This is a genomic window from Cobetia sp. Ld8, assembly GCF_045066615.1.
In the GTDB taxonomy this organism is placed as follows: domain Bacteria; phylum Pseudomonadota; class Gammaproteobacteria; order Pseudomonadales; family Halomonadaceae; genus Cobetia; species Cobetia amphilecti.
Map to the genome: position 1 here is coordinate 1323578 of NZ_JBISHF010000007.1, position 57671 is coordinate 1381248.

The 57671-nt window shown below is 56.2% G+C and carries 47 protein-coding genes (2 of these 47 running past the window's edge); 17 read left to right on the plus strand and 30 right to left on the minus strand.

The window, feature by feature from the left end; genetic code table 11:
• From ACJJV2_RS10355 to ACJJV2_RS10365, 3 genes are all read left to right on the plus strand, one after another.
• A protein-coding gene (locus ACJJV2_RS10355; protein WP_192837999.1) for a CoA-acylating methylmalonate-semialdehyde dehydrogenase crosses the window boundary here: on the plus strand, positions 1-447 show its 3' end. Its footprint begins 1059 nt before the window's first position; the window shows 447 of its 1506 coding nt (coding positions 1060-1506); its start codon lies beyond the left edge, outside the window; its stop codon occupies positions 445-447.
• A gap of 80 nt (positions 448-527) precedes the next feature.
• Positions 528-1358 (plus strand): sugar phosphate isomerase/epimerase, encoded by an 831-nt coding sequence (locus ACJJV2_RS10360; RefSeq protein WP_215824250.1) that lies wholly within the window; start codon positions 528-530, stop codon positions 1356-1358.
• Between the two features lie 191 nt (positions 1359-1549).
• Positions 1550-3019: a sugar porter family MFS transporter gene (locus tag ACJJV2_RS10365; RefSeq protein ID WP_192837997.1), complete on the plus strand. Its 1470-nt coding sequence runs from the start codon at positions 1550-1552 to the stop codon at positions 3017-3019.
• A 152-nt stretch (positions 3020-3171) separates the two neighbouring features.
• Here ACJJV2_RS10365 and ACJJV2_RS10370 read toward each other — a convergent pair whose 3' ends face one another.
• The 13 genes from ACJJV2_RS10370 to ACJJV2_RS10430 form a co-directional block, all read right to left on the minus strand.
• On the minus strand, positions 3172-3567 hold the full coding sequence (locus tag ACJJV2_RS10370; protein WP_347421057.1) for a VOC family protein: 396 nt from the start codon (positions 3565-3567) through the stop codon (positions 3172-3174).
• A 160-nt stretch (positions 3568-3727) separates the two neighbouring features.
• Positions 3728-5233 (minus strand): sugar porter family MFS transporter, encoded by a 1506-nt coding sequence (locus ACJJV2_RS10375; protein ID WP_082388443.1) that lies wholly within the window; start codon positions 5231-5233, stop codon positions 3728-3730.
• Between the two features lie 164 nt (positions 5234-5397).
• Positions 5398-6306, minus strand: coding sequence for a TIM barrel protein (locus ACJJV2_RS10380; protein WP_347421056.1), 909 nt, complete (start codon positions 6304-6306; stop codon positions 5398-5400).
• Between the two features lie 143 nt (positions 6307-6449).
• The gene (locus tag ACJJV2_RS10385) at positions 6450-7652 is read right to left on the minus strand and encodes a Gfo/Idh/MocA family protein (RefSeq protein WP_054555846.1); all 1203 of its coding nucleotides are present in this window, start codon (positions 7650-7652) and stop codon (positions 6450-6452) included.
• Positions 7653-7751: 99 nt separating this feature from the next.
• Positions 7752-9602 (minus strand): 3D-(3,5/4)-trihydroxycyclohexane-1,2-dione acylhydrolase (decyclizing), encoded by a 1851-nt coding sequence (iolD, locus tag ACJJV2_RS10390; RefSeq protein ID WP_131431787.1) that lies wholly within the window; start codon positions 9600-9602, stop codon positions 7752-7754.
• 419 nt (positions 9603-10021) lie between these two features.
• On the minus strand, positions 10022-10786 hold the full coding sequence (locus ACJJV2_RS10395; protein ID WP_192837993.1) for an SDR family NAD(P)-dependent oxidoreductase: 765 nt from the start codon (positions 10784-10786) through the stop codon (positions 10022-10024).
• 62 nt (positions 10787-10848) lie between these two features.
• Positions 10849-11631 (minus strand): HpcH/HpaI aldolase/citrate lyase family protein, encoded by a 783-nt coding sequence (locus ACJJV2_RS10400; protein WP_225347889.1) that lies wholly within the window; start codon positions 11629-11631, stop codon positions 10849-10851.
• Positions 11632-11703: 72 nt separating this feature from the next.
• Positions 11704-12660: an SMP-30/gluconolactonase/LRE family protein gene (locus ACJJV2_RS10405; protein ID WP_347421055.1), complete on the minus strand. Its 957-nt coding sequence runs from the start codon at positions 12658-12660 to the stop codon at positions 11704-11706.
• 120 nt (positions 12661-12780) lie between these two features.
• The gene (gene araD, locus ACJJV2_RS10410; RefSeq protein WP_215824244.1) at positions 12781-14508 is read right to left on the minus strand and encodes an L-arabinonate dehydratase; all 1728 of its coding nucleotides are present in this window, start codon (positions 14506-14508) and stop codon (positions 12781-12783) included.
• 138 nt (positions 14509-14646) lie between these two features.
• Positions 14647-15786: a Gfo/Idh/MocA family oxidoreductase gene (locus tag ACJJV2_RS10415; protein ID WP_347421054.1), complete on the minus strand. Its 1140-nt coding sequence runs from the start codon at positions 15784-15786 to the stop codon at positions 14647-14649.
• A 375-nt stretch (positions 15787-16161) separates the two neighbouring features.
• A complete protein-coding gene (locus tag ACJJV2_RS10420) occupies positions 16162-17193 on the minus strand; it encodes a LacI family DNA-binding transcriptional regulator (protein WP_054555839.1) in 1032 nt (343 codons plus the stop codon).
• A gap of 674 nt (positions 17194-17867) precedes the next feature.
• Complete coding sequence (locus ACJJV2_RS10425) at positions 17868-18062, minus strand: CsbD family protein (RefSeq protein WP_043334054.1); 195 nt, start codon at positions 18060-18062, stop codon at positions 17868-17870.
• 636 nt (positions 18063-18698) lie between these two features.
• Entirely contained in the window at positions 18699-20198 is a 1500-nt protein-coding gene (locus ACJJV2_RS10430; RefSeq protein ID WP_192838263.1) for a carbohydrate porin, read from the minus strand.
• 441 nt (positions 20199-20639) lie between these two features.
• Between ACJJV2_RS10430 and ACJJV2_RS10435 the strand changes: the two genes are divergently transcribed.
• The 10 genes from ACJJV2_RS10435 to ACJJV2_RS10480 all read left to right on the plus strand — a co-directional run bounded on the left by ACJJV2_RS10435 (position 20640) and on the right by ACJJV2_RS10480 (position 34531).
• Positions 20640-21908, plus strand: coding sequence for an ABC transporter substrate-binding protein (locus ACJJV2_RS10435; RefSeq protein ID WP_405280565.1), 1269 nt, complete (start codon positions 20640-20642; stop codon positions 21906-21908).
• Positions 21909-21923: 15 nt separating this feature from the next.
• The gene (locus ACJJV2_RS10440; protein WP_043334056.1) at positions 21924-22898 is read left to right on the plus strand and encodes a carbohydrate ABC transporter permease; all 975 of its coding nucleotides are present in this window, start codon (positions 21924-21926) and stop codon (positions 22896-22898) included.
• A complete protein-coding gene (locus tag ACJJV2_RS10445; protein ID WP_170877360.1) occupies positions 22895-23752 on the plus strand; it encodes a carbohydrate ABC transporter permease in 858 nt (285 codons plus the stop codon). The genes ACJJV2_RS10440 and ACJJV2_RS10445 overlap by 4 nt, the downstream gene beginning before the upstream one ends.
• A gap of 26 nt (positions 23753-23778) precedes the next feature.
• On the plus strand, positions 23779-25419 hold the full coding sequence (locus ACJJV2_RS10450; RefSeq protein ID WP_405280757.1) for an alpha-glucosidase: 1641 nt from the start codon (positions 23779-23781) through the stop codon (positions 25417-25419).
• 45 nt (positions 25420-25464) lie between these two features.
• Positions 25465-26571, plus strand: a complete 1107-nt coding sequence (locus tag ACJJV2_RS10455) for an ABC transporter ATP-binding protein (RefSeq protein ID WP_279830895.1) — start codon at positions 25465-25467, stop codon at positions 26569-26571.
• Between the two features lie 151 nt (positions 26572-26722).
• Positions 26723-28372: an alpha-amylase family glycosyl hydrolase gene (locus ACJJV2_RS10460; protein ID WP_405280569.1), complete on the plus strand. Its 1650-nt coding sequence runs from the start codon at positions 26723-26725 to the stop codon at positions 28370-28372.
• A 38-nt stretch (positions 28373-28410) separates the two neighbouring features.
• Positions 28411-30078 carry an alpha-amylase family glycosyl hydrolase gene (locus ACJJV2_RS10465; protein WP_405280572.1) on the plus strand — a complete coding sequence of 556 codons (1668 nt, stop codon included), beginning with the start codon at positions 28411-28413 and terminating at the stop codon, positions 30076-30078.
• A gap of 125 nt (positions 30079-30203) precedes the next feature.
• Positions 30204-31475 (plus strand): ABC transporter substrate-binding protein, encoded by a 1272-nt coding sequence (locus ACJJV2_RS10470; protein ID WP_405280759.1) that lies wholly within the window; start codon positions 30204-30206, stop codon positions 31473-31475.
• Between the two features lie 136 nt (positions 31476-31611).
• Positions 31612-33330, plus strand: coding sequence for an alpha-amylase family glycosyl hydrolase (locus tag ACJJV2_RS10475; protein ID WP_405280575.1), 1719 nt, complete (start codon positions 31612-31614; stop codon positions 33328-33330).
• A 145-nt stretch (positions 33331-33475) separates the two neighbouring features.
• Positions 33476-34531 (plus strand): LacI family DNA-binding transcriptional regulator, encoded by a 1056-nt coding sequence (locus ACJJV2_RS10480; RefSeq protein ID WP_405280578.1) that lies wholly within the window; start codon positions 33476-33478, stop codon positions 34529-34531.
• A gap of 200 nt (positions 34532-34731) precedes the next feature.
• On the opposite strand, the gene ACJJV2_RS10485 is transcribed toward ACJJV2_RS10480, so the two are convergent.
• The 17 genes from ACJJV2_RS10485 to rhmD form a co-directional block, all read right to left on the minus strand.
• The gene (locus tag ACJJV2_RS10485) at positions 34732-35457 is read right to left on the minus strand and encodes a FadR/GntR family transcriptional regulator (protein WP_084589475.1); all 726 of its coding nucleotides are present in this window, start codon (positions 35455-35457) and stop codon (positions 34732-34734) included.
• Between the two features lie 409 nt (positions 35458-35866).
• On the minus strand, positions 35867-36889 hold the full coding sequence (locus tag ACJJV2_RS10490; RefSeq protein ID WP_405280581.1) for an Ldh family oxidoreductase: 1023 nt from the start codon (positions 36887-36889) through the stop codon (positions 35867-35869).
• Positions 36890-36932: 43 nt separating this feature from the next.
• On the minus strand, positions 36933-37730 hold the full coding sequence (locus ACJJV2_RS10495) for an NAD(P)-dependent oxidoreductase (RefSeq protein ID WP_084589477.1): 798 nt from the start codon (positions 37728-37730) through the stop codon (positions 36933-36935).
• Between the two features lie 92 nt (positions 37731-37822).
• The gene (locus ACJJV2_RS10500; protein ID WP_240548740.1) at positions 37823-38692 is read right to left on the minus strand and encodes an amidohydrolase family protein; all 870 of its coding nucleotides are present in this window, start codon (positions 38690-38692) and stop codon (positions 37823-37825) included.
• A complete protein-coding gene (locus ACJJV2_RS10505) occupies positions 38693-39829 on the minus strand; it encodes a mandelate racemase/muconate lactonizing enzyme family protein (protein ID WP_043334061.1) in 1137 nt (378 codons plus the stop codon).
• Positions 39830-39872: 43 nt separating this feature from the next.
• Positions 39873-41153, minus strand: a complete 1281-nt coding sequence (locus tag ACJJV2_RS10510; protein ID WP_043334062.1) for a TRAP transporter large permease — start codon at positions 41151-41153, stop codon at positions 39873-39875.
• A 2-nt stretch (positions 41154-41155) separates the two neighbouring features.
• Entirely contained in the window at positions 41156-41716 is a 561-nt protein-coding gene (locus ACJJV2_RS10515; protein WP_043334063.1) for a TRAP transporter small permease, read from the minus strand.
• A 59-nt stretch (positions 41717-41775) separates the two neighbouring features.
• The gene (locus ACJJV2_RS10520) at positions 41776-42783 is read right to left on the minus strand and encodes a TRAP transporter substrate-binding protein (protein WP_043334065.1); all 1008 of its coding nucleotides are present in this window, start codon (positions 42781-42783) and stop codon (positions 41776-41778) included.
• A 556-nt stretch (positions 42784-43339) separates the two neighbouring features.
• A complete protein-coding gene (locus tag ACJJV2_RS10525; protein ID WP_043334067.1) occupies positions 43340-44917 on the minus strand; it encodes an aldehyde dehydrogenase (NADP(+)) in 1578 nt (525 codons plus the stop codon).
• 47 nt (positions 44918-44964) lie between these two features.
• Positions 44965-45879 carry a 5-dehydro-4-deoxyglucarate dehydratase gene (gene kdgD, locus ACJJV2_RS10530; protein ID WP_043334069.1) on the minus strand — a complete coding sequence of 305 codons (915 nt, stop codon included), beginning with the start codon at positions 45877-45879 and terminating at the stop codon, positions 44965-44967.
• 692 nt (positions 45880-46571) lie between these two features.
• The gene (locus ACJJV2_RS10535) at positions 46572-48101 is read right to left on the minus strand and encodes a purine-cytosine permease family protein (RefSeq protein ID WP_405280589.1); all 1530 of its coding nucleotides are present in this window, start codon (positions 48099-48101) and stop codon (positions 46572-46574) included.
• A 57-nt stretch (positions 48102-48158) separates the two neighbouring features.
• Entirely contained in the window at positions 48159-49598 is a 1440-nt protein-coding gene (aldA, locus tag ACJJV2_RS10540; protein WP_043334070.1) for an aldehyde dehydrogenase, read from the minus strand.
• A gap of 41 nt (positions 49599-49639) precedes the next feature.
• Positions 49640-50440 (minus strand): HpcH/HpaI aldolase/citrate lyase family protein, encoded by an 801-nt coding sequence (locus ACJJV2_RS10545; RefSeq protein ID WP_043334071.1) that lies wholly within the window; start codon positions 50438-50440, stop codon positions 49640-49642.
• 35 nt (positions 50441-50475) lie between these two features.
• The gene (locus tag ACJJV2_RS10550; protein ID WP_043334072.1) at positions 50476-51246 is read right to left on the minus strand and encodes an SDR family NAD(P)-dependent oxidoreductase; all 771 of its coding nucleotides are present in this window, start codon (positions 51244-51246) and stop codon (positions 50476-50478) included.
• A gap of 69 nt (positions 51247-51315) precedes the next feature.
• The gene (locus tag ACJJV2_RS10555; protein ID WP_043334073.1) at positions 51316-52206 is read right to left on the minus strand and encodes an amidohydrolase; all 891 of its coding nucleotides are present in this window, start codon (positions 52204-52206) and stop codon (positions 51316-51318) included.
• Positions 52206-52532, minus strand: coding sequence for an L-rhamnose mutarotase (locus tag ACJJV2_RS10560; RefSeq protein WP_043334074.1), 327 nt, complete (start codon positions 52530-52532; stop codon positions 52206-52208). Before ACJJV2_RS10560 ends, ACJJV2_RS10555 begins: the two co-directional genes overlap by 1 nt.
• A 34-nt stretch (positions 52533-52566) precedes the next feature.
• Positions 52567-53751: an L-rhamnonate dehydratase gene (gene rhmD / locus ACJJV2_RS10565; RefSeq protein WP_043334075.1), complete on the minus strand. Its 1185-nt coding sequence runs from the start codon at positions 53749-53751 to the stop codon at positions 52567-52569.
• A gap of 245 nt (positions 53752-53996) precedes the next feature.
• Here rhmD and ACJJV2_RS10570 point away from each other — a divergent pair, with 245 nt between their 5' ends.
• From ACJJV2_RS10570 to kdpB, 4 genes are all read left to right on the plus strand, one after another.
• Entirely contained in the window at positions 53997-54938 is a 942-nt protein-coding gene (locus ACJJV2_RS10570) for a LysR family transcriptional regulator (RefSeq protein WP_043334076.1), read from the plus strand.
• 456 nt (positions 54939-55394) lie between these two features.
• On the plus strand, positions 55395-55475 hold the full coding sequence (kdpF, locus tag ACJJV2_RS10575; protein WP_064503340.1) for a K(+)-transporting ATPase subunit F: 81 nt from the start codon (positions 55395-55397) through the stop codon (positions 55473-55475).
• A gap of 10 nt (positions 55476-55485) precedes the next feature.
• Entirely contained in the window at positions 55486-57204 is a 1719-nt protein-coding gene (gene kdpA, locus ACJJV2_RS10580; protein ID WP_405280597.1) for a potassium-transporting ATPase subunit KdpA, read from the plus strand.
• 13 nt (positions 57205-57217) lie between these two features.
• Positions 57218-57671, plus strand: partial view of a potassium-transporting ATPase subunit KdpB gene (gene kdpB, locus ACJJV2_RS10585; RefSeq protein ID WP_405280600.1) — the beginning only. Its footprint extends 1586 nt past the window's final position; 454 of the gene's 2040 nt are visible here — the first part of the coding sequence; its start codon is at positions 57218-57220; its stop codon lies beyond the right edge, outside the window.

Below are 57671 nucleotides of genomic sequence, written 5' to 3' on the forward strand. Positions count from 1 at the left end.
CGTGACATCAAGGTTCCCGGGCACGAGAACGGCTATTTCGTGGGCGCTACCCTCTTTGATCATGTGCGCCCAGATATGCGCATCTATGCCGAAGAAATTTTCGGGCCGGTTTTGTGTCTGGTTCGCCAGGAATCACTCGACGAGGCGATTTCCCTCATCAATGCCCACGAGTATGGCAATGGCACGGCCATCTTCACTCGCGACGGTGATGCTGCCCGCCAATACACCACCCGTATTCAGGTCGGCATGGTCGGCGTAAACGTCCCCATCCCTGTGCCGATGGCATTCCATAGCTTTGGCGGCTGGAAGCGCTCACTCTTTGGTCCGCTTCACATGCACGGCCCGGATGGTGTGCGTTTCTATACCCGCATGAAGGCCGTAACGACTCGCTGGCCGGATGGACTCAGAAGCGAGCAGACAAGCCACTTCACGATGCCAACACTTTGATGTCTCCCCCTGCCATACATCTAATCCTGGCAGGGGGCACTCACTTCCTTCAACAACAATAGCGATCAATGGAGTCATTCATGAAACTAGGTGTCTGCACTTGGACTTTCGGCCCGATCTCTCTGGAAAATACCTTTGAGCGCGTCTCGCGCTTGGGGTTTGACGGTGTCGAGCTGCACGGAGACTTGGAAAGCTTTACTCCCGAGTATGTACTGGGCTTGTGCCAGAAGCACAACCTGCAAGTCTTTTCCCTGACGCCGGGTGACTGTGATCCGGCATCTCCGGATGCATCAGATCGGGAAGCCGCTGATAAGTATTACCGAGATCTTATTGATTTTGCGCATGCAATTGGCGGTGCTCGAGTATCACTCCATGGGTTGGTGGGACGCATCCGCCCCTCCGCAGGTAGCGATCATGCCACTGAATACGGCTATCTCGTTGAATTCCTCAGGCCAATCTGTGCCTATGCTGCAGAGCGGCAGGTACCTTTGGTTTTCGAAGTGCTCAACCGCTACGAATCTCACCTGATCAATACTGGGGAGCAATGCCGCCAACTGATCAAGGATGTCGGCAGCGATCAGCTGAAAGTGTTGCTGGACGCTTATCACATGAACATCGAGGAAGCCGACCCTGTGAAGGCACTGGCGCAGACCGGCCAGCAGCTCGGCCTTTACCACGTCGCAGATTCCAATCGAGGCGGAATTGGCCAAGGCCACAGCGCCCTGCAGCCACAATTCGAACAACTGGCTAAAATGGGTTATCCAGGGCCGATTATCATCGAGGCGCCAGCTATGGGCCCTGACCCCTTCACTCCTGTCAAAGAGGGCGACTACCTCACCAAGCTTGAACATCAGTTGTCACTGAGCGTTACAGCGCTCCGCGAGCAATTCGCCCCCGCTACCGCAATCTAACTTCATAGTGCCCACTATATCGGAGTCAGCCTTATGGCTGGCTCCGGTCTTGTCAGGATGGATAGGCCCGCATGGGCCAAGAACGTCAAGACGTCCATCCTCAGAACAGAACAATATCAGGACCGGCCACGCCAACCCGCCGGAACCCTGGCCAACCGCGTCTTGCACAAGCATGACGCTGGAGGACATGCATGCCAGTCACGTCAGGATCGACACATCACAAGACCGGCTCCGAACATCAGGGGCTGACCAAAGGACAACTGGGCTATCTGATTCGTATCACGCTGATTGCAACCCTAGGGGGACTGCTATTCGGGTATGACACCGGCGTCATCTCAGGTGCTATCGGTCCCATCACGGATTACTTCCAATTAGCACCAGCAGAGAAAGGTTGGGCCGTATCGTCTGTGGTTATCGGCTGTATCGGCGGCGCCATCTGTGCAGGCTGGGTCTCTATTCGATTCGGAAGGCGTATGGCCTTCCTGATTGCTGCCATCCTCTTTTTCCTGTCTGCCATTGGCTCAGCGACAGCTACGGACTTCACCGTTTACAGTATCTGGCGAGTCATCGGTGGTATGGCCGTCGGCCTGGCAAGTGTCGTCGCCCCGATGTACATATCAGAAATGTCACCAGGCCACCTGCGAGGCCGCACTGTCAGCCTTTTCCAGCAATCGATCGTCTTTGGTCAGATGGTCGTTTTCTTCGTGAATTACTTCATTGCCAAGGGCATGGCAGAGGCCTGGATCATTGAGCATGGCTGGCGCTGGATGCTGGGATCAGAAGCCTTGCCCGCCCTGTTGTTTGCCATTCTGTTGATGTTCATTCCCGAATCACCTCGCTGGTTGGTCCTCCGTGGACGACACGAACAAGCACGCGGAGTGTTGGCCAAATTTACCCCTGCCTCTCGTGTCGAGAGCACGCTGAAAGAAATCGTCTCTTCCTATCGTGACGCCACCCTGGAGAATCGCATCAGCCTCAAAGAGCGTGGCCTGCTTGGTTTAGTGGTGCTGGGCTCATTCTTGGCCTGCGCCCAGCAGCTGACAGGAATCAACGTCGTGATGTATTACGCGCCGGAAGTCCTCTCCACCGTAACTTCAAGCAGTGAAGATGCGCTGTTACAAACCTCCATCATGGGTGTGACCTTCGTGGGCGGGAATTTGCTGGGCATGCTACTCATCGATAAGGTCGGCCGCCGTCCGCTGCTGATAGCGGGAAGCATTGGCAGCATGATCGGTATGTGCGCACTCGGGCTGATCATTTCGCGCGATGCCATTGGCTACGGCGCACTACTGGCGCTTATTGTCTATGTCGTTTCCTTTGCTGTCTCTTGGGGCTGCGTATGCTGGACGCTACTGTCAGAAATCTTCCCCAATGCCATCCGCGGCCGTGCAATGGCCATCGCTCTGGCGGCTCAATGGTTCATGGGGTTTGTGGTCACCCAATCCTTCCCCATGCTACGTCAGAGTGAGTTCCTCAACTCGGCCTTCGGCACTGGCTTCAGTTTCTGGCTATATGCCGTCTTGATTTTGCTCAGCATGCTGATCGTGATGCGCTATGTGCCCGAGACCAAAGGCAAGACGCTGGAAGAATTGGAAGATATTACTGGTACACGTCTAAGTAAGCGCCGCCGGGAGCTTGCAAGCGCCAATGCCAGCAGTTGATACTCTACCCTCGCCATCGTAAGACTGACTTGTCGTAACACCTGCCCCTTGCCTGCCATCATTTTGCGATGGCTCGCAAGGGGCAGGTGTTTAGCATCAGGAAAACGAGCCCCCTCGCTCTACCAGATAACACCCCGAAGTTGGGGAGATACTCAACTCGACACCTGCCACTCGAATCCGGCCTCATCTCGAATCCCTACTCGATTAGCATCCGGGTCATGCAGATGGATCGTCCTCCCCCAGGGCGTCTCTTCGATCTCGGCATCGATCCCCCATTCCCTGACCTCCGCCAAGGCCTTTTCGATGTCGCTGACATTGAAGCGCAGCTTGGCGCTACCTTGCTCGGGACTCTTGCCTCCCTCAATCGCTCTTCCGCCCTGCTCGATCATCAAATATCCGTCTCCATAGGCCAGGCAGATCAGCCTGAAACCGCCATCCTCCTTATTGAACAGAAGCGGCAGTTCAAAAAGGCCCTGGTAGAACGCGACACACTCATCGAACCGCTCTGTATTCAATATCAGGCCATACCGTGCGACGTTATGCTTCATCCATGTGTCCTCTGGCTGTGGCTTGATGTCCTTTGATCATGCCATCGGTATCAGGGCAGAACGATAGTGCCCGGTGCAAGACATGCTCCCGCCAGCACGTGAAGATTGCCAGCGGGGGTAGATAACGACGGCTTGATGAACAGTCCAGAGCGCTCCTGGCTTACTCAGCGGTCAGCGGCAAGCCCTGACGAGCAAGACGGCGGCGACGCTTGCTCAAGCGAGTGCCTGTGATGTTCTCGAGCTCCTCCAATGTCTTGCCCTTGGTTTCCGGCACGTAGCGCAGCACGATCATCAAGCTGATGAAGGTCAGGACAGCGTAGAGCCAGAAGCTGAATCCACCACCGACGAGTTCATTGAGGAAGTCGCTCTGGCGCATCATCGGGAAGGTCTGAGTGACGATGAAGCCCAGCAGCCACTGCGCCGCCACGGCCAGTGACATGGCTCGTGCGCGAATGGCATTGGGAAATATCTCGGAGACCAGTGTCCAGCAGACACACCCCCAGGAGATGGCAAACGAGACGACATAGACGATCAGGGCGATCAAGGCACTGATGCCCGGTTCGCCATTGCCGATCACGACACCCAGGAAGGTCATGCCGACAATGCTGCCAAGGCTCCCCGCAATCAACAACGGACGACGCCCGACCTTGTCGATCAGCAGCATGCCCAGCAGGTTACCGGCGACGAAGGTCACCCCCATGATGGAGGTCTGGAACAGGGCATCTTCATTGCTGGAAGTGACAGCGGACAACACATCCGGTGCGTAGTACATCACCACATTGATGCCGGTCAGTTGCTGAGCAGCAGCGATGAAGATCCCGATGGCCACCAGCCCCAGCATCCCCTTGGTACGCAGCGACGCGTGACGCTTGCTCTCATTGTGCTGGAAGGATTTCTGGATCTCGCCCAGCGTGCGTTCAATGGCGTCGCCATGATAGAAGCGCGCCAGGACTCGGCGGGCATCGTCCAGGCGCCCTTTCAGCACCAACCAACGTGGAGATTCCGGCACGAAAGGAATCAGCACCGCAAACAGAATGGAAATGATCGCTTCAGACCCCAGCATCCAGCGCCAGCCGTGATTCAGGATCCAGGTTTCCGCCATGCCCTTGGCTATGAAGTAGTTCACGAAGAACACCACCATCTGGCCAAAGACCACGGATTGCTGGAACAGACTGACGGTGCGCCCACGCATATACCCGGGTGACATCTCGGAGATATACATCGGTGCCATGACACTGGCCATGCCGACGGCAATCCCGCCGAGAATGCGCCACCAGATGTAGGCATCAAAGGTGCTCGCCAGGCCGGATCCCAGTGCTGACGCCGTGAACATCAACGCTGACAGCATAAAGACGGCCTTGCGCCCATAGGCAATGGACAGCCGTCCGGCGATGAGTGCGCCACCGATACAGCCGATGACCACAGATGAGACTGCCCAGCCCTTCTCGGCGGCGGACAGATCAAAATACTGCGCGATGGGCCCGATGGCCCCGGAGATGACGCCGGTGTCATAACCGAACAGCAGGCCACCCAGGGCGGCCACTAGAATGATCTTGATCAGGAAGACAAGCTGCGCTGGCGTCAGCTTTTCTTGATTGTCGGGTGAGGAGGAATCGGTGGATGCTGAGGGGGTAGCGGTGTCGCTACCGGGGTGTGAAGTGGGCATGACGACCTCTCGTGATCGATTGTTATAGTATTACGAGAACTGCTGAGGCAGGTGTGGCTCGAGTGCTCGTGGCATCTGACGCACCACGCTATCGAGACAAGTCATTGCGGTATCTTCCGTGCCCTGCCGTCTTCTGGCGCGATGACGACAGGGCTTCATGCGGATCAGGCTTCCGCCAGGCCCTTTTCAAGAATGCTGCGTTCAATGAATTCACGACTTTCGCGGGCATTTTCCAGCGCGCTGTTGTCCTTGGTCGGGTCCACGTCCTGCTCGACGGTGATCCAGCCTTGATAGCCGATGGATTCCAGACTCTCGCGAACCGCATCAAAGTCGACACAGCCCTGGCCCAGCGGGCAGAACACGCCCTGGCCGATGGCGGTATAGAAGTCGATGCCATCCTTAACCACGTTTTCCAGCACCGGCGCCTGAATATCCTTGAAGTGGATATAGGCGACGCGCTCGCCGTAGGTGCGAATCAGCTCGGCGGGGTCGATCCCGGCATAGGTGCAATGGCCAGTGTCGATGCACAGCTTGACCAGGTCAGAGTCCAGCTCTTTCATGGCGCGATCGACTTCATCACGATACTCGATATAGGTGCCGGCATGCGGGTGAAGCACCGGCATCACGTCATATTCCTGACAGATTTCAGCCACTTGGCGGATAGTGACCATCATCTCGTTCCATTGCTCATCATTGAGACGTGTCGCGGTTTCCTGCTGGCCAGCCTCATCGGTGCGCGGCGAGCTGACGTGATCGATGATGACCATATAGTTGCCCTGCTGCGGCTTGAGCACTTCACAGGTCGCGCGGGTGTAATCCAGGATTTCCTGACGACGTGACGCGTCATGTAGATGCTTGAAGATGGTACTGGCGATCAGCTCGAGCCCTCGGCTGTCCAACGCGGACGCCAGTGCTGCCTGCTCGGTCGGCAGATAGTTGAGCGGACCCAGCTCCGTCGCCTTGAAGCCGGCGCCGGCGATCTCATCCAGTACGGTCTGCCAGCTGGGGTTGGCGGGATTGTCGGCAAACTCGATACCCCAGGAACACGGCGCGTTGGAAAGCTTGATTTGCATGAGGATGTCCTTCTCTTTGGCGTTGTCGTTGTCTTTTGAAATAACCATCGTCAGTAGCGCATTGGCGAAGCGACCTCACAGCAACCGCCAATCCATGGCGGTGATAGCGTCAGAGTGAGGCGCTCCAGATGCCGGCAGTCAGGTCAGAACGCGACCCAGCGATTCTCGTTGTCAGACGATTCCACACAGCACTCCAGCAACCGCACACCTTCGATACCGGCGTCGATATTGGGGAACCAGAGCGACTCCAACTCCTGCTCTGACAGACCGAGATGCTGGGTACTTCTGCCATCACGGCGCGCTTCGGCGCCCTGCATGGCGAGTGCATAGCGGTGATAGACATTGGCCCAGGATTCGAAGAAGCCTTCCGCGTGGCCGCCGCCGATGCGATTGCTGTTCACGGCGCTGTCGCCTTCGGCGAGATAGCCCATGCCACGCTCGAGAATGCGGGCCGGCTCGCCCTGCACTTCCAGACGCAACTGGTTGGGATACTCATCCCACCACTCGATACTGGCCTTCTCTCCCACCACGCGAATCTTCTGCTGGTGCATGGAACCCGCGTTCACGGCGCTGGCCCAAAGCGACCCCACCGCGCCGTTCTGGTACTGGAGCAACACCTGGGCGTTGTCTTCCAGCGGCGCACGCGAGGCCACGAAACTCTGGCGGTGGCACATCAGGCGTTCGACCTTGAGTCCGGTGATGAACTGGCCGGCATAGAAGATGTGCGTCCCGAGATCCCCCAGCACATAAGTCGGCCCGGAAACGGCAGGACTGGTACGCCACTTGGCGCCGCTGCTGACCTGTTCGACCGGCTGGCTATGGAAGCCATGAGCGAATTGCATGTTGACCATGCGGATCTGCCCCAGCTCACCCGACTGCACCATGGCACGGGCCTGGTGCAGCATCTGATAGCCGCTATAGCCATACATGACACCGAAGACCAGACCGCGCGCCTGTGCTTCGGCCTTGAGCTCCTCGGCCTCGGCAACCGTGAAGGTCACCGGCTTTTCGCAGATCACATGCAGACCGGCCTTGAGCGCTGCCAGGCTGATGGCATGGTGGGTGCTGTTGGGCGTGGCGATGCTGACCGCCTGAATGCCGTCCTCGCGAGCAGCTTCGGCCTCGAACAGGCTGGCGTAATCCGGGTAGCAACGCTCTGGATCGAGTCCCAGGTTGGTGCCGAATTCACGCCCGCGTTCAGCGTCGAGATCGAAGGCACCGGCGACCAGCTGGAACAAGTTGTCACGATGGGCAGCAGCACGATGGGCGTGGCCGATTTCACTGCCACGGCCACCACCGACCATGGCCCAGCGCAGCGGTGCGATATTGTGTTCTTCATTGAACATCAGGGTTCTCCTGCAAATGCATGGGTGCTGGTAATTGGCGTTGTCATTCCAAGCGTGTTCATGAGGCCCGTTGCGGTGTGCGCCAGGCCTCACGCAGAATCAGAGCCCGCGACGCTGATGGACACGGCCGGCATTCATGGCGGTGACCTGCGCTTCATCCACGTCCTCGCGGACGACTTCGGGTAGCCCCACATCCCACCAGCAGTCACAGGAAGACCACTTGCTGGAATCGATATCCACCACGATGACGTAGGTCCGCGGGCTCTCCTTGGCGCGCTGGTAGGCGGCCCGGAAATCACTGATGTCACTCAGGTGCTCACCATAGGCACCTTGCGACTGGGCATGCTTGAGGAAGTCGACGCGTACCAGCTCATCGGCCTGGCTGCGACAATCGGCCAGCATGTTGTTGAAGGACGGATTGCCACTGTTGTTCTGCAGCTTGTTGATGACCGCAAACCCGGCGTTGTCACACACCAGCACGATCATCTTGTGGCCCGTCAGCACCGAGCTGTAGATGTCGGAATTCATCATCATGTAGGAGCCATCGCCGACCAGGACCACGACCTCGTTGTCGGGATTGGCGATCTTGGCGCCCCAGCCGCCCGCCACTTCATATCCCATGCAGGAGAAGCCGAACTCGATATCGAACTTGCCGAGCTGCTTGCTCTGCCAGTTCATGTTGAGCTCTGCCGGCAAGCCACCGGCGGCAGTCAGCACGGTATCGCCGGGTTCCTGCACCGCATTGACGCTGGCAATGACCTGGGCGTAGGACGCCATCTCGCCGGGCGTGATCTCGCCACGGTTGGCGCACAGGGATTTCCACTCGGCGACCTCAGCCTGGCCCTTTTCCAGCCAGCGCTGATCGGCTTGCCATTCACCCAACCCGGAATCAAGACGCTCCAGCGTGTGGCGAGCATCGCCGATGACCGCCATGGCGCGATGCTTGATGGCATCCATATGCGCCACGTTGACTGACACGATCTTCAGCGCTGGATTACGAAACACCGACCAGGATCCGGTGGTGAAGTCCTGCAGGCGTGTGCCAATGGCCACCAGCACATCACATTGTGCCGCCATGGCATTGGCGGAATTCGAGCCAGTCACACCAATCGGGCCGATATTGCAGGGGTGGGATTGCAGCAGCGAAGAACGGCCCGCAATCGTCTCGACCACCGGAATATTACGACGTTGTGCAAAGTCGGCCAGCAACTGATTGGCTTCGGAATAATGAACGCCACCGCCAGCGATGATCAGCGGCTTCTCCGCCTTTTCCAGCAGGGAAATGGCATCCTGTACAGCACGCGTATCGGCTTCCGGACGACGAATATGATGGATGCATTCTTCGAAGAGCGCCTCTGGATAGTCATAGGCAACGCCCTGAATATCCTGTGGCAATGAAATCATGACCGGCCCGCAATTGGCGGGATCCGTCAGCGTCGCGATCGCTGTCGGCAAGGACTGCATGATCTGTGCGGGATGAGTGATGCGATCCCAATAGCGAGTGACGGGCTTGAAGGCATCATTGACGCTCAGGCCTGGTTGATGGGCATGCTCGACCTGCTGCAGCACCGGGTCTGGCAGGCGTGAGACATGGGCATCGCCGGCGAACATCAGCAACGGAAGGCGGTTGGTGTGCGCAATACCCGCAGCCGTGATCATGTTGGTGGCACCCGGCCCGATGGAGGTGCTGGCGATCCCGATGCGCTGGCGCTTGTTGGCCTTGGCGTAGGCAACGGCGGCAACCGCCATGGACTGCTCATTCTGGCCGCGCCAGATCGGGATCGTGTCCTGGATGTTGTGCAGCTGCTGCCCCAGACAGGTCACGTTACCGTGGCCAAAGATGGCGAACCCGCAACCGAACAAGGTCTCGACACTGCCATCAAGTTCAATCTTCTGCGCCGCCAGGTATCTGGCGATGGCTTCGGAGACGGTCAATTTTATCGTTTTCATTCCTCTCTCCCGACGAGCATATGGCGTTGTTTTATTGTGTGCATTCAGGTCGAAAAATCCGCACCTGAAGCTCAGTGATGATGACGTAGGAAAATGATGGTCAGCGCTGAATTCTTCGCCGTTTGAAAAGACACTAGCAGCGCTTGAAAACGTTTTCACCCTCATTTTCAAAAAAAGTGCTTTCCTTGGATCAAAGTTCAATAAGGATGTCTTGGCATGATTGAAGCAGCCTATAAAACTGTCGCTTCGATCACCCTTATCCTATTGATCATCCCAAGGAGCACTCGATACCACTCCGGCGAAAGCCGCCATCTCGTTGCCAGTGGCGCTGGCACGAAAAGCGCTTCATGGGGAGTGATGCATGCAAAACGCAGCCTCCCAAAACGCTCTGCGAAAACGCCATGACCACTTCAGCATGGCTAGACGAGGCCACCATCCACGATATAGGTCTGGGCCGTCATCATGCGACTGTCATCCGCTGCCAGGAACAACACCATCCGAGCCACATCCTCGGGCTGTACCCGCTGGTGCAGGCTCTGATTTTCCAATACCTGCTTCTCCAGCTCGGGATTCCACCACAGCGCCTTCTGACGCTCGGTAATGATCCACCCCGGCAGCACGGTATTGACGCGAATCCCCGCATCTCCCATGTCACGCGACAAGGTGCGCGTCAGACCGATGGTGGCCGCCTTCGCGCTCGAATAGGCCGAGATGTCCCGCGAGCGACGCAGGAAGCTGGGCGAGCTGAAATTGATGATCGACCCGCCGCCCGCCGCCTGCATCCCGGCAAAGACTGCCTGACAGGCAAACACCACATGGCGAAGATTGGTGGCTTGAAGGTCATCCCATGTCTCGACATCCAGCTCCGTGAGCGGTACCCGGGTATCACGCGCGGCATTGTTGACCAGGGCCCCTATCGGCCCCCACTCATCTGCTGCAGCCTCGATGACCGTGCGCAGCTGCTGGATGTCAGTCACATCGCAATGTCGGTAATGCACCTCTCCTCCCTGATCGGTCAGACGCGCCGCCAGGGCCTCGCCTGAGGCATCATCGATATCGATGAAACTCACTCGCGCCTGCTGCTCACAGAAATGCTCTACCAAGGTCGCGCCGATGCCGCTGGCGCCGCCACTGATGAAGACATGCCGGCCTTCCAGGCTGGGATAACGTGCGAACTGATTCATTTTGCCTCTCCTCTGATAGCGTATCGCTGGCTCAGGCGAACGACTGCCACGGCCAGGTGCATTCAATAGCCTTCACAATGATTCGCGCTGCGCTCCATGTCCTTCAGTACTGCCTGTGCCCCTGCCATCAACAGACGTGTATCGGCTCCGACCGTGACCAGATCACAGCCACGCGCCAACATCCGTCGCGCATGCGCGGCACTGCCGTTGTGAATGCCGATGACGCTGCCGTGCTGCCGAGCCCGTGCGACAATCTCGTCGATCAAGATATCCATGGGGCCATCACCGTGATCGAACCCAGGTGTGTGCCCGTGTGACAACGCCAGATCCGCAGGGCCGATATAGATGCCATCCAGCCCCTCGACGGCCAGAATCTCTTCCAGGTTCGCCACGCCTTCGCTGGTCTCGATCATGCCCAGCACCAGCATCTCGTCATTGGCATGCTTCGCATAATCCGCTCCGCCATACAGCATGGCGCGATGAGGGCCGAAGCTGCGCATCCCCAGCGGGGGATAACGACAGGCGGCCACCAGTGCCCTGGCGTCATCGGCCGTATTGATCAAAGGCGCGATCACGCCATAGGCCCCCGCATCCAGCACCTTCATGATCAACCCCGGCTCCAGACTTGGCACCCGGACAAGCGGGACGGTGTCAGTGGTGGAGATGGCCGTCAGCATCGGCAGCAGATCGCTGTAATCGATCACCCCGTGCTGCATGTCGATGGTCAGGCTGTCCCAGCCCTGATGGGCCATGATCTCTGCCGAGAAGGCACACGGCATGGAGAGCCAGCCATTCACGACGCCCTCTTTTTGGGCAATGCGTTGCTTGAGGCGATTGAGGCGCATGGGGTCTCCCTCTGGAATTCATCAACGGTGGAGGTCACAAGGGACGGGGCACAAGAGCAGCCACAAGGTCAGTCACGCGTGAGGTTCACGGGTCGTGTCCAGGGAGGGTGAGCGTTCTCCATTCAGCACGTCGGGTGATGCTGGAGAGCGAGAGGCAAAGGTGGCGATGGGGACACCCGGCACCTCGACCTCCAGCGCGAAGACACTGCCAGACAAGGGGGCTGCGGCCAGTGCCTCAGGGCTCATGCCCTTGCGCAAGGTGGTCACGTAAAGCGTTGTCATATCGGCCCCGCCAAAGCACGGCATGGTCGGGCCGGGACATGGCAGGCGGACCTGGCGCGCCAGACGTCCCTGGGCATCCCAATAATTGAGGACTCCGCCAAAGACACCTGCACTCCAGTAGCCTCCCGCCATATCCATCGCCCCACCGTCGGGGCGACCGTGCAGTGCAGGCTGGGTCTCGGCAAACACTCGCGGCGTTCCCATGACACCATTTTCCGGGCAGTAGTCCGCGACATGGATCGTGTCGCGCCGCGTATCCGCAAAATGCATGCGCCGTCCATTAGCACTCCAGGCCAGTCCATTGGCGACAATGAGGCCTGACTGCAGACGATGTGTCTCGCCCGCAGGCGTGACCGAGTAGAAATGCCCCAACGGCCGGGAGCGGCTCGCTTCATCCATAGTGCCGATCACGAACTGTCCATTCGGTGCGACCTTGCCGTCATTGAAGCGCGTGCCAGCCAACGGCTCACCGGGTGGGCAGGCCAGGAACTCCAGTGCACCCGACTCGAAATCGAGCAGATGGATACCCGAACGCATGGCAACGATCAAACGCCCATCGGCACAGCGCCCGAAGGCACCCAAGGTCTCTGGCAGCACGCGACGCTCTCGCTTGCCATCACTCAGGCAGTAGCGCTCGATCGCCGGGGCATAAAGGTCCGCCCATAACAGGCTGTTGCGACTGGCATCCCAGACCGGGGATTCACCCAATTCCGCCCGGCTCTCTATCAACAGTTCGATTTCCGCCATTTCCTGGACTCCCGTCGACGATGGCTACGGCACATGCGTGGATACCCCTGCGGGCTTACACCTTCTATCTCTCTGCCCCCGATACCCTCGACCTTATCTCCCTGCTTCAGGCAGCGGCGCTCAATAGATATCGGGCTCAGGAGTACTGCCAGGGGCACCATTGGCAAAGTCGAAGTCACAGCCTTCATCCGCCTGGGTGACATGCGATTTGTAGAGAGAGGCATAGCCATGAGGGTGCCGGTCCTTGGGCGGCTGCCAATCTGCCAGTCGACGTTGGATCTCCTCATCATCGACCATCAGGTCCAGCCGCCGATTGGGGACATCCACGGCGATGATGTCGCCGGTCTTGACGATGGCCAACGGGCCGCCGACGGCGGCTTCCGGCGCCACATGCAGAATGCAGCTCCCGTAGCTGGTGCCACTCATGCGCGAGTCGGAGATACGCAGCATGTCGCGCACGCCCTGTTTCAGCAGCTTGGCCGGAATCGGCATCATGCCCCACTCCGGCATGCCGGGGCCGCCCACCGGTCCGCCATTCTTGAGCACGATGATGCTGTCAGCCGTGACCGGGAGGTCTTCATCATCGATACGCGCCTTGAGGTCGGCGATATTCTCGAACACATAGGCAGGCCCTTGATGAACATGCAGACGAGGGTCCGCCGCGGTCGGCTTGATGATGGCCCCCTTCGGCGCCAGGCTGCCGGTCAGTACGGCAGTCCCGCCCGAGGCATTGACCGGCGTGTCCAGCGGGAGAATGACTTCCGGGCGCCAGACCTTGGCGCCTTCGATGTTGTCGCCCAGGGTGCGGCCGGTCACGGTCATCGCGGAGAGCTTCAGCTCACTGCCGATGTTCGTCATCAGCGCCGGAAGCCCTCCGGCATAGAAGAAGTCTTCCATCAGATATTCGCCGGAAGGCTTGAGGTTCAGCACCAGCGGCACACGACGCGATATCTCGTTGAAGCGCTCCATCGGCAGCGTGATTCCGAGACGACGTGCCATGGCCACGATGTGGATGATGGCGTTGGTCGAACCACCGATCGCCATGTCGACAGCAATCGCGTTATCAAAGGAGGCCTCGCTCATGACATCGGTCGGCTTGAGATCTTCCCAGACCATTTCCACCGCTCGCTTGCCGCTGGCGTAGCACATACGGTTGTGATTGGCGTCCACCGCGGGGATGCTTGAGGCCCCCGGCAGGCTCATGCCCAGCGATTCACCGATCGACATCAGCGTTGCCGCCGTGCCCATGGTCATGCAAGTGCCCGGAGAGCGGGCAATCCCATTCTCGATCTCGTTCCAGTCACTCTGACTGACGTTGCCGATACGTCGCTCATCCCAGTACTTCCAGACATCCGTACCGCTCCCCAACACCTGACCACGGTAATTGCCGCGCAGCATGGCACCAGCGGGGACATAGATGGTCGGCAGATTCATGGAGATCGCGCCCATGAGCACGCCCGGCGTGGTCTTGTCACACCCGCCCATGACCACGGCGCCATCCACGGGGTAGCTGCGCAGCAATTCCTCGACTTCCATGGCCAGCATGTTGCGATACATCATGGCGCTGGGTTTCATCAATTGCTCACCCAATGACATGGCAGGCAGTTCGACAGCAAAGCCCCCCGCTGCCGTGATACCACGCTTGATATCCTTGACCCGCTCAGGAAAGTGAGAATGGCAGGTATTGAGGTCGTTCCAGGTATTGATGATGGCGATCACCGGCTTGCCGACGAACTCCTCTCCCCAGTAACCCATCTGCTTGACGCGAGAGCGATGCCCGAAAGAGCGCAGATCATCCTGCTTGAACCAGCGATTACTGCGCAGATCGTCGACCCCTTTCCTGTTCATCCCGTACTCCTTACAACGTAATTGACCGAACAATGGCGTAGCAGAATCCGCACCGGCTGCCTCGAGGGCGGCCCGTCATTGCGTCATTCCTGAATGAAGTGGCATTGGCTATCTCAATTCCACAGCCGAATCAGCGCGTCAATTGACTGTCCGCCATGATGGGAGAGACACCCAATCGCCATTTCGTCGACTGGAGTCGAGCGCGGTGGCGGCGAACTCGACACCACGCACACCACTGCGCAGGTCGGGATACCAGCAGGCCAATGGGTGCGGCTCAGTCCCCTGCTGGCAGGCAGTGATGTCCTCATGGAGGTCGCTATACAGGGAAGAAAAGGCTTCGCGATAACCTTCGGGGTGTCCAAAGGCCACACGAGAGATGCGCGTGGAGGCTTCATGAAGTCCCGCTGCCCCTTTGGAGAGCAGCACAGGAGCGCCATCAAGACGGCGGAACAGGAGCTGATTGGGGGTTTCCTGATGCCATTCGAGCCCCCCGAGACTGCCGAAGATCCGGAAGCTCAGGCCATGCTCGGCGCCGGCAGCCGCCTGGGTAATCCACATCAGGCCGCGGGCACCATTGCCATAGCGCAACATTACGTTGGCATTATCGTGCGCTTCGCGTCCGGCCACGCTGGCCGTGACATCGGCACTCAATTCACTGGTCTCAAGCCCGGAAACATACTCGAGCATATGAAAGGCGTGGGTCGCGATATCATTGAGTATCATCGACTCCCCCGCGATGGCGGGGTCCATATGCCAGTCGTGGCCTGCCTTTTCCGCATCCGTCAGGCAGGCCAGGTGCCCCTGAACGTAGTCACACTGCAGCTGACGGATTTCACCGAGCTCGCCATTCTCGATCATGGCGCGTGCCTGACGCACCATGGGATAACCGGTATAGCCATAGGCCATGCAGAAGCGCAGCCCTGCCCGCTCGGCAATCGCTTCAAGCTCGCGAGCCTGAGCCGGATCATTGACCAGCGGCTTTTCACAGACGACATGAAAGCCCAGCTCCAGAGCCAGCTTGGCCAGGACGAAGTGACTATCGTTGGGCGTGAGAATGGCGATCACCTCAGCACCATCTTCGCGGGCAGCTTCCTCGCGTAGCAGTGATTCACCATCGCCATAACCACGTGCGATGTTGAGTTGTTCCGCCTGCTGGCGAGCACGCTCGGGATTCGATGACAGCGCACCGGCGACGACACGATACCGTCCATCCATCTGCGCCGCCGCACGATGGACCTGACCGATGAAAGACTGAACGCCTCCCCCGATCATCCCCATGCGCAGCACTTTGGGGGCCAAAGTGCTCGACTGGTGTTCCGCTGTCTGCTGTGAGCTTGAACGGTGATCGAATGAGGGCGGTGTCTGCTGAGTCATTGGGCGTCTCGGCTTCAGGCGTGGATGGCGTTATTGTTCTATCGCGTACCACAGGGGCTTTTCCTTGGCTTTGGTACGCTGCATATCAAGCAGCCTAGCGCAGCCAAACCGGCTTTGAAAATGTTTTCAAAGCCATTTAGACCAAGGGACGAGAAAGAACGAAAATCCACCGATGTGCCAACGAATCGCCAGTATTCCAGGCGGACTACCAAGAGAGTGCTGCTCCGCCACCAGAGAAGATTTCACGAGAAAACTATCAAGCGTTCTGCAGTGCGCGTGTCAGTTGACGTGACGAGTCGACCCGCGTTGCGTGATCTGACACGGCATGATGACCCGACTGGGCGCCATGCCACCTTGCTTGATGCGCGCGAACAACAACGACACCGTCTTGTTGACCATTTCCGTGAATGGCTGGCAGATCGTCGTCAGATCATAGGATTTGCTTGAGGCAAAGCGAATGTCATCCACCCCGACGATACCGATATCCTGTGGTATGCGGTGCGAGAACTCATGACGTATGGCGTCCATGCCGCCACATGCCATGATATCGTCAAAATAGAAGATGCTATCAGGAATGACCTCCGCCTCTGCGAACAACTCACAGGTAGCTTCATAACCCGCATCGTAGCTGTGGCGATGCCCTTCCCCCACGCCATGCAAGGTCAGCCCGCGCTGCTCCAGCCGCTCGATGAAGCCACGCTTTCTATCCAGCGTGGCCTGCTCCTTGGTCGACGCCCCCACATAGGCCAGCCGACGATAACCGAGATCAATGAGATGATCTGCTGCCATGCGCCCCATCTCGACATCGTCACAGGTCACCACACAGGCGCCGGAGTCTTCTCCATCACGCCCGAATATGGCCACAGGCGTATTCTGCTTCGCACAGGCCTCGACCAACTCCGGCGGCACCGATGCAGAAGTGACGATCAAGGCATCGACATGATATTCCATCACCAACGAGACAGCCTCCGAGATGCTTTTCTCGGTATTCACGTTGATCAACAAGGTGTGGCAGTTATGCCGCTGAATCGCAGCAGAAAATTCGCTGAGTATCGCCAGGTAGACAGGGTTCTCGAAATTGGTCACGAGAATCCCGATCAGGCTGGATTGCGACTTGATGCCTCGTGCCAGACGATTCGGCTTGTACCCCATTCGCTCGGCTACCGCCAGGATCCGGCTACGCATCTCGGGGGAGCTGCTGCCTTCAGGATTCATTGCCCGAGAGACCGCCGCAATCGAGACGTTGGCCTCCTTGGCAACTTCAGTGATGGTGACACGCTTGGATGAGGATATGTCCTCGGACTTCTTCATGCTCACTCCCTAACGGGGCTCAATGCTCAACATCTCATCAAGGCATTCCACCCCACATTGGATAATCATTGGCCGACCATACCGCGGATCACGCAAGCATGCAGCAGGCGCATGATGAAGAATACAGCCATATCACGTTGGCTTTGACGTGTGCCACCAGGGAGTCAATAGCTGCCTTTCGATAACACGACCCTGGCGACTATCTCTGGCAGCACGACGGCTCAGGACCACAGTAGAACTGACGCAACAGCCGATGCATCGGTTGTTGGAGCCTCTTCGCGGTACCCCCAGACGATGACCCTGGATACGACTCGGAGGTCGCCAATCACGAAGATGTCGCAAAGGGCTTTGACAGTAAATGTATTGCTATGCCCTCTATAGCCCCACCCGGCGAGGGACCAAGGAGAATATCAATGGCTTGACACGCCAGTACTTCTCCAAGGGGCAGTCTCCAAGAATGTCAGTAATACTGAGCTACGCAAGGTGTGTCGACAAACGGAATGACCATTCCCGACAGCGCCTCGGCTATCGAATAGCCATCCCAAGTATTCTCGAGAGAATGTTCTAAACCCCTGTATACCATGCGTGCTGCTCTGATTGCTGGAGCTCAGACACAAAAAACCGATGCCTGCAAAGCGCAAGCATCGGTAACATGGAATATATATTAAAAAACTTCACGAATCAGACAATTTATTCCATTCCTTTTCAGCGTCTTCTTTGTTCATGCCATAACGCTCTTGAACCTTCCCGACAAAGTGCTCCTTGCGACCCGCAATTTCGTCGACATCTTCATCTGTAAGCTCTCCCCAACCTTCGCGGACCTTACCTTTGAGTTGCTTCCACTTACCTTCGGCGATATCACTATTCATGGCAGTCTCCTAAATCAAATAGATAATGCGACAAATAAAAATCAACCAATGACCAGTCACATGCTGTGATTGAGCCTCATGGCAGGCTACAAATATAAGCTAGCACAGATATTAGGGCTCAACAACAGCCCTACCGCTTCATCTCATTGGTGGCGCGACCACTGACTTTACATGAAATATAGCGCGAGCCAGCCGACTTAATACAACATCATCGACAGAAAGTTCCCTTCATCTTTCCGTGGCATACCGCCATTTCCCAGCTTTCAACAACCAGTGTGACAACTGTCATTAAATGTATAGGGCAAAATATTCAGCATACCCCATCAACAACTCACTATAAGGTGCCGGATGATCGATTCTTGCAACGAATCTATCCTTTATTAGCCTCTCGTATGCCCATCAAGCAATTCATACAGAAAAGGCATCATGGGTATCAAGCTGCACAATCAAGAGACAACGATACTGAAAATTCATGCCGACTTCCTAAGCAGCTCCTCCCAGCATTACGAACAAGATCTCCTCGTCAGTTTGCGGTCAGCGTCTCAACCATCCAGCGATGGCGTTACAAAAAACCCGCGGCTAGCCGCGGGCAAGATCGAAACCCTGGCAGGCGATGATCAGCTTGGCATCCTGCTCCTAGAACCATACCTCGCTCTGGACACCGAAGGCCCATTCGCCTCCCGTGAAACCTGCACTCCCGAGAGCATCATCTTCGGAGTAATCATTGAGCTCCTCATCCCAGTCACTCCAGGACGCGAACAGGCGAATTTCCGGACGCTTCCAGAAGCCACCGACTTCAGGCTTGAAGGTCGGTGCAATGGTGAACTTGCGATACCCGCCTTCCACGGCAGTGCCTGTCGAGCCGGGGTCCAGGTCCATCCATTGATAGCTCAGCTCGTACTGCATCTCGAAATTCGTCGTCAGCTCATTGGCCAGACGCGCATTGAAGGTCGCCCAGGAATATTCATCTCCGTCGTCGTAGCGATCTTTGCTCACCTCTGCCAGAACGGCTGGTGCGAAGCGCCACTTGGGTGCGAGATAGGTCGTGCCGTAAAGCCCCAGACGAGTAGAAGTGGCGTCATCCGTCAGGTTCCCGTCAGCCCCGATGACCTTGGTCTCCGCGCCGAGCCCGCGACCATGCAGCACGGCGGCCTTGAAGCTGCCATCGGCGAGGCCAAAGAAGCTGTCGCCATGGTAGGCCAGCATGGTGTGGAAGCCGGAATCGGCCGCTTCGGCCCCCGTGTCCATGGCGCGCTCTTCATTGTCTGCCGCCGACAGGGCACTGACCATCCACTGCCAGTGGCCGACATAGTTATTCATGGTGAACGTCAGGTTGTCGGTATTGCCGCCAGTATCGGAGTCCTCTGTCGGGTATTCACTGTAACTGCGCCCGTAGACCGAGAAGTTGGCTTTCCAGTCATCGGCAAGCTGGACGTCGTAGATACCTGCGCCGGTCCCGGCGAGGAAGATGAAATCGCTGTCTAGCCAGTGGATATCGAAGTTGTCCCGATCGAAGCGCTTGCCCGCCCAGATGGAGGAATTCTCGAAGGCGCCGGTAAAGCTCGGCAGATCGCTCAACTCCACGAAGACCTGTCGTACGTTCAGACTGGACTCGTCCGAGGTCCAGTCGTTACTGGTCTCTACTCCGTCGGCAATCATGGTGCGGTAAAGCGCCTTCGTCCCGTTGTCGTAGCGGGTCTTGTAGTTGAATACCGACTCGACGTAGGTGTCGGGCTCGTTCCCCAGCCGCCCGACCGCCCCGCCCACCGAGCCCGCCGGCGTGAGATAGGGGCCGCCTTCGATGCTCTTGCCTCCTTCGCCGATCAATAGCCCAGAGCGGGCATAGGCATTGAAGGAGAAACCTTCTTCGCCACTGGCCTGGCGCTCGACGGCCGCCAGACGCTCTTCGAGGTCCTCGGTCTGCGCGGTCACGCGCGCGGGTTGATCAGCCTCATTCGACTGGCGCTGAACGGCCATCGCGCGCTCTGCCTCGGCGGCGCGACGCTCAGCCGCTCTGGCCCGTTGTTCGGCGTCATCGATACGCTGTTCCAGCTCTGCGAGCCGCGCCTCGATATCGCCTGTCCCGTCGGCATTGGCGAGTCCGCTGGTGCTCATGACCGCTATGGCAACGGCCATGACAAGTGGGGTCTTGAGCGGGTGCTGAGGGGGAGTTGTCATGTTGAAGAGAGCCTTTGTTGTTGTTGACGATTCACTCGCTTGGCGATGATCAGCGAAGTGGCGCCCGAATCATTGGCGTTGGCGTTGGCGTTGGCGTTGGCGTTGGAGGGGTGGCCACACTCACTTAATCGTTTAAGACCCTAGTGGCAATCCGGCGCTCCAGACACACGACTTATGTCGAAATTCGACCAAAGGGGAGCGATCACCGCGTAAAACTCCCATTTCTGGCGACATATCGGTGACGGCAAGACCAAAGTTCAGGTTGCGGATATCGACGCCAATCGCTTGACTGTGACTACGCCTTAATCGATTAAGAAACCTTCATCGGACGACGTTGTGACTCTCCCCCACCCAGACGTCCGATGCGGGTCAAACAACAACAAGTGACGAGGATCCACCATGCAACGCAAGACGCTAATCGCCTCAAGCTTCGCCCTGCTGGGAGCAGCCACCACCGCCCCTGCCATGGGCGCGGACCTGACCATCTCCTGCGGTGCGGTCGGAGCCGAACTGGAACTCTGTGAACAGGGCGTCGCTGCCTGGGAAGACAAGACCGGCCATGAGGTCGATATCGTCTCCACGCCCAATTCCTCGACGGAACGCCTCTCGCTCTACCAGCAGATTCTGTCGGCCCAGTCCGGTGACATCGACGTCTTGCAGATCGATGTGGTCTGGCCGGGCCTGCTCGGCAATCACCTGCTTGATCTGCACCAGACGCTCGGCGAAGAGGCAGCGCAGGGCCACTTCAAGACCATCATCGACAACAACACGGTCGATGGCCGCCTGGTGGCCATGCCCTGGTTCACGGATGCCGGGGTGCTCTACTACCGCAAGGACCTGCTGGAGAAGTACGGGTTCGCACCTCCCGAGACATGGCAGGAGCTGACAGAGACTGCCACGCGGATCCAGGCCAAGGAACGCGAGACCGGCAGCGAGAAGATGTGGGGTTATGTCTTCCAGGGGCGTGCCTATGAGGGCCTGACCTGCAATGCGCTGGAATGGGTCGCCAGCAATGACGGTGGCGCCATTGTCGATGCCGATGGCGAGATCACCGTCGACAACCCCAATACGGCCTCCGCTCTCGACCTGGCCGCCAGCTGGATCGGCGAGATCACCCCGCAGGGGGCGCTCAATTATTCCGAGGAAGAAGCCCGCGGCATCTTCCAGTCCGGCAACGCCGTCTTCATGCGCAACTGGCCCTACGCCTGGTCGCTGACCCAGAGCGATGACAGCAAGGTGGCTGGCAAGGTCGGGGTGGTCAAGCTGCCTCACGGCGCCGAGGGAGAAAGCGCAGCGGCGCTGGGCGGCTGGAACCTGGCGGTCTCGAAGTACAGCGAGAACCCCGAGCTCGCCTCACAGCTGGTGGCTTTCCTCACCGGTGAGTCCGAGCAGAAACGCCGGGCCATCCAGGCCGCCTACAACCCGACCCTCACGGCGCTGTATCAGGATGAAGAGGTGCTCACCGCCGTGCCCTTCTTCGGCACGCTCTACGACACCTTCACCAATGCCGTGGCACGTCCGTCTGCCGTCACCGGTGACAACTACGGCCAGGTCAGCAACGCCTTCTTCAATGCGACCCACAGTGTGCTGAGCGGCGAGCAGAGCGGCGCCCAGGCCGTGGCTCAGCTGAAGGGCGAGCTGGCTCGCATCAAACGTCGTCGCTGGTAACCCGGGAGGTTTCGCATGACAACCACGCTCAATGAGTCAGTGCCGACGGACACGCCCTCGGCCCGGACCCGCAAACGCGGCACCAAGGTCAGACGCCAGCGGGTACGTGCGGCCTGGACCTATCTCGCGCCGATGCTGGTCGCGCTGGCCCTGGTGGCCGGCTGGCCACTGCTGAGAACCTTCTACCTCAGCTTGACCGATGCCTCGCTCTCGGACACGACCGGCGCCGCCTTCATCGGCTTTGAAAACTATCTCGTGAAGGACGACGGCGTCTGGTACGGCCTGCTGGCTGACCCGGTGTGGTGGAATTCCGTCTGGAACACCGTCTATTTCAGCGTCATCTCGGTGTCGCTGGAAGTTGTCTTCGGCATCATCGTGGCCCTGCTGCTCAACGCCGAATTCAAGGGGCGCATGCTGGTCCGCGCCGCGGTGCTCATCCCCTGGGCCATCCCGACCATCGTCTCCGCCAAGATGTGGGCCTGGATGCTCAATGACCAGTTCGGAATCATCAACCACCTGTTGATGGGGCTGGGCCTGATCGATGCGCCACTGGCCTGGACGGCGGATGCCGATCTTTCGATGTGGGCCGTGATCATGGTCGATGTGTGGAAGACCATCCCGTTCGTGGCACTGCTGGTACTCGCCGCGCTGCAGATGCTGCCCAAGGATTGCTATGAAGCCGCCGAGGTCGATGGCATCCACCCGGTGAAGGTGTTCTTCCGTGTCACCCTGCCATTGATCACCCCGGCCCTGCTGGTCGCCGTGATCTTCCGTCTTCTCGATGCACTGCGCGTCTTCGACGTCATCTATGTGCTGACCTCCAACTCGTCCAGCACCATGACCATGTCGATCTACGCCCGCCAGCAACTGGTGGAGTTCCAGGACGTGGGCTACGGCAGTGCCGCCTCCACGATGCTGTTCCTGATCATCGCGCTGGCCGTCGTGGTCTACCTCTACCTTGGCCGCCGCCAACTGGGAGTGGATAAATGAATCAGCATCCGATGAATCGCTACCAGATGACCCGACTCGCCAAGCTGGTCGGCAAATGGGCCTTGATCGCCATCATCATCGTCTACGCCGTGTTCCCCTTCTATTACGCGGTCATCACCTCACTGAAACCGTCCAGTGAGCTGTTCGAGGTCAACTACTGGCTGACCTCACTGGACTTCAGCAATTACGCCCAGATCTTTGCGCAGAAGAGTTTCCTGCAGGCGATCGGCAACTCGATCCTGATCGCCTTGAGCGTCGTGTTGATCGCCTTGCTGCTGGGCATCACCGCCTCCTATGCACTGGGACGCGTGCGCTTTCGCGGCCGCTCCACCGTGATGCTGATCATCCTCGGGGTCTCGATGTTCCCTCAGGTCGCGGTGCTGTCAGGGCTGTTCGAGGTGATTCGCAGCCTGAATCTCTACAACAACCCCGGTGGCCTGATTCTCAGTTACACCATCTTCACGCTGCCCTTCACTGTCTGGGTGCTGACGACCTTCATGCGTCAGCTGCCCATGGAACTGGAAGAGGCCGCGATCATGGACGGCGCCACGCCGTGGGAGACCATCACCAAGGTCTTCCTGCCCCTGATGTGGCCGGCCATGGCCACCACCGGGTTGCTCGCCTTCATCGCGGCCTGGAACGAGTTCCTGTTCGCCTTGACCTTCACGCTGACCGACAGCGAACGCACCGTGCCGGTCGCCATCGCCCTGATCTCCGGCGGCAGCCAGCATGAGCTCCCCTGGGGCCCCATCATGGCCGCCTCCGTCACCGTCACCATACCGCTGGTCATCCTGGTGATGATCTTCCAGCGCCGCATCGTATCCGGCCTGACCGCCGGCGCCGTCAAAGGATAATCTTCATGTCATTGCTCGAAGCCCAAATGCAGACCTCCTCCAGCTGGTGGCGCGGTGGCGTCATCTACCAGATCTACCCGCGCAGCTTCCTGGACAGCAACGGCGACGGGATCGGGGATCTGCCGGGCATCACCGCCAGACTCGATTACGTGGCATCACTGGGCGTGGATGGCATCTGGCTGTCGCCCTTCTTCACCTCTCCGATGCTCGACTTCGGGTATGACATCAGCGATTACCGTGATGTCGACCCGATGTTCGGCACCCTGGAGGACTTCAAGGTGCTGCTGGAGCGCGCTCACTCGCTCAATCTCAAGGTCATGATCGACCAGGTGATCAGCCACACCTCCGATGAGCATCCCTGGTTCCAGCAAAGCCGTCAGGACCGTACGAATGACAAGGCCGACTGGTTCGTGTGGGCAGACCCCAAGCCCGACGGCACGCCGCCCAACAACTGGCTGTCGATCTTCGGCGGCTCGGCCTGGACCTTCGATTCACGTCGCCAGCAGTATTACCTGCATAACTTCCTGACCAGCCAGCCCGACGTGAACTTCCACCACCCGCAAGCCCGGCAGGCACAGCTCGACAACATGCGCTTCTGGCTGGAGCTGGGCGTCGATGGCTTCCGTCTGGATACCGTCAACTTCTACTTCCATGATCAGGCCCTGCGCGACAATCCGCCGGTACCGGCGGGCGAGGCCAAGACACTGGGCGCGCCGGATTCCAACCCCTATACCTGGCAGCGACACGTCTATGACCTGAGCCGTCCGGAAAACCTCGACTTCCTGAAAGACCTGCGCGCCCTGATGGATGAATACCCGGGCACCACCACAGTGGGCGAAATCGGTGATGACAAGCCGCTGGAGCGCATGGCGGAGTACACCGCCGGGGGCGACAAGCTGCACATGGCCTACGGGTTTGATTTGCTCAATGCCCCGCACTCCGCAGGCTATCTGCGAGAAGTCATCGAGCGCTTCCAGCGCCTGGCCGGTGATGCCTGGCCATGCTGGGCCCTGTCGAACCACGACGTCGTGCGCAGCGCCACACGCTGGGGTGCCGACGAAGACCCGGTGGCCTATCCCAAGGTCGCCCTGGCCATGGTGTTGTCACTGCGCGGCAGCGTCTGCCTCTACCAGGGTGAGGAGCTGGGCCTGCCGGAAGCCGAGGTGCCCTTCGAGCGCATTCAGGACCCCTACGGCAAGGTGCTGTGGCCGGAATTCAAGGGCCGCGACGGTTGCCGGACTCCCATGCCCTGGCGTCAGACGGCCTGGGGGGACTTCTCGAATGTCGAGCCTTGGCTGCCGGTCGATGAACGCCACCTGCCGCTGGCCGTGGCCAATCAGGAAGACGACGCCAACTCGGTATTGCATGCCACACGCACCCTGCTGAATTTCCGCCGCCAACACCCGGTCCTGCGCGAGGGGAACATTGAACTGGTGGACGTGGGTGACGAGCTGCTGGGCTTTCAGCGCGAGCACGATGGCCAGCGCATGCTGTGTCTCTTCAACCTGACCGGCAGCGAACGGACCACCGCACTGCCGCAAGCCTACGCAGGCGGCGCGCGTCTTCTCGAGGGCACGGGCTTCACTGCCGAACTGGACGAGGCTCAGCCCCAGGCAGCGCGCCTGGTACTGCCGGCCTATCAGGCTGCCTTCCTGGCACTCGACTAACCTTCTTTCGAAAGCCGGTGCCGAGCACCGGCTGGGAGTCGCAAGATGACAAGCGTAACCCTCTCCAAGATCAACAAGACCTTCGGCAGCACGCACATCATCAAGGACCTGGACCTGAAGATCGGCAGCGGAGAATTCGTGGTCTTCGTCGGGCCGTCAGGCTGTGGCAAGTCGACCTTGCTGCGCCTGATCGCCGGGCTGGAATCGATCACCGAGGGTGAGATGCATATCGCCGGCGATCTGGTCAATGACCTCCCCCCGCGTGAGCGCGGCGTGGGCATGGTCTTCCAGTCCTATGCGCTCTACCCGCACATGACGGTGTACGAGAACATGGCCTTCGGCCTCAAGCTTGCCAAGGCCGACAAGGACAACGTCGAACAGCGCGTGATGGAAACGGCGCGCATCCTCCAGCTCGAGGAGTTGCTGAATCGCAAACCCAAGGAGCTCTCCGGTGGCCAGCGCCAGCGCGTCGCCATGGGGCGCGCCATGGCGCGTGAGCCGAAGATCCTGTTGTTTGATGAGCCGCTCTCCAACCTGGATGCCTCGCTGCGCGTCCAGATGCGCAACGAGATCGCCCGCCTGCACCATCGCCTGGGCTCCACCATGGTCTACGTCACCCACGACCAGGTCGAAGCCATGACGCTGGCCGACAAGATCGTGGTACTGCGTGATGGGCGCATCGAGCAGGTCGGCAGCCCCCAGACGCTCTATCAGGCGCCGGCGACCCGCTTCGTGGCCGGCTTCATCGGCTCCCCGACCATGAACTTCCTGCCGGCAGAGCTGCTGCGAAGCGAGGGCAATGGCTGTCGCATCGCGACGCCCGGGATCGGCGAACTGGATCTGCCTCGCGATGCCGGCGACGAACGCACCGGCAGCCGCCTGACGCTGGGGATTCGCCCCGAACACCTCTGCCTGGAAGAGGCCCGTGGCGACAACGCCTTCGAGATCGTCAACGTCGAGTACCTGGGCAACGAAGTCTATGTCTATCTGGATCCGAAAGACGGCGACAGCCTGCTGATCCACCGCAGTGAAGCCCCCAGTCAGTGGAAGATCGGCCAACGCGTCGCGCTGGTGCCGGACCTGGAGCACGTGCATCTCTTCGACAGCCAGGATCGCGCGCTGAGCCTGACCCAGCAACGCCAGGCAGCCTGACGTTCAGGGCCTGTTCTGCAGGGCTTTTCCTCGAGGGCCTGGCAGCCAGGACTGAGTATCCAGCGCCTGCTCACGGCGCCTCAGGCCAACCGCTTCATTCTCCGCAAGGACCGCACGGGCGGGAGCCATGGCTCCCGCCCAGGAGACTCGCATGTCCACGATTCAAGACACCCAGGTGTCGGCCCACGATTGGTGGCGCGGTGCCGTCATCTATCAGATCTACCCGCGCAGCTTTCAGGACAGCAATGGCGATGGCATCGGTGATCTGCCGGGCATCCTCGAGCGCCTGGATTACATCGCCTCGCTGAATGCCGATGCGATCTGGCTATCTCCCTTCTTCACCTCGCCCATGAAGGACTTCGGCTATGACATCAGCGACTATCGCGATGTCGACCCGATGTTCGGCACCCTGGAGGACTTCGACCGTCTGGTCGAGGCAGCGCATGCGCGCGGCCTGAAAGTCATCATCGATCAGGTGCTCTCACACACCTCCGACGCCCACCCGTGGTTCGAGGAAAGCCGCCAGAGCCGCGATAACCCGCGCGCCGACTGGTATGTCTGGGCAGACCCCAGACCCGATGGCGCACCGCCCACCAACTGGCAATCGATCTTCGGGGGCTCCGCGTGGCAATGGGACACTCGCCGCTGCCAGTACTACCTGCACAACTTCCTGATCGAGCAGCCGGACCTCAACTTCCATCACCCCGAGGTCGTGACGGCCATTCTTGAAGAAGTGCGATTCTGGCTGGAGCGGGGGGTGGATGGTTTCCGCCTGGATGCCATCAACTTCTGCACACATGGTGAGCTAAAGGATAACCCGCCGCGGCGTGAGATCGCCGAGGGCTTCATTGGCGTGCGCCCGGACAACCCCTACGGCTATCAACAACATCTTCACGACAAGACCCAACCCGAGAACCTCGCGGTTCTCGAGCGGCTGCGGAGTCTGCTCGATGAATACCCCGGCACCACCAGCGTTGGCGAGGTCGGCGACGATGACTCCTTGCGCGTGATGGCCGAGTACACCCGGGGCGACCAGCGGCTGCACATGGCCTATTCCTTCGATCTGCTGACCGAGAACGCCTCACCTGACCACCTCCTGGCGACTCTACAGACGATGGAAGCGCAGATCGGGGACGGCTGGCCATGCTGGGCACTGGGGAACCACGATGTCACACGCCTGGCAACGCGCTGGGACGCCGAAGCCTCGCCGGCGCGCCTGCGCCTCTATCTCGCCTTCCTGCTGACCCAGCGCGGCAGCGTCTGCCTGTATCAGGGCGAAGAACTGGGGCTGAGTGAAGCCCAGCTACGCCATGACCAGCTGGTGGACCCCGCCGGCATCACCTTCTGGCCACGCTACAAGGGACGCGACGGCTGCCGGACGCCCATGCCGTGGCAGGCCGGTGAGTCACATGCGGGCTTCTCTCGCGTGTCTCCCTGGTTGCCGGTTCCCGACTTCCACCATGCCTTGGCCGTCGACCATCAGGAACACGACCCGGCATCGCTGTTGAATGCCAGCCGGGAGCTGCTCGCCTTCCGCCGCCGTCACCCCGCCCTCAGCCGAGGGGAGATCCACTTCCACTCGCTGCATGAGGAGGTCATCTGCTTCACGCGTCACTCAGGCGGCGAGTCGTTGCTGATCGCGCTCAACTTCTCTGCCCAGGCCCTGACTCTGGAGACCGCCTGGCGAGCGGAAGCCCTCGAGGATGCCCCCGGCATGATCAATGGTCACTGGCAGGCAGGTCGCCTGACGCTGCCGCCCCACGGCGTTGCCATCGCGCGCTGTGTTGGCGAGGCGCACTGAATCTCCCGCTTGCCGATCACGCGACTCACAAGGAGGTCATGATGACCCTGTCTCAACTCGACCCTCACGCACGCCTCGACTGGTGGCGTGGTGCCACGATCTATCAGATCTACCCCCGCAGTTTCATGGATGCCAACGGCGACGGCATCGGCGACCTGGCCGGCATCATCGAGCGCCTGCCCCATGTGGCCAGTCTCGGCGTGGATGCCATCTGGCTATCCCCTTTCTTCACCTCGCCGATGAAGGATTTCGGCTATGACGTCGCGGACTATCGGGATGTCGACCCGATGTTCGGCCACCTGGAGGATTTCAAGCACCTGGTCTCGCAAGCCCACCAGCTGGGGTTGCGCGTGATCATCGACCAGGTGCTGTCTCACAGCTCCGATCAACACGTCTGGTTCCAGCAAAGCCGTCAGGACCGTCACAACGCCAAGGCCGACTGGTATGTCTGGGCCGACCCGCTTCCGGATGGCAACCCGCCCAACAACTGGATGGCGGCCTTCAGTGGTCGCGCCTGGACCTTCGATGCCAAGCGCCGCCAGTACTATCTGCACAACTTCCTGGCCAGTCAGCCGGACCTGAATTTCCATCATCCCGAGGTGCGCCAGGCGCAGCTGGACAACCTGCGCTTCTGGCTGGATCTGGGGGTGGACGGCTTCCGCTTCGACGTCGTCAATTACTACTTCCATGACCGCGCCTTGACCGACAACCCGGCGATGGCGCGCGAAGGCGTCAACCCGGGCAACCCGCAGAGCTATCAGCGGATGCAGCACAATATCGAGCAACCGGAGAATCTGGCGTATCTGGAGCGCATCCGCGACCTGCTCGATGAGTACCCGGGCACCACCAGTGTCGGCGAGATCGCCGGCAATGACCCTCTCCCGACCATGGCGGCCTATACCGCCGGCCAACGCCGCCTGCACATGGCCTACACCTTTGACCTGCTCAACAGTGATGGCGATGCTCGCGCGCTTTACGACGTGCTGACGCGCTTTGCCGAGCAAGGCGAAGACACCTGGCCTTGCTGGGCCCTGTCCAATCATGACGTGGAACGCAGTGCGACCAGCTGGGGAGAATCGCGCGCCCTGCTCGCCCTGACGGTGTTGTGTTCGCTGCGTGGCAGCCTGTGCCTCTATCAGGGAGAAGAACTGGGGCTTCCCGAAGCGGAGCTGGCCTTCGAGGACCTGCAGGACCCCTTCGGCATCAACCTGTGGCCCGAGATCAAGGGCCGCGATGGCTGTCGCACGCCGATGGTCTGGGATGACAGCCTGAACGGTGGGTTCAGCCGCTGCGCTTCGAAGTCCGGCGTTGAGGCCACGCCCTGGTTACCGGTCTCCCCACGCCAGTTGCCATTGTCGGTGGCGCAGCAGGAACGCCGTGATGACAGCTTCCTGTCGCAAGCGCGTCGCCTGCTGCGCTATCGCGGCACCAGCCAGGTGCTGCGCGAGGGCGATCAGATCCTGATTGCCCCCGAGCGGCTCCCGGACGACGTCTTCGCCAGCGTGCGTCAGCATGGAGCGCAACGCCTGCTGTGTCTGGCACACCTCGGGACGGGCGATACGCCGAGCGTTATCGACCCGAGTCAACTGGCGCCAGATATCACCACCTGGACCACCCTCGAGATCGCCGGTGTCACGGCGACACACGCCTCTCACCACCCCCTGTCGCTGATGCCAGGCAGCGCCATGTGGCTCGCCCTCAACTGACGCCTGGCAGATTCGATGCTTCACGGGATGCTCGGTGGATGACGGTCATCCCGGACGCCGCAACAACAATCACAATGATGGAGTCGCACGCCATGCCTTCTGTTATCAGCACCCCACGCCAACGGATGCTCACGACCCTCAAGGGTAGCGCCGGTGCCCTGCTGTCGAGCGGAGCCTCATTGACGGCCCCCCTCGCACTGGCCACCGAGGTCACGATTGCCTGTGGCCCCGGTGGAGATTCCGACATGTGCCCGGAGCTCGCCCAGCAATGGGCCGAGCAATCCGGCAATCGTGTCAATGTGATCTCCACTCCCAACGACACCACCGAGAAGCTCTCGCTGTATCAGCAGTTGCTGAGCAGCGGCTCCAGTGACATCGACGTGCTGATCGTCGACATGGCGTGGCCAGGGCTGCTCGACGATCACCTGGTCGACCTTTCCCGTTACCTGCCCGACGACGCCACCGAGGGCTTCTTCCCCGCGCTGGTCGACAACGGCACCGTAGAGCAACGTCTGGTGGCCATGCCCTGGTACACCGACGCAGGCGTGCTCTATTACCGCAAGGACCTGCTGGAAAAATACGACCAGCAGGTGCCAGAGACCTGGCAGCAACTCACCGAGACGGCGCGCACGATCCAGGCGGCGGAACGTGACGCCGGCAATGCCGATTTCTGGGGATACAGCTTCCAGGGGCGCGCCTACGAGGGGCTAACCTGCAACGCACTGGAGTGGGTCGCAAGCCAGGGCGGCGGCACCCTGGTGGATGATGCCGGTGAGGTCACCATCGACAACTCGCGCGCCGCCGAGGCACTCGACCTCGCCGCCTCCTGGATCGGCAGCATCGCTCCGGAAGGCGCGCTGAATCATACCGAGGAGGAGTCACGTGGGTTGTTCCAGTCGGGCAATGCGCTGTTCCTGCGCAACTGGCCCTATGTCTGGAAGCTCAGCCAGGCCGAGGGCAGCCCGGTGGCAGGCAAGGTCGGCATGGCACCCCTCCCGCATGGCCCGCAGGGCGAGTCACGCGCGACTCTGGGCGGTTGGAATCTTGCGGTATCACGCTACTCGGAGCACCCACAGGCCGCAGCGGAGCTGGTCGCCTACATCACCGCCGCTCCGCAGCAGAAGGCCCATGCCATGAAGATGGGGCGCAACCCCACCATCGAACACCTTTATCAGGATGACGAGGTGCTGGCGAGCAACCCCTCGATGGGCGAGCTCTATGAAGCGCTCAGAACCGGCGTCGCGCGCCCGGCCTCGGTGACGGGCGATGCCTACGCACGCGTCTCCAATACCTTCTTCAACCGCACCCATCAGGTGCTGTCGGGCGAGGAAACCGGTGCTCAGGCGGTGGAAGCGCTCGGGAGAGAACTCACCCGCATCGGACGCCGCGGCTGGTAACGCCAACGGCCTCACCCCGCCAGGCCTTGCGCCTGCAGACTGATGACGCCCGGAAGGTCTCGCGCAGAGACGCGGGGCCTTTCCGGCGCTCTTGCTTGCCCGTGCCCCCTGCCGCCTCGACAACAAGGATCGTGCAATGACATCTATCCAACTCCATCGCCATGCCGCACACGACTGGTGGCGCGGTGCAACTCTTTACCAGATCTATCCGCGCAGCTTCATGGACGCCAATGGCGATGGTGTCGGCGATATTGCCGGCATCATCCAACGTCTGGACTACCTCGCGACCCTGGGGGTGGACGCCATCTGGGTCTCCCCCATCTTCACCTCGCCCATGCAGGACTTCGGCTATGACGTCTCGGACTACCGTGACATCGATCCCCTGTTCGGCACTCTGGAGGACTTCTCGCGGCTCGTTGCCCGCGCACATGAGCTCGGGTTGGGCGTCATCATTGATCAGGTGCTGTCACACAGCTCCGATCAGCATGCGTGGTTCCGGGAAAGTCGCCAATCCCGGGACAATGCCAAGGCTGACTGGTATGTCTGGGCAGACCCGCGCCCGGACGGCGGTGCGCCCAACAACTGGTTAGCCGCCTTCGGTGGCCCGGCCTGGACCTTCGATTCACGGCGCTGCCAGTATTATCTGCACAACTTCCTCGCCAGTCAGCCGGACCTCAACTTCCATCATCCCGAGGTGCGTCAGGCACAGCTCGACAATCTGCGCTTCTGGCTGGAGCTGGGCGTCGACGGGTTCCGCTTCGACACCGCCAACTTCTACTTCCATGACCAGGCGCTGACGGACAATCCGCCGTCCTCGGACGACTACCGTAGCCGTGGTCATCCCCGCAGCTATCAACTGCTGAAACACAATGCGGATCAGCCAGAGAATCTCGACTATCTGGAAGAGATTCGTGCCCTGCTGGAGGAATACCCCGGCGCCACCAGCGTCGGCGAGGTCGGGGGCAGCGACCCGCTTCCCGCCATGGCAGCCTACACCGCGGGCCAGCACCGCCTGCATATGGCCTACACCTTCGACCTGCTCAACAGCACGGGCGATGCCGTGGACTTGCACGCCGTGCTGGCACGCTTTGCCGAGCATGGCGAAGACGCCTGGCCGTGCTGGGCATTGTCCAATCATGATGTTCCGCGCAGTGCCAGTCGCTGGGGGAGCGCACGCGCCTTGCTGGCACTGACGGTACTCTGCTCATTGCGGGGCAGCCTCTGCCTCTATCAGGGCGAAGAGCTTGGATTCGAGGAAGCGGAGCTGAGCTACGCCGAGCTGCAGGACCCCTTCGGAATCGCGCTATGGCCCGAGGTCAAAGGACGCGATGGCTGTCGCACGCCCATGGTGTGGGCGCCCCAACGCAATGGTGGTTTCTGCGCTGACTCTCTGTCGCCCTGGCTTCCCGTCCAGGCCCCTCATCAGTCACAGGCGGTCTCGCTGCAACAAGAGGCGCCGGAGAGCCTGCTGAATCGCGTTCGCAAGCTGCTGGAACTGCGTCGCGAGAATGCGACGCTGAGGACGGGACAACAGACGCTCATCTCCCCGTCCGTGCTGCCGAAGGGTGTCTTTGGCGTGATACGTCACACTCCTCACCAGCAGATGGTGTGCCTGGCCAATCTGGCACACGAGGCAGGTCACGGCCCGGAACACGACAACGCCCCCGTCATGCTCGACCTGCCTACCCTGATGGGCTCGCGAATGCCTCATGGTCAGCATCATGACCCGATAGAGGTCGTCTCGTTGCCCGGCATGGCAACGCCCTCGCTTGAAGCAGGCCAATTGAGCCTGGCGCCGGGGATGGCAGCCTGGCTGGTCCTGCCAGCCGATACCTCGCAAGTGCAGGACCGCTAGCAGGCGTTGCCCGGCTGGACGCCTTGTGCGCAGTTGACCGCTCGTTCGGCCAACTCCGTCACTTTCTGGGCATTTCTGGTACGTGGCGATATGCTATCTCTGCACTTAATCGTTCAAGCTTTTCATCTTCAGGAACCCGACGCCTGTGTCATCGCCTCGCCGCATCACTCTCAAGGAGCTAGCCGCTCAACTCGGCGTCTCCACCGCCAGCGTCTCCAACGCCTTCAACCGCCCCGACCAGCTCTCGCCAGCATTGCGCGAGCGGGTGCTCGAGGAGGCCAGACGCCTTGGCTACCGTGGCACGGATGCCAAGGCGCGCAGTCTGCGCACGGGGCGCTCACGGATCATCGCCGTGGTACTCGCGGAGACGCTGACCTACAGCCTCAAGGACGCCGTCGCCAGCGAACTGCTGTCGGGCATCGCGGAAGTGCTGGATGCTCACGGCCATACCCTGCTGCTGCTTTCAGGCCGCCAGAATGCCTCCCAGGTGCCCGGATCTTCCAGCATCGCCGATGGCTTCATCGTCTACGGGCTGATGGCCAGCATGGCGCTGGTGGAAGAACTCCAGAGTGCGGGTCACAAGCCTATCGTGGCGGTCGACTTCGATCTGGGCGATCACCCCGCCATCCATGTGGATGATGAGCCCGCCTGTTACGCCATCGCGCAACATGCCTTGCAGACACCCGCCAGTCGTATCGCCATCGTCAACCTGCGCCTGACCGACACGCCCTGCAATGGCCCCATCACCGATGCCCATACGCTGCTTCCGGCCGGCCGTACCATTACTCGCTCGCGTCTGGCGGGGTTTCATCGCGCCCTGGCAGAGCGAGAGGTGTCTTTGCAAGACGTCGCGATGTGGAACATCGAGGAAAACACCTATGAAGTCTGCGCACCGGTGCTGGCAGAGATACTCGACCTGCCGGCCAACGAGCGGCCAGACCTCCTGCTGTGCATGTCAGACCGCATTGCTCTGACCGCCGTGACCCTGGCGGAACAACGTGGCATCCGAATTCCCGAGGATCTGCGTATCACCGGCTTCGATGGCATCGAGGAAGGACAATATCGGTCACCGCGCCTGACCACCGTCCACCAGGACAGTACCGAGAAAGGCCGCCTTGCCGCGCGAATGATTCTGGGGCTGGAGCCCGCGTCATCACACCGGCTCTCGACACAGCTAATCCAAGGCGAGACTTGCCCGTAACATAATTTAATTACTGATTAACAAGGGCTACACTATAAGAACACTAAAAACTCAAGCCATATATTATCGGTATAAAATAAAGCACGATAACAATGTGAGCCTTTGACTTATTATTTATTAAGGGCTGACTGCGCAGATCAGCCCCCAACCACATGCTGAAAAGCTAGTAAACTTAAAAGTCAAGTCAGATAAAACACTAACTATCCTCGGTATTTAGCATACATATCCCTAGCTCGTCCGAGGTGCTGAAACATCGCTTTATGTGCACCTTCCTCGTCCCTATTCAAAATTGATTCCAGAATACGGGTATGCTCTTCGTGAACGAGATATAAATAACGCTGTGCTGCTTCAATGTCGATATCTGTACTTAAGAGTTTTGAGCGTGGAATGACGCTATCGCTCAGTGGTTCATAAAAGCGTTCAAAGAATGGATTATGAGTCGCTTTGATAATTGCGCGATGAAAGGCAAAATCTTGTGAACCAGAATGAGACTGCGTAGCACGTGGAGTCAAAAAGTCTGCATGTAGTGATTCCAATGAACGCTGATCGTTCTCGTCATAGCGAAGTGCGGCAAGCCTAGCGGCTTCGGGCTCTAATATCAGCCTTAACTCCAACACTTCCAGAATATCTTCGACTGTTGTTGCACTGATTTGTTTCGCAGGGCGCGACTCAGCCAATGTATTGCGCAGAACTGTCGTACCCACGCCACGGCGAGTTTCTACCAACCCCGAAGATTTTAGATGAGTAATGGCTTCTCGAATCACTGTTCGACTGACACCAAATGCATTACACAGTTCACCTTCGGTGGGCAACTTACTTCCTACAGGCACTTCTCCCGAGGTAATACGACGCTCAAGCTGCTCTAGGACCGCTTGTGACAAGCTGCCTTCACGACTGACCCGTTGAACCTCCCAAAATCTCGTCATTTATTCACCTTCCATCCACCTTACTAAAAATACATTGTCTAGCTTGACGCGCTAGGATGACGTTTACGGATTGCACTTATCATACATCATACTGAAAAAAAACCAATAATTGAATAGACCCGCTATGCTGCCCTGCATTGGTCACCATGTGGAGCAAGTCGAGTGTGAAACAGGAAGCCCTCCCTCCTTCCAAAAGGCATTCCTGAATAATGCTAAGCATATAACAAACTTTAGCCAACGCTATACTAGCGACCTCAGTTGTAGCAAGTATACTGACGCGCTAAAAAATTAGCTTCGATCTTATGCACTTTAAAAATAAGATAACCATATTCAGATCTACGATTATCTAACTTACAAAGCAATAATAATAATGAAAGCTATTATATAATGATGCAAAAAAACAACAAGCTTAAAGGGAAGTATCACGCAACATCGTTAATTCCTTATATAAAGCTTCTGGTATATTGATACCGGTTTCTTTGCTTCTCATACGAGCCTCATACCGGCGCTGTGATGGTAGACGTGCTCCTTGAGATAGCACTTCCTCGAATAATGTTTCAGCGTGTTCCAAATGATAGTGCATCGTATCACCAAGTAGTTTATGAGGATCGATCGCTATAAGTAATTCACCGTGCCATGGTCTTCCTGAGTTCTCTGTAGTAGCCGGTCGAGTCTCATGGCCCAACACATCGCCGATCAAAGGACCGGCGAGCAACTCAATCATCATCGACAGCGCTGACCCCTTGTAAGCGCCAAATGTCAGCATTGCTCCTTTGAGAGCCTCCTCGGGATCAGTAGTGGATAGACCATCTTCACCAACCGCCCAGTTGTCGGGAATCGACTTACCTGCACGACGATGTAGCTCGATCTCTCCTCGTGCCACCATGCTAGTAGCAAAATCAAACGTAAAAGGATCTCTTCCGGGACGTGGCCAGGAGAAGGCTAACGGATTGGTGCCTAACAGAGGCCGACTCCCGCCAGCTGGTGCCACAAATGCATGGCTTGGGGTCATAGCCAGCGCCACTAACCCCTCCTCAGCCAGTGACTCGACCTCTGGCCAGAGAGCAGAAAAATGAAAGGAGTTATTTATCGCTAGCAGAGCAATACCATTCGTCCTAGCTTTATCGATCAGTAATGGACGTGCTTGCTCAAAAGCTAATAATGAACAGCCATTATTGGCATCAGCTCTAACTACGCTTGGCGCAGTATCCTCTATTCGAGGCACTGCATCGGGACTCACACCACCGAGACGAAGAGTGTCGACGCAACTGATGAGTCGGTATAATCCATGAGAGTGCCCCTCATCTCGCTGAACCGCGACAATATTACGAGTAATAGCAGCTGCATGAGGCTGACTATATCCGTATCTCGTTAAAATCTCATGACTTAGTTGACTAGCTTCTTCCTGAGTCAATGTAACGAACGTAGTCATCGATCCCTCCCCTTTTCCAACGAGTCAATTAGTTCAGAGGCTGTCAATCATCCGGGTGCCCTAAAGAGGTAAACTTGCCACCTTGATATATTACAGCCGAATCATTAGGGTCAATGTCTCCTGCAGCTGCCTCAACCTTTGCACGCCATGGCTCGGAATTATCTTTAGGCGCCCAGCCCAGGAACGAGGATTTACTATTATCCCACCAAGATTCGTGATTATTTGAAACACCATATATCACGGTGTATGCAAGCTTGGGCGCTACAAATGCACGCTCGAGCAAGGCAACAAAGTCATCTACGCTCATCCAAGTAGCCATCATGCGAGTATCGGCCGGCTCAGGGAAACAAGACCCAATACGAACACTCAAAGTTTCGATGCCGAACTTATCGTGATAAAGGCTAGCTAGATCCTCTCCAAAACACTTCGACACCCCATAAAGCGAATCGGGGCGGTGTACACACTGGGTATCGATACGTGTAGTACGTGGGTGGAAGCCGATGACGTGGTTAGAGCTAGCGAACACGACACGAGCTTGTCTAAAATGTCGAACTGCCTCGTATAGATTATATACACCAATGATATTAGACTGAAGAATATTTTCCCATGGTCTCTCTACAGAGATACCACCCAAATGAATTATTCCATCACACCCCTCTACCAGCGACATTACCGCTTTGGCATCGGAAAGATCACAAGCCACAAGCTCTTCATGATCATCAGCCTCACCCAGATCCGAGATATCTGATAATCGTACACAGTGAGCTAAACGGGAAAGATGAGGACGCAAAGCCTGACCAAGCCCACCAGCAGCTCCGGTTACTAAAAGACGATTAAGCATGATGAATCTCCTTGTTAAAATATCAGCCAACTCACAATTATTACGAGACCGTAATATAGGCGAATTGAAGATACTACTTGTCATGTAAGTGCTTAGTTAATGTCAAAGCCATAAAGCCTTGCTGGATTATCGACTAGTATTTTTTCGCACTCCGATTGAGTGGTCCATTGGAGTAAAACATCCAATTGCATGGCATCATTCGGATACTGGGAACGTGGCACACCAACGTGTGGCCAGTTGGAGCCCCAAATTACTCGCTCGGGTGCGTGTTCAATCACGCGTCGTGCAACTGCGCCGACATCTGAGTAATCAGGGCCTCCTACTAAACTCGTTTCATAAGGTGCACAAATTTTAAACCATGCATTCCCGCGATCTAACAATCTTAATATTTCATCTACTCGAATATCTTCACTCGGGACCGGATCCATGAACTTACCGAGATGATCAATGATAAAATCAGTCTTCAAGCATTTCAATGAAGTTAAGTGATCATTAAGGTGACGACCATTGAACTGCACCATCATGTGCCAACCCAGCTCTCGTATACGAGGCTCGATTAATGCCATATCAGCACAACTCTGAGCTCCCCCTGGCAGATCCATAATACGTGCGCCTCTCACACCCTCTGAGTGCCATGCCTCCAACTCGGCTTGCGGAGTTTCCGGAGTAACCACGGCGACGCCACGTGCCTTTGTCAGTCCAAGTTCACCAAGCGCGACGAGTAAAGCACTGTTATCACATTGATAGGCATTAGGTTGAACCACGACGACACGCTCCAGCGAAAGCCACTTTTGAATTTGATAGTAATCCTCTACCGTAGCTAACTCAGGAATCGACGGACCACCTGGCTGGGACTCATACCCAGGTAGGTAGACATGCATATGACAGTCGGTAGCCCCTGGCGGTGCTTTTAGGGTTGGCTCTGAACCGATCAAAGGACGAGTATTGTTAGGGAGATTCAATTAAATACCCCTTAAAGCGAAATGGGTTAGAGCATTACGATCAATTTCAATTCCAAGCCCAGGGCCATTGGGGATCTCGACCCAACCATTGGTGTGCTCTAACGGCCGGCTAACAATCGCCTGACGGAATGGATTATCGGTACGATCAAACTCCAGAATGGGTTCTATGGGTTCACGCCTGGGCGGATTAGGAGGCAAGGCCGCCATTACCTGAAGGCTCGCGGCAATACAGACAGCAGTCCCCCACACATGAGGAACTACACGGACACCATGCAACGCCGCCAAGTCAACCACACGACGCATTTCGGTAAAGCCACCTACTCCGCAAATATCTGGCTGGCAGATATCAACAGCTCGGCTAGCTAGAGGTTCCAGCATTGCGTAACGCCCATGCCAATTTTCGCCGCTCGCTACAGGCAATGGCTGACCCTCACGCACTGCACGGTAAGTAGAGATCTGCTCGGGAAGGACGGGCTCTTCAAACCAATCAACGCCATATACAGACGCCCGCTTACCAACCTCGATAGCCTCCAATAAGTCATATCCGTGATTGGCGTCGATCATCAATCGACATTGGGGGCCGATAGCCTCACGTGCAGCAGCGATAACGCGAATATCCTCATCAACATTGAAACCAATCTTGATCTTGACTCCGTAAAAACCCTCCGCGGCGTAGCCGGCGACCTCAGTAGCTACGCTGCGGATGCGATCCACTCCTTCGCGACGAAATGAGCCTGTCGCATATGCATGAACGCGTTCGCGGAATCGACCTCCCATTAGCTCGGAGATACTAGCGCTATAGTATTTACCTTTGATATCCCACAATGCGATATCGATGCCACTGAGGGCAGTCATGGTCAACCCGCGTTGGCCTTGATCACGTAGACGGTTATAAAGATCAAGCCATAACTTTTCATGCTCTCGTGGGTCCATTCCTATTAAAGATTTAGCATAGATTGCGACAACCGCAGCATTAGCTTGTGCCGGCCCCAGGCACTCGCCCCATCCTACAGTACCATCCTCACACGTGATTTCTATTAGACAATGCTGGCGACGAGTAAAGTGCATGGAAGCACTCTCGAAGGCTTCTTCAAGTGGATAGTCCAATATATGAGCTTCGACCTTAGCTATCTTCATCAGCGCGTACCTCCACTGATAGACGGTATGGTATTAAACATAGTCATCCGAGCCAATTTGGTAGTGCCATTGACAATGCCGGTACATAGGTCACCAACATAAGAGCAGCGAATAACGCTAGGTAAAATGGCCAAATGGTACGTACAGTCTGCTCAATCTTGATTTTTCCCACCACACTCCCCACAAATAAGCAGGCCCCAACCGGTGGTGTACATAAACCAAGTCCGAGATTCATCATCATCATGATACCAAACTGGATTGGATCCATACCAAATTGAGCAGCAATTGGAAGAAAGATTGGTGTGCAAATTAGGATCAGTGCTGCCATGTCCATAATCATGCCGAGTGCCAGTAGTATCAGATTTAGCATCAGCAAAATGATGAGCGGATTATCTGAGATACCTACCAATGCTTCAATCAACAATGTTGGAACATCATAGAGAGCCAGCAAATAAGAGAAAGCAGATGCACAACCTACTAAAATCATTACCAATGCTGTAGTACGGACGGACTGATAAACCGCCACTTTAAATGCTGACCAATGTAACTCGCGATAAGCTACACCAGTCACTATAATCGCATATATAGCTCCAAAAGCACCAGATTCTGTTACGGTTAAGATGCCAGATAGCACACCGCCAACAATGATAACGGCAGTCAACAGACCAGGTAGGGCAGAGAAGAAACTAATGACCAGCGACGACCAACCAGGAAAACGTTCTCCTTGATAGCCACGTTTGACAGCCACAACATAGGCAGCCAAAGCCAGCAGTACACACATCAATATCCCCGGCATAATTCCAGCCATAAACAGCTTGGTGATAGAGAGCCCACCACCTGCGGCTACTGCATAGAGAATCATATTATGGCTTGGAGGAATCACAACACCAGCAACCGAGGATGTAACAGTGACATTCACAGCATAGTCTGCATCGTATCCCTTCTCTTTCATTACTGGGATTAAGATAGAACCAAGAGCTGACGTATCAGCTACCGCTGAACCTGAAATACCACCAAAAAGCATTGATGAAGTCACATTGACCACCCCAAGGCCACCTCGTACGCGACCAACAGCGGCAGAGGCCAGGCGCACCAATCTCTGGGATATCCCACCATGCAACATTAACTCACCGGCGAAGATGAAAAATGGGATGGCCAATAAAGAAAACACCGAGATCCCAGACAGAATACGTTGAAAAGCCACAAACAATGGCAGCCCTTCATATAGAAAACCACCTACCGCCGCCAAACCAACAGCAAAGGCCACTGGTGCCCCCACAGCCAGCCCTAGCACGAAAAGCCCAAACACAATTGCTAATCCCATGGTCAAACCTCTTCATCGGTGGGTAAATGGGCATTATGACGCTTGACTATACTGGCTAGAGAGAAAAGCACCATCAGCACACCACAGATCACAAGAGGGGCAAAACGCCAACTTTCCATAAGTCCCAGCATAGGAATTGGACGCGAATTGTTACTTAATAGCAGTATCCCCCCCTGCCATGCCATGATAGCCCCGAATATAGTGACAATGAGATCTGCCACATGATGCATCAAGGTCCTAAATGGTTCTGGCATATTATCTCTAAGCAAATCGATCGACAGATGGCTATTATTGCGAACCCCTGCTGCAGCTCCCAAACATGTAATGTAAGCTACACTCAGAAGTGCAAATTGCTCAACCCAAGTCGGGGTGTCATTAAGTACATAGCGGCCGAAGACCAACCAGCCAAAGCTAATGATTAGTAGAACAAGCAAGACACCTGCGACTACGACACAGCTATGCGCAATGTTATCAAGAGTTCGATCAATCCATGCTTGTGGCATGCATTTCTGGTGATCTACCCTATCAGCGCCTTCGTCTAATACTTTACTGGATATTTTCATGCCCCGCCTCCCTACCCGCTTTCCGAAGCTCAGAAAGCGGGCATTGAAATCAAATATAGTTATTTGGTTTGGGCCATTTGAATATCTTCAACCAGTGATGCAAGGTCAGGGTGATCTTCCAAGAAATCATCGTATACTGGCTTCATTAACTCCTGGAAGGCTGCCTTATTTGACACTTCGTTTATCTTAGCGCCAGCATCAAGTACTTTTTTGCGACCTGCCGTCGTGCGCTCTTCCCACAATTTACGCTGTTCAGTGACGGCTAGTTCTGCAGCTGCTTTCACAGAATTACGATCTTGCTCCGATAGTTCATCCCAACTGCTTTTCGCTACACATAAGCATTCGGGAATCACTAGATGATTGGTCAATGAAAAATAGTTGGCCACTTCATAGTGCCCACTAGCTTCATAAGTTGGAATATTGTTTTCCGCACCATCGATCACCCCGGTAGTCAATGACTGATAGACCTCACTGGCAGCCATGGGAGTTGCGTTTCCGCCAAGAGCCTCGATCATATCCACATAAAGATCATTATTCATCACGCGGACTTTCATACCTTTTAAATCTTCAGGCGTCTCAATCGGATGGTCGCTGTTATAGAGACTTCTTGAGCCCGCTCCAAACCATCCCAGAGCAATCAATCCTTGATCCTTCATTGCACTTGCAAAGCGTTGACCAATTTCTCCATCCATTAATTTATACATGCTCTCTTCACTATTAAAAATGAAGGGTAGAGACAGCACATTAGCGGCTGGCACCATCGGACCCATCGGCCCCATATTAAAGTTCCCAAAGTCCAAGGCACCATTACGTGTTTGCTCAATCGCATCTGGCTGTGCCCCGAGCACACCATTGTTATACACCTTAGGTTCAATACGTCCTTCTGTCCTTTCGCTGACCTCGCTCGCGAAAGTCTCAAGAGCAACCGTATTAGGATAACCAGGCGGCTGTATGTTCCAGCCTCTCCATTGCTCTGCTTGAACCGGGAAAGCCGTAGCGGTCATCAAACCGGCAGCTGCAGCGATCTTGAGAGAATGACGGGGCAACAAAATTTTCTGGGTCAGCATGGCGATCTCCTTCCAGAAGTACTCTGGAAATATTGTAATTATTCAATTGACGCTAGTTGTAGAGCCTCATTGTCATACCAGACAGCAAAGGCGCGAGTGCCAGACAGCGATACCTCACAAAACCATGAGCGATCGGAGGTAACGAAAGCTGGCCACCAAACGTCATACATCATACTAATGAAAACCTAATCAAGCTGCGTGGTCTTTACAAGTCGCCTCTCTCACTTCGCGACCAAAGTGCAACGTCATGATTCGATGTGACTGCACTTTCAGCTCAAAGCAATACACCTCACGCCCAACAGGCGACTCAATAAACTTGGTACATTACCGCACATACCATAAACCGAGTCGCCTGACAGGATTATTGGCTTATCGAGGACACTCATCAAAGGCGCTGAATCTCTAATTTCCCTATGGAGTCCAAGGTTTGACTTTGAATAGGTAGACGGTGCTGTGTGGCGGAGGTGGGAGAAGACATTTGAATCGCTCTCGCATAAGACCTTGGTAACATCGCGTGCCCCCTCTCCATCCCAGCCACACTGCATTATCGCGACCTTTAGCTTTTGCGCTCACCATCGACAAGGCGGCTAACGCCATACGGATTGCCGTCTCGCAAAGCTGCTGGCAGCAAGACACCGGGGAGATTCTGATAGCATACTGGCCGCAGAAAACGATGAATGGCAGCACTACCTACCGAAGTAGTACGTGAATCAGAAGTCGCCGGATAAGGGCCACCATGTACCATGGCGTGACAAACCTCGACTCCCGTTGGCCAGCCATTGGCCATAACACGCCCCGCACGACGCTCAAGTATCGGTAGCAAGCCACGAGCGAGTTCCATGTCGGCACTATCCATTTGCAACGTCGCTGTCAGCTGTCCCTCGAGTTGCTCTGCTACACGCCCCATCTCATCTTGATCGTTACATTCAATGACTAGAGACGTAGAGCCGAAAACCTCTTCCTGCAAAACTGCATCAGACAAGAAATCGCTCGCAGAAGTCGCGAACAAATTAGCTTGACAAGCATTAGCCCCTTGCCCGGCAGGCCCATGCGCCACGACCCGAACCTTGCCACTAAGCGTAAGTTTAGCAACACCTTGTGTATAGGCCTCGTATATTCCCGGCGTCAGCATCGTGTGCGATGCAGCCTCTTGGATAGAAGCGCCCGCAGCCTGCAAAAAGCGATTCAACCCATCGCTCTTCTGGGCAATTATCAAACCAGGGTTTGTGCAGAACTGCCCTGCTCCCATGTTCAAAGAATCGACAAAGGCCTCTCCAAGCTCAGCGGCACGTGACTCTAGAGCTGCCGGCAATAAAAATACCGGATTGATCGAGCTCATTTCTGCATAAACTGGAATCGGCTCTGGACGCGCTTGAGCTGCTGCCACCAGTGCAGTTCCGCCACTGCGCGATCCCGTAAACCCTACCGCTTTAATACGAGCATCAGTGACTAGTCCTTGTCCTACCTCACGACCAGAACCATAGAGCAAGGAAAACACACCCGGAGGGAGCTGGAATTTCTTTACTGCTCGCTGAATCGCGCGACCCACGAGCTCTGAAGTTCCTGGGTGCGCAGAGTGAGCTTTGACCACCACCGGGCAGCCAGCTGCCAGGGCGGAGGCAGTATCACCACCTGCGACAGAGAACGCTAGCGGGAAATTTGATGCCCCAAATACTGCCACTGGACCCAGCGCTATGTGCCGCTGCCGCAGATCGACCCGCGGCATGGGCTGACGCTCAGGAAGTGCAGAATCGATACGTACATCAAGCCACTCACCGGCCCTTACAACGTTCGCGAATAAGCGCAGCTGAGAGCAGGTGCGCCCGCGCTCGCCTTCGAGACGAGGCCTTGGAAGGCCGGTCTCAGCCATCGCGCGCTCTATCAGAAGATCCCCAATGGCCTCAACCTCGTCAGCGATCCCTTCGAGAAACTGCGCCCGTATCTCCAGCTCAGCTTCGCGATAGGCGTCAAAGGCTTCCCAGGCCAATGAGCAGGCTTGCTCTACCTCCACTGTGCCGCCCGCCGCATAGCCCGGTTCGAGTTGCTCATTGGTCTGCGGATTTACAGCGTAAATCATTGTACCTGTGGCTGCGATAGCTTCAGCACCCACCAATTGTTTACCCTCTAGCCTCATCATTTTTCTCCTGTTAAGGAAAATCAAAAATTCATCTAGTACAAATCTCAGGTATTAGCGACCGCCACCAGTTCCTTCAAGACTCGCACTTCATTCTCAGTGGGCATTTCTAATGGCGCACGTACACTACCGGATGGACGTCCAATAATATCGGTTCCAGCTTTAATCAAACTGACGGCATAGCCTGACTTGCGGTCTCGCAAGTTGACGAAAGGCAGGAAAAAATCTCGCGAAATATGATGTACGGTTTCAGCATCACCGGATCGCAATGCTTTATAAAATCTGACGGCCATGTCTGGCACAAAGTTGAATACAGCACTCGAATATGTGTTCACGCCGACGGCAAGATATGCTTCAGCGATGATTTCGGCCGTAGGAACACCGCCCACATATGCCAAACGGTTGCCTACCGTCTTAATGATTCGATTTAGGGCCTGCATATCGCCTTTGCCGTCCTTGAGCCCGATAAGATTTGGGCAAACATTAGCCAGGCGCTGTACTGAGTTGGGGTTCATCACTCCATTACCACGGTTGTAATAAATTACACTGATCGAGGTAGATTGGCAGATCTGTTGAGCATAATCCACGAGCCCCTCTTGTGGGCACTCTGTCAGATAAGGAGGCATCAGCAGAATTCCATCTGCGCCCTCTTCCTCAGCGATACGTGCAAACTCACTCCCCATCTCTACACTGAGACCGGCACTAGCTATAACAGGCAATTTCCCATCAACCGTCTGAACAGCCAAACGTACAATCTCTCGAAACTCGTCGATGGAGAGGCTGAAGAACTCACCTGTACCGCCTGCAACGAATACAGCGGAGATCTCGTGACTAATAAACCATTCCAAACGCTGTCGATAGCTTTCGGCATCAAAACGTCCCTGAGCATCGAAATCGGTTACGGGGAACGATAGCAATCCATCGCTGATCGCCTGCTTGACCTCTGTGTGTTGAAAATGCATTGAATCATCCTCTTGTCTTGTTTTCGAATGCCCGATGGGGAATCGGTGGTACAGGTAGCCTTCACCTCGTTGTTGTCATACATCATACAAACGGAATTGGAGAGCAGCCAACTTTTTGTGCGTCACCTTGACTAAAGTATAATTTTTACCACATAGCTTGAGGGCTGACGGTAGAACAGAGAAGTCAAATCAACTGGTACTGTTGGCATCGTAGACAGAAATTTATTGACTTACACCAATAATATTTTTAGTCCTGACTATTGTATGTAAGGCACTCAACAAGTATACACATAAAAAGACTACTGCGACTCGATTATCACGAGAAAATATACATAAAAACACAAGGTAATTGCACCGATTTATTCCTATTCTTATTACAAATAGATTCTAGCATTTATTATAGCTTCGAACTATTACTTTACACGGTAAATCATGCATTAATTGGCGGGGGCTTTTTTTACAAGGAAAGCCCCCACTCTTTCGTTAGTTATTCTAGCCAGTTAATTAACATTGGCTATTTGTTTGACGTCCCATCCAAAAAGGAGTGACGACGAACCAGACTATTGTAACTCCTAGAATACTGGTTTTCATTAATGACGCATCGATAGCGTCGATAAGATACAGCACAGGAAACAATACTGTCAGGACCAGCATTAACATTGAAATTGTTTGTAATGCTTTTCGCATAGCGATCACTCCTTCACCGAAGTATGCATTGTCCCAACCTGCGCACTATTGGAGCTACTGTCTCTTCCAATAGATTGAGTCGAATCTTCTCTCTGAGCCAGATAGCTCAATCCGATAAAGAGTAATGCGGCGATGAACCAGCCTGGCAAGGCAACGAAGAAGATCTCGATTTCCGCGTATTCCACTAGTCCCAGGCAAATCGCCAACGTGATCAGCCAAGTCGCCAAGACTGGATACGTGAACTTGCGATTTACCCCTTCGGCATAGAAGCTTTTGAGCCCCAGCTTGGGGAGCACCCAGTAATCGATGACAATTACCGCCCCGATGGGCATCAACAACAATCCATATAGCGCCACGAAACCAAGTAGCTGCATCGCCACTCCCGGAAACATCGCTACGAATGTGGTCAGCAGTCCCGTGCCCAGGGTCACTTTGAAGCGCGAAACATTAGGGATGATCGCCTGGAAGGCCAAACCGGCTCGATAAATGGTTGGGTTAGCAGTAGTCCACCCAGCGATGATTACACAGATCAACCCGGCAACACCCAACGCTTGATCAGCCAGTGGTCCTGGAAGTGGGTTGGGGATTCGTCCTGCCTCGGCAGCAGCGATCATGGCACTGTCCGTGGTCAAGCCCGCATCGTACATCTGGAAAGCGAACAGCATTGAGGCGGCAATCCATGCCATGAAATGACCTACATACATCCCTGCAGCCGAGGCGATGCTATACCAGCTCTTGCGAGCAAAGCGCAGCACTGAAAGATCTGACATCCCTACATGCATGGCCATGTTGGCAAACCAGGCGAAGAATATTACGTGCCATAGGGTGAAATCTGGTTGCCCTGGCACTCGTACCCCTGTCCAGATCGCCGTTTCAGCCAAGGTCCAGAGTTCGGTAGCCGATCCGATCTCTGCCCCCGTTGCATCCACGAACCACTTCAACGAGACAATCCCAAAGCCAAGGAAGATTAATACCATCCAGGGCGCAGCAATATTGGCAAACCACGAAACAAAACGATAACCGTAGGCGGCCACCAAGGTGATCACTCCTCCGACACCAAGCACACTCAACACCCAGCCAATACTGTTAGGCGTCAGATCTGCAAGTGTTGGCAGTGGGAATCCGAACCAAACCCCGACGGCAGTAGCGGATACCGTGATCATGGCGCCTGCCAAGAAGCAGAATGCCAATCCGTTTGCCAGATTGTAGAGTACGACTGTATAGCGCCCGGCTATTCTCTCGATGTGGTAGTAAAGAGTCAGGCGTACTCGAGTCGCGATGGGCGCGGTAAGTAACAACCAACTCAATACCGCCAATGAATTGCCGATCAGCAACCCAACAACGACGTCGAATGCGGCCACCCCCGCCAATACGAACAGCGGCCCGATCATCAACTCAGTACCAGCAGTATGCTCCCCAGCGTACATGCCGAGAAAGCTCTTGAACCCCATTCTTGCTTGGTCAGGAACGACCTGTCGTTCGTATTCGCTACTAACGTCAGAGCCGCCCCCAGCAGCTTGTATATTATCGCTCATGGCGCGCACCTCTCATTATTTTAATAGCAGAAAGCCACTATTTCAGCGTTTAGGCTTTCAGGCCTCGAGGTAGACCACATGGCTATGGGTATACTCATAGAGTCCATGCTTTCCGTCGGCGCCCCCCATACCTGACTTGCGAACCCCTGCATGGAATCCTTGCATAGCCTCGAAGTTCTCGCGATTGACGTAGGTCTCCCCGTAGTCGATCTCGCGACAAGCTTGCATGGCACTAGAGAGGTTTCGGGTGTAGATAGACGATGTCAGGCCATAGTCGGAGTCATTGGCAAGCGCGATGGCCTCCTCCATATCCTCGACTACCTGGATTGGGAGTACGGGACCAAAGATTTCCTGACGCATAATTTGCATGTCATTGTGGCAACCGGCCAGGACAGTAGGCTGGTAATGATGGCCACGCGGCAAATCACCGAGCGCCCCGCCTGTTACCAGGTCTGCTCCGTCAGCGAGAGCTCGTTTGACCATAGCATCGACCTTGTCGAGACCGGCCTGATTGATTAGCGGCCCCATATCCACATCAGGCTGAGCCAGCGGATCACCATAGGTCGTCGTTCGCATGATCCGCCCCATTCGATCAATGAACTCGTCCGCGACACCTCGCTCGACGTAGACGCGTTCTGCACAATTGCACACCTGACCACTATTAATGATGCGTGATCCATGAATCGCCTTGACCGCCAAATCAATGTCGGCATCAGCGAGGACAATCGCGGGCGCCTTCCCCCCCAGCTCGAGGTTAAGCTTTGTGATGTTGCCAGCTGCACTGGTCATGATTCTCGACCCGGTAGCCACACTACCGGTAAAACTGATCATATCGACCTCGGCGCTTTTGGTCAGAGCATTGCCAGTGCTGGCGCCGCTGCCGCTAACCACGTTGAACACGCCTGCGGGTAGCCCCACCGTGTCGAGCAACTTGGCGAACTCGAAGCAGTTATTGGGTGTCTCTTCACTAGGCTTAATGACGATTGTATTGCCGGTCACCAGCGCTGGGGCCATCTTTCGCGCAATAAGGAAGAACGGGAAATTCCATGGCAAGATGCCAGCCACAACCCCGAGCGGTTTACGAAATAGGAAGATATTTTCATTGGGGCGGTCACTCTCGATGATTTCTCCTTCAATACGCCGTGCCCACTCTGCCATGTAATCCAGGTAGTCAGCCGTGAAATTGACCTCCGTCTCAGCAAGTGCCGAAACCTTGCCCTGCTCCTCGGAAATAATACGTGCTAGGCGTGGTACATTCTCTCTGATGCACGCAGCAATTTGGCGCAGGTAGGCGGCTCGCTCGACGGCGGGCTTTGCGGCCCAGCCTTTTTGGGCGCTACGTGCCGCCGCCAAAGCACGATCAACATCCTCTACGCTTGACTCTGGAACCCGCGATATCTTCCCGCCGGTGGCGGGGTTGAAGACCTCGAGATGATCACTAGTGGTCTCGAAGGTGCCATTGATATAGTTCTGATAGATAGGCTGATGGCTAGACATGATGGCGTCTCCATTATTGTTTTTCGATCTGACTTTCTGGTTTAGTAGGTACTTGAGGGCACACAGGACTTATCTTGTTTCCGATAGCGACTCAGGTTCGCGATGGCGGCCTGTCGCATCAGGCTGATATCGATACTGACGGCAATAAAATGGCAGCCTAGAGAGAGATAACGGTGAGCGTCGTCTTCTACAGGTGCCAATATACCGACCGGTTTTCCGGCATCGCGTACGCTATGAATGACCTTTTCAATAGCTTCCTGAACATCGGCATGCCCAGGGTTTCCAGGATGTTCCAGGCTCACCGACAGATCCGCTGGTCCGATAAAGACAGCATCAACACCTTCTACCGCTGCGATTGCCTCAGCATTCTCAACCCCTTGTTGAGACTCCACTTGGACGATCAGACATAGCTCCTCATGAGCGATCGCCAGATAGTCAGCGATACCGTCCCAACGTGTGGCACGAACCAGGCCACCGCCGACACCACGAATGCCATGCGGCGGATAACGCATGGCGCGCACTAGCTCCCGGGCTTGCTCTGCAGTCTCCACCATAGGAACCATTAGGGTCTGAGCCCCGATGTCCAGTAATTGCTTAATCAGTGCAGGATCTTGATTGACAGCCCGAACCACTGGCGCGGTGTCATAAGGGGTTACCGCCTGAAGCTGCTCAAGAAGCGACCTCACGTTATTAGGTGCATGTTCGCCGTCGATGAGCATCCAGTCATAACCAGTCGTGGCACAGATTTCTGCAGCGTACCCGGTACCGAATCCGGCCCATATGCCGTACTGTGGTTCCTGTTGACTCAGGGCAGCTTTGAAGGTGTTCGTTGGTAAGTGCATCAGGCATCCTCGATCCATGGTCTCGCGTGCGTGAGTTACTGCAGATTGACGAACATGCCACCGTCGACAAGAAGCGAAGCGCCGGTGATATACTGCGCCATATCGGATGCCAGAAAGACGATTGGGCCCGCCAAGTCGTCTGGGCGGCCCAATCGCCCCAGGGGAGTACGACTCACCATGTACTGGCGCTTCTCTTCGTCAGCCAGGTCATCCTTGTTAATGTCAGTCTCAATAGTGCCTGGCAATACAGCATTGCAACGGATGCCATAGCCCCCCAAGGCGACGGCACAGGATTGCATCAGCGAGACGAGCCCAGCCTTGGTCGGCGTGTAGTGGGTCTGCATGCCGCCACCGACCAGTGCACTGATGGAACTCACAGCGATGATCGAACCGCCCCGCCCTTGAATCTTCATCTGATTGGCAGCCGCCTGAACGGCGAAAAAGGCTCCATTCAAGTTCGTATCGACCGTTTCTTGATAGAGCTCTTTGGGCATATCGAGAAAGGCATGGAAAGGACAAATACCAGCGTTGTTGACAAAGATATCAACGCCGCCGAAGTGCTTTACTGCGGCATCGACCAATAACTCGCCTGTCTCGGGGTCACCTGCTGGGGCTCCTATAGCACAGGCACGACGTCCTAATGCCTCGATCTCGGCGATCAAAGCCTCGACACCGGGGCGACTGGATTCACTACCGCTGTAGCCAATGACTACGTTGGCCCCCTGGCGAGCACACTCCAGAGCCGCGGCACGCCCGATACCTCGGGAAGCCCCGGTGATGATGACGGATTTCTCATTGAGCAGCATAACGGCTCCTGAATCTGACAATGGCTCCCTGCCTTTGGCAACGAAACTTACAGGCAGGATAAGGTTGGCTTAAAGGCGATAAATACGCCGGGCATTCTCTACAAATAGTGCTTGCACCTCACTTGACGAAGCATCGGCCACAATCTCGGCGTAGGCTTTCCAGATCGTTGGGTAAGAGGCATACAGGCTGTCTACCGGAAAGTTGGAAGCAAACATGCTTCTGTCCACACCAAAGGCATCAATAGCCTCAAGGATCAGGGGGCGGAGGCTACCAACTGTCCAGTGATGATCCAGCATGCCGAACCCGCTGAGCTTGAGGCTGACATTGTCACACGCGGCCAGGCGACGAAGCCCATCACGCCATTCTCGCCAACCGGTCATGTGATGACGGTCTACGTACATACCAGCATGATTCAATATTATCGGGACTTCAGGATGATCCTCGGCAAGACGTGCCGCCTGTGACATCTGCGAGGGATAGATTTGTAGGTCAAAGGAAAGCTCGTAGCGCGCCAATAGAGCAAAATTGGCGCACCAGGTCGGCTCACCCATGTAATGACGACCGACATAGTCATACAGCGGATCGGCATGGACATTGAGGATCTGACGCACGCCTCGTACCTTCTCGGAGGCCTGACACTGCGCCGCGAGTTGCTCATCGGCATCCTGCCGCGACAGATCAGCACCTACTACCAGGGCAGATGGCAGCCTCGGCGCTCGTCCTTCCTCAATGCGCCCAGCCAACCAGTGGGTTTCGGCCAGTGGATCGACGGCATCGGCCTCAATGTGAACCGCACCGAGAAGTTCGATGTCGCCTGCGTCAACCAAAAGATCTTCCGGGCCGTAGTCCCGTGCCATCGGTGTGTAGTCACCAAGCAAGTTAGGCGATGGATGATCAAGCCAGGGCTGATTGCCCTGGCCAAGATTCCAGAAATGCACATGAGGGTCGATCACTTGCATCAGAGCTCTCCGGGATGGAACGCAAATACCTGGTCGAGTGGCACGCTGACAGGGGCATGGTCCTCGTATGTTTCCATGATATCGGCCATGTACTCCCACCAGCGACGCATTACCGGAAGGTCGGATAGCGCATCGACATGGTGATCTTCTCTTGAAAACATGATGGCAAATAAGTGACAGGTCTCGTGATCCAAGAAGATACGATAGTCTTCAATACCCGCCTCCTCTAACGCCGCCGCGAGCTCAGGCCACAATGTTTGATGCCGGCGCCAATACTCGGCTTCCTGTCCCTTATGTAGGTTCATGCGAAACGCGTGGATCGGCATCTTTAGCCTCCTTTAACTCTCGTGATCAGCTAACTCAGTGAGTGTAGGGACGCGCGAGCTCGCACTCGGGATTCAAACGAACCCCAAAACCAGGCTTATCCAACTTTGAGACTGACATGCGGCCGTTTTCCGGGACCGGCTCGTCGAGCAGCAGTGGATTGAACATCGGCACTACTTCATCTGCCTTGGGCGCCATCATCAAAAACTCAGCGAAGGGACTATTGTGACGAGTGATCACGAAGTGATAGCTGTAAACCGAGGAGCCATGGGGAACCACCAGCTTGTTGTGGGCATCCGCCAGCGCTGAGATCTTGATCAACTCAGTGATGCCACCACACCACCCGACGTCAGGTTGGATCACATCACAGCAATCCATCTCCATAAGCATCCGGAATCCCCAGCGCGTGGCTTCATGTTCGCCGGTATTGACCAACATGCCCTTAGGCACATCTCGCTTGAGCTGGGCATATCCCCAATAGTCGTCAGGCGGAAGCGCCTCCTCGATCCATTTCAGACCATATTCCCGTGCACCTTGAGCCAGACGAGTCGCGTAGTTGAGATCAAGGCTCATCCAGCAGTCATACATCAGCCAGAAATCTTCGCCCACAGCACTACGCATCTCAGCCAAGTGCTCGAGATTACGTCGCAGTCCTTCTTCCCCCTCAGCAGGACCATGAATCAACGGCATCTTCCCGCCAATGAACCCCATGTCCTTAGCAAGATCAGGCCGTGCACCAGTGGCGTAAAAAGTCAGCTCGTCACGCACCGGGCCACCCAATAGTTGATGCACTGGCTCGCCACGCACTTTCCCCAGTAGATCCCATAGCGCTAGGTCAACACAGGAAATGGTGTTGATCACGACACCTTTGCGGCCATAAAACAGCGTGGCGTTGAACATCTGATCCCAGATCTTCTCAATATCAGTGACTCGCTGGCCTTCAATAAAACGAGCCAAGTGCTTCTCAACGATCCATGCACCGATCTCGCCACCAGTCGTCACCCCGAAACCGACGGTCCCATCGCTGGCTTCCAGTTCGACGACCAGGGTGCCGAGCACATTGAGCCCGAAGCTACGACGATTCATACGGTACTCAGGATACTTGCTCATTGGCGTAGCAATCTGGGAATCGATCCAGTGCCCTTCAGTCTGATCGTGATAATCCGCCCCACCGCCTCGGACAGTAAAGGCGCGGACTTGCTTGATAACAACCTCACTCATGAACTTCTCCTCTAGGGCTGAATGCAAAGAGATACTGAGAGAAGTTCTACCCAAGAGTCTTGAGTGAGACCAATGAGATTCACGCTTCTCCTGATACCTTTTCGGTATCGGAACGATGAACCCCGCATGCTAGGCTGGTTGTCGGTGGCAGCTTAACCGCGGCTGGCCTTTGGTTGCACGACCAATGTCGCAGTCTAAAAACCTTGATCCGACGTCATAACGGATAGGTATCGATAAGGAGCACAATGGAAGGCTATCAGGCACTACTGGCAAGACTGCGCTACAAACATCTTTTATTGGTAGCAACACTGGGACGATTGCGTAATTTGCATCAAACCTCGACCGCTATGCACATGTCACAGCCGGCTGCTACCAGAATGCTCGGCGAGATTGAGAAAGTATTTGGCTGTCGGCTATTCGAACGGGGGGCTCGCGGGATGACGCCTACCACTATAGGTGAAATGCTCATCGACTTTGCCAACAATGCGCTCACACGCCTAGATCGCTGTGCCGAGGAAATTAATCGTTATCAGCTCGGTGGTCGTGGACAACTCACTGTAGGGACCATCATGGGAGCTGCACCGGATCTCGTCGCAAAGGCCGTGATTACGATGAAGCGCGACCGCCCCATGCTTCAGTTCCGCCTAATGGGCGAGACCAGCGACCAGCTCGTTGAATTACTCGAGCAAGGCAAGGTCGACATTGCCATAGCCCGTTATGTCACCTCTATTCAGCATAACCAGTTCGACTTTGAACCACTGGGCAACGAGACGCTTGTTACTGTGGTGCGTAAAGATCACCCTTTATGTCGACAACAGCTTCCACCGTTGGCGAGTCTGATTGAGGAATGGCCTTGGATATTGCAGCCGACTTCTACGCCAGCACGACAGGCACTGGAGAAAGAATTCGAAGCGGCTGGCCTAGTGTCACCCCGCGATATCATCGAATGTGGTTCGATCTTTGCCGCTTTACAACTAGTACAGCAAAGTGATTGCTTGATGGTGATGGCAGAGACCGTATTACGTGATCATTTAGATGCAAATCTGATTACTCGTCTATCGCTATCACTGGGTCGCACTCTAGCCCCTTTTGGTCTACTAACGCGAAAAAACACTATATATGAAGAACCAGTCAACGAGTTTTGTGAAATATTGCGCCAAACGGCTGTCGATTGGCCATCAGCCTGATAACAAATGCGGCCTTCACATTAGAAGCAGATACACTTACAATTTCTAATAATATCTTAATTACACTCTGACCAACAATTATCTTACAAAATAATAGATACACAAGCAAAACAACTCGACTACTGACCATTGATTAAAATACGAAAAGAAGTGAAATATTTTGAGAAAAATCAATGGCGATAATAGAGCATATAGCTTGCTATATTCATATACATCGCCCTTAACTTCGTTTGAGAGCAAAAATAATTCTGCTTCAAATGCTGCAAGTTACTCTTCAATGAGAGATACAAGTAAGACTAAACCAAGCACGGAAGGACATGCTTTGGACAGCTTATTCTAGATAGCGCAGCACATCGTCAGTTTTTACGTTTTTTTTACGCCAATACTTCTAGAACACCGTAGATTTTTTACGCCTCACCTTTCTAAGCTTGCCTTATCCATCAAGGAGACAAGGCAATGCAAATACTGTTACTCGTAATATCCATGGCGCTAGGGGGTTATCTCCTCGCTGCTTTACTCTGGCCGGAACGGTTCTAGGGGAGGCACCATGAACGAGGTAATACTCTGCTATGTGCTGGTCATTGGGCTAGCGCTTCCTCTGGGTCATTACATGGCCCGTTCCTTGGATACTGAGTCCAAGGCCCCCTTTGACAACTTCTTCGGCCCCATCGAGGCGATACTGTATCGCTTGTCAGGAGTAGATGTCCGATGCGAAATGACTTGGCATGGCTATGCTTGGGCCGTAACAAAACTACACGTCATACTGATTCTACTGGCTTGGGTCGTATTCATGTCACAAGACATGCTACCGCTAAATCCAGACGGGATACCCGGCATGCCATGGGATACAGCGCTTCACACAGCCGTCTCTTTTGCCACCAATACAAATCAGCAGCATTACTCGGGCCAGGCTCACCTATCATACCTTAGCCAGACTCTCGCCGTCGTGACTCTGCAGTTCATTACACCGGCAACGGCTCTCGCAGTGCTGTTGGCGATAGCGCGCATTCTCTTCAAGAAGCCATCGACTATCGCAGCCTCAGATGGGAATAGCACAGTGGTCAGCTTGGGCAATTATTATCGCGATCTCATGCGTACATTATTGCGTGTCATGCTACCAGTCGCCATCGTGGTCGCACTGTTACTGTCGTGGCAAGGCGTGCCTAGTACCTATCAAGGTGCACAAACGCTAGAGCCACTGGACAGCCAGGTCACCACCACTCAAGTCATTCCACTCGGCCCAGTCGCCTCGATGGTCGCTATCAAGCAGCTCGGCACTAACGGGGGTGGCTGGTATGGCGCGAACTCAGCCGTACCGCTGGAAAACCCCACCCCACTTTCCAACATGATTGAGACGGTTTCAATATTGCTGATCCCGATGGCTCTGCTTGTGGCTATTAGCATCCTGACGGGGCGACATAAGCTGATGCTCGGCATTGCCTTTATTATGCTTACTTTTTCTATTGTCTCGACAACATCAACAATCCTCTCGGAACGATCACCCAACGCCGCTTTTATAGGGCTATCTACTCCCGGCGCCTCCAACATGGAGGGAAAGGAGGTACGCTTCGGCCATGACATGTCGGCGCTGTGGGCTAGTTGGACGACACAAACTTCCAATGGCTCAGTCAATGCCATGCATGACAGCTTCAATCCATTGGGTGGCGCAATAACATTAATGGACATGTTCGTTAATGTAACCTTTGGCGGCATCGGAGTCGGTCTGATTGGCTATTTCCTCTACCTCATGTTGGCGGCTTTCATCGGTTCGCTGATGATCGGGCGAGCGCCGGAAATATTAGGTAAGCCCCTGGAAGCTCGTGAGATACGCTGGATCTCGCTGGCAATCCTCGCTCAGCCACTGGTGATTCTCAGTTTAACGGCGCTGACGGTATCTTTCCCTGATTTAGCTATCAGCTCTAACCCGGGATTTCACGGCCTGACTCAAATCCTTTACGAATATACCTCATCGTTCGCTAACAATGGTTCTGGATTTGAGGGTTTGGCTGACGACTCTCTCTGGTGGAATCTCACTGGCGTAGTCGCGCTTCTGATAGGACGCTTTCTCCCCCTCTTTGCTCCATTAGCGATCGCAGCCTGGCTTTCAGCTAAACGTACTGCCCCCTCTGGACGCGGCAGCTTGGATATGGAAAGCGGCGCCTTCGTCGGTCTCACAGCGGGTGTGATTGTCATCGTCAATCTTCTGGGCTTCCTGCCTGTACTCATGCTTGGCCCTGTGGCCGAACAACTTACTCTCGGCTTCTGAGGAGAAGGTTCGTATGTCTACTGCATCACAAACGCCTCGTTCTTCACACCGCGAAGATTGGCGACCTGATTGGAGCAATCTGGTCAAAGAGATGTTCCTCAGGCTAGCGCCACGAGCCATGTCCCGAAACCCAGTAATGGCCGTAGTCGGTGTAGGTACCCTGGTCTGCGGCCTATATACAGTGCTGGCTGCTACTCAAGGCAAGAATCTCGTTTTTTCGTTGGCCGTCACACTAGTACTGCTCGCGACCCTATTGTTCGCTAATGGAGCGGAAGCCTTAGCAGAATCACGAGGAAAAGCGCACGCTGGCAGCCTGCGGGCAACACGAGGTCAACTCAAGGCACGTAAGCAGGAAAAGGATGGTAGTGAAACCATGGTGGCCGCCGATACGCTGCGCCGTGGTAATTACGTTAGGGTCATTGCCGGCGAGTTAATTCCAGCCGATGGCGAAATCATTGAGGGCGCAG

Coding starts and splice junctions, on each gene's coding strand:
- ACJJV2_RS10360 (WP_215824250.1), top strand. CDS start 528: ATGAAACTAGGTGTCTGCACTTGGACTTTCGGCCCGATCTCTCTGGAA.
- ACJJV2_RS10365 (WP_192837997.1), top strand. CDS start 1,550: ATGCCAGTCACGTCAGGATCGACACATCACAAGACCGGCTCCGAACAT.
- ACJJV2_RS10370 (WP_347421057.1), bottom strand. CDS start 3,567: ATGAAGCATAACGTCGCACGGTATGGCCTGATATTGAATACAGAGCGG.
- ACJJV2_RS10375 (WP_082388443.1), bottom strand. CDS start 5,233: ATGCCCACTTCACACCCCGGTAGCGACACCGCTACCCCCTCAGCATCC.
- ACJJV2_RS10380 (WP_347421056.1), bottom strand. CDS start 6,306: ATGCAAATCAAGCTTTCCAACGCGCCGTGTTCCTGGGGTATCGAGTTT.
- ACJJV2_RS10385 (WP_054555846.1), bottom strand. CDS start 7,652: ATGTTCAATGAAGAACACAATATCGCACCGCTGCGCTGGGCCATGGTC.
- iolD (WP_131431787.1), bottom strand. CDS start 9,602: ATGAAAACGATAAAATTGACCGTCTCCGAAGCCATCGCCAGATACCTG.
- ACJJV2_RS10395 (WP_192837993.1), bottom strand. CDS start 10,786: ATGAATCAGTTCGCACGTTATCCCAGCCTGGAAGGCCGGCATGTCTTC.
- ACJJV2_RS10400 (WP_225347889.1), bottom strand. CDS start 11,631: ATGCGCCTCAATCGCCTCAAGCAACGCATTGCCCAAAAAGAGGGCGTC.
- ACJJV2_RS10405 (WP_347421055.1), bottom strand. CDS start 12,660: ATGGCGGAAATCGAACTGTTGATAGAGAGCCGGGCGGAATTGGGTGAA.
- araD (WP_215824244.1), bottom strand. CDS start 14,508: ATGAACAGGAAAGGGGTCGACGATCTGCGCAGTAATCGCTGGTTCAAG.
- ACJJV2_RS10415 (WP_347421054.1), bottom strand. CDS start 15,786: ATGGGGATGATCGGGGGAGGCGTTCAGTCTTTCATCGGTCAGGTCCAT.
- ACJJV2_RS10420 (WP_054555839.1), bottom strand. CDS start 17,193: ATGAAGAAGTCCGAGGACATATCCTCATCCAAGCGTGTCACCATCACT.
- ACJJV2_RS10425 (WP_043334054.1), bottom strand. CDS start 18,062: ATGAATAGTGATATCGCCGAAGGTAAGTGGAAGCAACTCAAAGGTAAG.
- ACJJV2_RS10430 (WP_192838263.1), bottom strand. CDS start 20,198: ATGGCCGTTGCCATAGCGGTCATGAGCACCAGCGGACTCGCCAATGCC.
- ACJJV2_RS10435 (WP_405280565.1), top strand. CDS start 20,640: ATGCAACGCAAGACGCTAATCGCCTCAAGCTTCGCCCTGCTGGGAGCA.
- ACJJV2_RS10440 (WP_043334056.1), top strand. CDS start 21,924: ATGACAACCACGCTCAATGAGTCAGTGCCGACGGACACGCCCTCGGCC.
- ACJJV2_RS10445 (WP_170877360.1), top strand. CDS start 22,895: ATGAATCAGCATCCGATGAATCGCTACCAGATGACCCGACTCGCCAAG.
- ACJJV2_RS10450 (WP_405280757.1), top strand. CDS start 23,779: ATGCAGACCTCCTCCAGCTGGTGGCGCGGTGGCGTCATCTACCAGATC.
- ACJJV2_RS10455 (WP_279830895.1), top strand. CDS start 25,465: ATGACAAGCGTAACCCTCTCCAAGATCAACAAGACCTTCGGCAGCACG.
- ACJJV2_RS10460 (WP_405280569.1), top strand. CDS start 26,723: ATGTCCACGATTCAAGACACCCAGGTGTCGGCCCACGATTGGTGGCGC.
- ACJJV2_RS10465 (WP_405280572.1), top strand. CDS start 28,411: ATGATGACCCTGTCTCAACTCGACCCTCACGCACGCCTCGACTGGTGG.
- ACJJV2_RS10470 (WP_405280759.1), top strand. CDS start 30,204: ATGCTCACGACCCTCAAGGGTAGCGCCGGTGCCCTGCTGTCGAGCGGA.
- ACJJV2_RS10475 (WP_405280575.1), top strand. CDS start 31,612: ATGACATCTATCCAACTCCATCGCCATGCCGCACACGACTGGTGGCGC.
- ACJJV2_RS10485 (WP_084589475.1), bottom strand. CDS start 35,457: ATGACGAGATTTTGGGAGGTTCAACGGGTCAGTCGTGAAGGCAGCTTG.
- ACJJV2_RS10490 (WP_405280581.1), bottom strand. CDS start 36,889: ATGACTACGTTCGTTACATTGACTCAGGAAGAAGCTAGTCAACTAAGT.
- ACJJV2_RS10495 (WP_084589477.1), bottom strand. CDS start 37,730: ATGCTTAATCGTCTTTTAGTAACCGGAGCTGCTGGTGGGCTTGGTCAG.
- ACJJV2_RS10505 (WP_043334061.1), bottom strand. CDS start 39,829: ATGAAGATAGCTAAGGTCGAAGCTCATATATTGGACTATCCACTTGAA.
- ACJJV2_RS10510 (WP_043334062.1), bottom strand. CDS start 41,153: ATGGGATTAGCAATTGTGTTTGGGCTTTTCGTGCTAGGGCTGGCTGTG.
- ACJJV2_RS10515 (WP_043334063.1), bottom strand. CDS start 41,716: ATGAAAATATCCAGTAAAGTATTAGACGAAGGCGCTGATAGGGTAGAT.
- ACJJV2_RS10520 (WP_043334065.1), bottom strand. CDS start 42,783: ATGCTGACCCAGAAAATTTTGTTGCCCCGTCATTCTCTCAAGATCGCT.
- ACJJV2_RS10525 (WP_043334067.1), bottom strand. CDS start 44,917: ATGAGGCTAGAGGGTAAACAATTGGTGGGTGCTGAAGCTATCGCAGCC.
- kdgD (WP_043334069.1), bottom strand. CDS start 45,879: ATGCATTTTCAACACACAGAGGTCAAGCAGGCGATCAGCGATGGATTG.
- ACJJV2_RS10535 (WP_405280589.1), bottom strand. CDS start 48,101: ATGAGCGATAATATACAAGCTGCTGGGGGCGGCTCTGACGTTAGTAGC.
- aldA (WP_043334070.1), bottom strand. CDS start 49,598: ATGTCTAGCCATCAGCCTATCTATCAGAACTATATCAATGGCACCTTC.
- ACJJV2_RS10545 (WP_043334071.1), bottom strand. CDS start 50,440: ATGCACTTACCAACGAACACCTTCAAAGCTGCCCTGAGTCAACAGGAA.
- ACJJV2_RS10550 (WP_043334072.1), bottom strand. CDS start 51,246: ATGCTGCTCAATGAGAAATCCGTCATCATCACCGGGGCTTCCCGAGGT.
- ACJJV2_RS10555 (WP_043334073.1), bottom strand. CDS start 52,206: ATGCAAGTGATCGACCCTCATGTGCATTTCTGGAATCTTGGCCAGGGC.
- ACJJV2_RS10560 (WP_043334074.1), bottom strand. CDS start 52,532: ATGCCGATCCACGCGTTTCGCATGAACCTACATAAGGGACAGGAAGCC.
- rhmD (WP_043334075.1), bottom strand. CDS start 53,751: ATGAGTGAGGTTGTTATCAAGCAAGTCCGCGCCTTTACTGTCCGAGGC.
- ACJJV2_RS10570 (WP_043334076.1), top strand. CDS start 53,997: ATGGAAGGCTATCAGGCACTACTGGCAAGACTGCGCTACAAACATCTT.
- kdpF (WP_064503340.1), top strand. CDS start 55,395: ATGCAAATACTGTTACTCGTAATATCCATGGCGCTAGGGGGTTATCTC.
- kdpA (WP_405280597.1), top strand. CDS start 55,486: ATGAACGAGGTAATACTCTGCTATGTGCTGGTCATTGGGCTAGCGCTT.